Here is a 55,798-nt window from a genome sequence, read left to right as displayed (position 1 = left end):
CGACCGACGAGGAGGAGCGCAAGGCGATCTACGACCAGGCCGCGCAGATCATCGTCGACGACGTCTCCTACCTGTACCTCTACAACCCCGACGTCGTGCAGGCCTGGGCGCCGGGGCTGACCGGCTACCAGATCCGGGCGGACAAGGCGATCAACTTCGAGAACGTGGAGCTGCCCTGACCGGGTACCTCCTCCGCCGCACCGGGCAGTCGGTGGTGGTGCTGGCGGGGGTCAGCGTCATCGTCTTCGCGCTCGTGCACCTGGTGCCGGGCGACCCGGTGCGGCTGGCGCTGGGCACCCGGTTCGACCAGGACACCTACGACGCGCTGCGCGAGCGGGCCGGGTTGGACCTGCCGCTGGTCCAGCAGTACTTCGCCTGGCTCGGCGGGGTCCTCACCGGCGACCTGGGGGTCAGCTTCCGCAGCGGGGACACCGTCGCCTCGCTGATCGGCGAGCGGCTGCCCGCCACGCTCACGCTCGCCTTCGCCTCGATCCTGGTGGCGCTGGCGATCGCCGTCCCCCTGGGCACGATCTCGGCGCTGCGGCCCCGGTCGCTCGTCGACCGGTTCGCCACCGTGGTCAGCCAGTTCGGCATCTCGGTGCCGGAGTTCTGGATGTCGATCGTGCTGATCCTGGTCTTCGCCGGGACGCTGGGCTGGCTGCCGTCGGGCGGGTACGTGCCGCTCACGGAGGACCCGGCCGGCTGGCTGCAGCGGCTGGTCCTCCCGGCGGTGGTCACCGGGCTGGTGTCCGGCTCGGTGATCACCCGCTTCGTGCGGTCCAGCGTCCTCGAGGCGCTGGGCGCCGACCACGTCCGGACGGCGCAGGCGAAGGGGCTGCCGTCCGGGCAGGTGTTCCGGTGGCACGTGCTGCGCAACGCGCTGCTGCCCCTGGTGACGGTCACCGGCGTCCAGCTCGCCTACCTGCTCTCCGGCGTCGTCGTCGTGGAGATCGTCTTCTCCTGGCCGGGGCTCGGGCAGCTGGCCCTGCAGTCGGTGCAGGCCCGCGACTACCCCGTGCTGCAGGGGGCGATCCTGCTGTTCGCCGTCGTCTTCCTCGTGGTGAACCTGCTGGTCGACCTGCTCTACACCGCCATCGACCCGAGGATCAGGCGATGACAGCTCAGCCGGGTCCTGCTGCATCGAGCGCGCCCGCGACCCTCCGCCCGGCCAGACCGCGCTGGCGGGAGACGCTCGGCCTGCTGGCGCGCAACCCCACCGCGGCGGTGTCGACGCTCCTGCTGCTGGGCCTGGTGCTCGTCGCGGTCTTCGACGAGACGCTCGCGCCGCAGGGCCCCAACGAGGTCGACGTCGAGGCGCGGCTCGAGTCACCCAGCTGGTCGCACCCGTTCGGCACCGACGACCTCGGCCGCGACATCCTCAGCCGGGTCATCCTGGGCGCCGGGGTCTCGCTGCGGGTCGGCTTCCTCGCCGTCGGCATCGCGCTGGTGATCGGCACGCTGGTCGGCCTGCTCGCCGGGTTCTACGGGCGGTGGGTCGACGACGTCCTCATGCGGGTGATGGACATGCTCTTCGCCTTCCCGGCGGTGCTGCTGGCCATCGCCGTCCTGGCGGTGCGCGGGACCGGGTGGGGCAACACGGCGCTGGCCATCGGCATCGTCTACATCCCGGTCTTCGCCCGGGTCACCCGCGCCAGCGTGCTCGGCGTCCGCGAGGAGGTCTACGTGCGGGCCTCCCGCTCGGTGGGGGCGTCGGACTTCCGCCTGCTCACGAAGCACGTGCTGCCCAACGCCGCGCCGCCGATCATCGTGCAGACCTCGATCAGCCTGGCCTTCGCCGTGCTGGCGGAGGCGGCGCTGTCCTTCCTCGGCCTGGGCACCCAGCCGCCGAACCCGTCGTGGGGGCTGATGCTCGCCGAGGGCCGCGGCTTCATCGACATCGCCTGGTGGCTGGCGTTCTTCCCCGGGATGGCGATCTTCCTGACCGTGCTCTGCTTCAACCTGCTCGGCGACGGGCTGCGCGACGTGCTCGACCCGCGGCAGCGGACGCTGATGGCCGGGGGTGGCCGGTGACGGAGCCGGTGCTGGAGGTCGAGGACCTGCGGGTGCGGTTGCGCACCCCGCGCGGGCCGGCCGACGTCGTCAACGGGCTCTCCTACCGCGTGGGCGCCGGCGAGACGGTCGCGGTCGTCGGGGAGTCCGGCAGCGGCAAGAGCGTCTCGGTGCTCGCGCTGCTGGGCCTGCTGCCCCGAGGCGTGGCGACGGTGACCGGACGGGCGCTGCTGCAGGGCGAGGACCTGCTCACCATGGAGCCCGAGCGGCTGCGCCAGGTGCGCGGGCCCGGCGCCGGCATGGTGTTCCAGGACCCGATGACCTCGCTGAACCCGGTGCTCACCATCGGCCGCCAGTTGGTCGAGGGCATCCGGGCCCACCAGGAGGTCGACAAGGCGGCGGCCCGCCGCCGCGCCGCCGAGCTGCTCGGCGAGGTCGGCCTGCCCGACCCCACCGGCGCGCTGGACCGCTACCCGCACGAGCTCTCCGGCGGCATGCGGCAGCGGGTGATCATCGCGATCGCGCTGTCGAACTCCCCGGCCCTGCTCATCGCCGACGAGGCGACGACGGCGCTCGACGTGACCGTGCAGGCGCAGATCATCGACCTGGTCGAGAAGCTGCAGGCCGAGCGGGGGACGGGGGTCGTCTGGATCACCCACGACCTGGGCGTGGTCGCGGGCATCGCCGACCGCGTGCTGGTCATGTACGGCGGGCGGTGCGTGGAGGACGGCACGGTCGACGACGTCCTGGAGAACCCGGTGCACCCCTACACCCGCGGGCTGCTCGGGGCGCTGCCCGACCTGGCCCAGCCGGCCGTCGACGGCGTCGTCCCGGACCTGGCGACGGTGCCCGGCGTGCCCCCGGCGCCGACCGACCTGCCGGCGGGCTGCGTGTTCTGGCCGCGCTGCCCGGTGCGCGGGGACGCGCGCTGCGAGACCGAGCAGCCGCCGCTGGCGGTCATCGGCCGGGCCGACGTCGTGCTGCCGCACCGCGCCGCGACCTGGTGCGGGGAAGGAGCGGCCCGGTGAGCGGCGACGTGCTGGTCTCGGCCCGTGGGCTGGAGGTGCACTTCCCGATCGGTGGCGGCGGGTTCCGGCGCAGGCCGGCCGGCGTGCTGCGCGCCGTGGACGGCGTGGACCTGGACATCCTGCGCGGCGAGACGCTGGGCCTGGTGGGGGAATCCGGCTGCGGAAAGTCGACGTTGGGCAACGCGCTGCTGCGGCTGGTGCCCTCGACGGGCGGGTCGGTCACCTTCGACGGCACCGACATCACCGGTCTGGACGGGCGCCGGCTCAAGGAGCTGCGCCGCCGGGCCGGCATGGTCTTCCAGGACCCGTTCGCCTCCCTGGACCCCCGGCGCACGGTCGCCCAGACGGTCAGCGAGCCGCTGGAGGTGCACGGGCTGCGCAACGGCCGGGACAAGGCCGCGCGCGTCGCCGAGCTGCTCGAGCTGGTCGGGCTCGACCCGGGCGTCGCCGGCCGGTACCCGCACGAGTTCTCCGGCGGCCAGCGGCAGCGCGTCGGCATCGCCCGCGCGCTGGCCGGCGAGCCGGACTTCCTGGTCTGCGACGAGGCGATCGCCTCGCTGGACGTGAGCGTGCAGGCGCAGGTGCTCAACCTGCTGCGCAGGCTGCAGCGCCAGCTCGGGCTGACGCTGCTGTTCATCTCGCACGACCTCTCCGCGGTGCGGCACATCTCCGACCGGATCGCGGTCATGTACCTCGGCCGCGTCGTGGAGATCGGGCCGGCGTCCGCGGTGGGCACCGACCCGCAGATGCCCTACACGCAGGCGCTGCTGTCGGCGGTCCCGCTGCCGCACCCGGCACTCGAGCGGGAACGCCGGCGGATCGTGCTCACCGGCGACGTCCCCTCGCCGGCCGCCGTCCCCAGCGGCTGCCGGTTCCGCACCCGCTGCCCGGCGGTGTTCGAGCCGTGCGACGACGTCAACCCCGCGCTGCAGCCGGTCGGCGCGCCCGGTCAGCAGGCGGCCTGCCACCTGCACGGCGTCGTCGGCACCCCCGCGACCGCGCCCGAGGGCGTCACGACCACCCCCTGACCCTGCTTCTCCGCGGAGAAGCAGCCAGCCTTTCCGCGAAAGTGCAGGGTCAGGCGGCGGGGGAGAGCAGGCGGGGGCGGGCCGCGGCGAGGCCGACGACCAGCTGCAGGACGACGGCGGTGAGCATGAGCGCGAGGCCGGGCTCCCAGGTGCCGGTGGCGTCGTGCAGCAGCCCCACGCCGAGCGGGCCGGTCGCGGCGAGCAGGTAGCCGACGCTCTGCGCGGTGGCCGAGAGCCGGCCGGTCTGGGCGACGTCGCGGCTGCGGGCGACGATCAGCATCATCGACAGCGGGAAGGCGATGCCGCTGCCGACGCCGTAGAGCGTCGCCCACAGCAGGGGGGCCGACCCGGGCGCCACCATCAACCCGATGATCGCCGCGACCGCCGGCAGCGCCCCGAGCAGCACCCACCCCTGCTGGCCGGGCCGCCGGCCGGCCAGCCCGGGGACGACCAGCGCCAGGGGCACCGCCAGCCCGGTGGCGACGGCGAGCAGCCCACCGGCGGCGACCGGGGAGACGCCGGACTCGGCCTCCAGGACGTCGGCGAGCCAGGTGAGCATCGCGTAGAAGGACAGCGACTGGAACCCGAAGTAGAGGGTGACCGCGAGGGCGACGCGGTCGCGCAGGATCGCGGTGCGGGCCCCGGCGGGAGCCGCGGCGGGCCGGGGCACCCCGCGGCGGGCCCGGGCGAGCGCGGCCATCGCCAGCAGCGCCAGCAGGACCGGCGCGCTCCACAGCAGCAGGCCGCCCTCCGCGCTGCTGGCAGCCTCCGCCATCGGCCGGGCCAGGCCCGCGCCGATGGCGGCCGACCCGGACATGGACGCGGTGATGAGCCCCAGAGCGACGGCCGCCCGCGCGCCGTAGTCGGCGCGGGCGGCCGCGGGCAGCAGCACGTTGCCGACGGCGATCCCCCCGCTGAGCAGCACGGTGCCGGCGAACAGCCCCGGCGCCCCGGCCACGCGCAGCAGCACGCCGACCGCGATGAGCACCACCCCGACCAGGACGGCGCCGTGCACGCCGAAGCGGGCGGCCAGCGCGGGCGCGAACGGCGAGACCAGCCCGAAGCAGACCAGCGGCAGCGCGGTGACGACGGCCAGCGACCCGGTGCTCAGCCCCAGCTCGTCGCCCAGCTGGCCGAGCAGCGGCCCGACCGCGGCGAACGGCGCCCGCAGGCACAGCGCCACCAGCACCAGGGCGACGGCCGGCGCGGCGACCCACCACCAGCGCGTCGCCGTCCCCACCGAGCCGGCGTCCGCCGGGGCCTGCTGCGCCACGAGTCCTCCGTCCCGCCGCGCGGCGCGCGGCGGCAGCCATTGTCGGCGCCCCCCGAAACGTCGCGTGCCGCCGCCCTCCCCCGGGAGGGGGAGCCGGGCGCTCAAGGAGCGGCGGGCGCGCGCCGACGGAGGGTCCATGCGGAGAAAGGGCGCTCCCCGGGCAGGCGCGCGGCGTGGCACGCCGCTGTGGCTGTACCTGACGGCCCTCGTGCTCGTGCCGCTGCTCGGCGTCGCGGCGCTCACCGGCTCGATCGTCCGCATCGCGGTGCGCGAGGCCGAGAGCGCGGCGCGCTCGGAGGCGGCGGTTGGCGCTCTGGCGTCGTTGCACGCCGCGCGCAGCGCCGTGGTCCGCGAGATCGTGCCCACCCTGACCCTGGTGATCCTCGACAGCCCGGTCGGCGCCGCCATCGACGGCGCCACGCCGGAGGTCGTGGCCGACCTGCGGGAGCCGACGCTGCAGCTCCAGCGGACGACCCGGGCCGCGACCGACGAGGCGTTCGACGCGATCGGGCCGGGGTCCATCGCCGCGGCCGGGGCGGGGGCCGCGCTGCGGCGCCTCGCGTGGATCCGCGCCGCCGCCGACGCCGGCGGTGGTGACCCCGCCGTGCTCTACGGCGACTTCCTCGGCCTGGCCGAGGACCTGGCCACCGCGCAGGCGCAGGCCGCACGGGCGGCCGCCGCGGAGCAGGCGCCCGTGGCCACGACGGCGGCGACCCAGGACGTGCAGCGGGTGGCGGACGTCGCCACCGTGGCCAGCCGGCTGGTGCCCGAGTTCATCGGCTCGCAGCTGGTCGGCATCGAGGAGGTGGACGGCGTCGACTGGCGGTCGAGCTGGGCGACCTACGAGCACGTCACCGAGGACATGGCGGAGCTCTCGCAGGACGCGCTGGCCGAGCAGTGGCAGGCGGTCGCCGCCGCTCCGGAGATGGCCACCGTCGACGGCCTGCTGGCGGCGCACGCCGGCGGGGTCTCGACGCCCCTCTCCGTGCCGGAGCTGGTCTCGCTGGTCCAGGCCGCGGGCGCCCGCGACGCACTGCTCACCGAGCTGCTGAGCAGCGCCGCGCAGGACGCCCAGCAGCTCTCCACCGGGGACCGCCAGGCGGCCACCGACCGGCGCAACCTCCTGCTCGCGATCGCCGTCGCGCTCGTGCTCGCCTCCGTCGGCGGCGCGGTGCTGGTCGGGCGCAGCGTCTCGCGGGCGCTCGGGCGGCTCGCCCACCAGGCCGAGCGGATCAGCCACGGCCAGCTGGTCGAGATCACGCGCACCGGCCCGCGCGAGGCGCGCACCGTCTCCGCGGCCCTGGCGACGACGGTGGCCGGACTGCGCCGCATCCAGGACCAGGCCGGCGCCGTGACCCGCGGCGACCTCTCCGCCCCCGTGCTCGCCGAGCCGCTGCCCGGTCCGCTGGGCGCGCTGCTGCACGCCTCGGTGGAGCAGCTGGTCGCCTCGGTCCGCGAGCGCGAGCAGCTGCAGTCGGCGCTGGCCCACCAGGCGGCGCACGACTCCCTCACCGACCTGCCCAACCGCACGCAGGCCCGGGAGCTCACCGTCGCGGCCCTGCACCGCGGCCGCCGGTCGGGCGCCACGACGGGGCTGCTCTTCGTCGACCTCGACGGCTTCAAGGCGATCAACGACCGGCACGGGCACGCGACGGGCGACACCGTCCTGCGCGCCGTCGCCGTCCGGCTGCGCGCCGCCGTGCGCACCGGGGACGTCGTCTGCCGGCTGGGCGGCGACGAGTTCGTCGTCCTCGTCGAGCAGGTCGCCGACGAGCGCGAGCTGGTCGACCTGGCCGACCGCCTGATCGAAGGGGTCAGCGCGCCGCTGCCCGTCGACGGCCAGGAGCTGCGGGTGGGCGCGAGCGTGGGCATCGCGGTCGCCCAGGACGCCGGCGTCGACGCCGACGCCCTCTTCGCCGAGGCCGACGCCGCGGCCTACCGCGCCAAGGCGACCGGGCGCGGGCGCGCCGAGCTGTTCGACGATGCGCTGCGCGCCCAGCTCGCCGCCCACACCGAGCTGGAGACGGCGCTGACCGCCGCGCTGGCCGCGGACGAGCTGCAGGTGCACTACCAGCCGGTCGTCGGTCTGGCCTCGGGCCGGCTCGAGGGCTACGAGGCCCTGGTCCGCTGGGACCGCCCCGGCGTGGGCATGGTGCCGCCCAACGAGTTCGTCCCGGTCGCCGAGAGCAGCAAGCTGGTCTGCGACCTCGACCGCTGGGTGCTGCACGAGGCCACCCGCCAGCTCGCGGAGTGGCGCGCGCAGGACCCGGCGGCCGGTGAGCTGACCGTCGCGGTCAACGTCTCCGGCCGCCACCTCGCCGATCCGCGCGTCGTCCAGGACGTCGCCGACGCGCTGTCGGCCTCCGGCCTGCCGGCGGACCTGCTCGTCGTCGAGGTCACCGAGACGGTGCTGGTCAGCGAGCCGGCGGCCTTCGCGCACCTGGTCTCGCTGCGGGAACTGGGCGTCGCCGTGGCGATCGACGACTTCGGCACCGGCTACACCTCGATCGGCCAGCTCTCCGGGATGCCGGTGGACACGCTCAAGATCGACCGCAGCTTCGTCGCAGCCGCAGACTCCGGGCACGCCGAGCTGGTCGCGCTGATGATCCGCGCCGCGCACACCTTCGGGCTGACCGTGATCGCGGAGGGCGTCGAGGACGAGGCGCAGCTGCAGTGGCTGCTCGACCAGCAGTGCGACTTCGCGCAGGGCTACCTGCTGTCCCGCCCGCTGCCGCCCGAGGCCGCGGCGGCCGCGTGGCGCGCGGCGCTCGCCCCGGTCTCCTGAGGCGTCCCCGGCGGCCTCGCTACAGTGCGCCGGGTGCGAGCACTGGTCTGCCACGCCGTCACCGGGACGCTGGACGTGCAGGTCGAGGACGTCGCCGACCCGGTCGCGGGCCCGGGCCAGGTCGTCGTCCGGGTCGCGGCGGCCTCGGTCGACTTCGTGGACACCCTGATAGCGACCGGGAGGTACCAGGTCCCGGTGCCCGTGCCGTTCACGCCGGGGAACAGCGTCGCGGGCGAGGTCGTCGAGGTCGGCCCCGGCGCCGTGCGGTTCGCGGTCGGCGACCGGGTGCACGGGATGGGCGGTCGTGGTGTCACGAGCGGCGGCGGCGGTAGGCGCGTTGCCGGCGGTGCCGGAGGACGTCGAGGGTGCCGGCGACGAGGCGCGGCCCAGGGGTGACGAGGTGGCCTGACGGGCGACGAGGCGAAGCCGCGGCCGGGGAGCACCGACCCCGTTCCCTGACCGGAGCAGCCGAACCAGCTCAGGCAGCCAGCGATCGCACCAGGCGGCGCAGCACGCGGCCCACGTCCGCACGGGCCTCGGTGGGGTCGTCGGCGCGGGCCACGAACATCGCTGCCTCGTCCAGGGCGCCCACGAGGACGTGGGCCAGGGGAGGCACGGGCTGCGGGGTGATGGCGCCCGCGGCCATGGCCTGCTCGAGGGCGGCGACGGTGAGGCCGAGACCGTGGTGGCGGCCGATCGCCCGCCACCGCTCCCAGCCGAGCACCGCCGGTCCGTCCACCAGGACGATGCGCTGGACGTCCGGGGCGGCGCAGGCGTCGAGCCAGGCCTCCGCGCCCGCGACGAGAGAGTGGAGCGGGTCGGCCTCGGTGAGGTGCTCGAGCACCTGGCCGACGTGTGCGGTGATCTCCTCCTCGGTCCGCTCCAGGACGGCGACGAACAGCGCCGTCTTGTCCGCGAACTGGTGGTACAGCGCGCCGCGGGTGAGACCCGCCGCCGCGACGATCTCGCCGGTGCCCACCGCCCCATAGCCCCGGGCGCCGAAGAGCCTCCGGCCGGCGACGACGAGGGCCTCCCGGCTGGCTCGCGAGCGCTCCACCTGGGTCCGTCTCTTGTGTTCCATGCAGCCTGTCCGTAAGTTACGTGCTCCTTGTACGCAAGTGATCAGCTTAGGAGTCGCGATGTCCCGCACCGGCCCTTTCCTCGTGCCGGAGCGCGTGTCCGCCGCATTGCTGGCAGCGGTCGGGGCGCTGAACCTGGCTCCCGCCGTCCTGGCCGTCCAGCCGGGGCGGATCCCCCAGGCCTACGGGGTCACCCCGGACTCCGCGGCTGCGGAGCTGCTGCTGCGGCACCGCGCCGTCCTGCTCGGGCTCGTCGGCGGGTGGCTCACCGCCGCCGCCCGGTTCCCCGCGTTGCGCACGCCGGCGATCGCGGCCGCGGCCGTCAGCAAGGTGTCCTTCCTCGCCCTCGCCGCGACGGGCGAGCCGACCGCCGAGCTGCGACGGGTCGCCCGGGCCGACGCGGTCGCGGTGGCACCCCTGCTCCTGGTCCTGCTCGGCGAGCGGGGAAGAAAGCCCTCCCGCCGTGTCGACGAGGGGCGGTCCCGGTCGACGTCCTGATCAAGGGCGGCCGACGGGGCCGCCGCCGGCCTGGAGTGGCTGGGCGGACGCGCCATCGCGGCCGCCGAGCAGCAATGCTCGGATTCGGCGCCCGGCACGCGTCGACGACCACGGTCTGCTCGGGGCGGATGTGACCCAGACGGATCGAGCGGTCGAGGCGCCGGCCGCGCAAGCCGCCGGCGTCGAGGCCCGGGGTCGGCAGCAGGGGCACGGTGAGCAGGGCGCTACCGCCTGCAGGTGCTCCACCTGGGGTTCAGCACGTCGCGCCGGACCAGCCACGACCACTGGCTGCGGTCGCGGATCTCGGCGTCCGTGGCGCGAGCCGGGCGTCTGGGCGCCGCGGTTGGTCGTCACGGCGGGGGACCGTCGGGAGTGAGGCGCGTTGCGCAGTCGCCCGTGGGGAGCGGTGGAGAACCCGCGCCGAACAGTGGGGACCGATGGGGGGTCTTCGTCGCCCCGTGGCTGTGGCGTGGCTGGCGTTGCTACCGTCGGCACTGCCGATCTCCTGTCCGCGTGCACAGTCGCAGCCAGGAGCTCGGAGGAGGGCTCGCCTAGTGGCCGATGGCGGCGGTCTTGAAAACCGCTAAGAGGTAATCCCTCTTCGTGGGTTCGAATCCCACGCCCTCCGCGCGCGCCGACGGGCAGTGCGGGAGGGACGTGGTGGAGACCGTCGAATTCGATGCGCCCCTCGAAGTGCTGCCGTGGGGACGCAGCACCTACACCGTGCTCTACCTGGACGACAGCCTCGAGGACGCGATCAGCAGGGCCGCCACGCGCCGCGTCGAGGGCACCCTCGACGGCGTGGAGGTCAACCTGGGGGTCAACCGCGCCGACGTCGCGCTGCGCCCGTTCTGCTACGTCGGAGCCGCGCTCCAACGGCGCCTGGACGCCCGGGCCGGCGACGTCGTCACCTGCCGCTTGAAGCCGGCCGACCCGGACCACGTCCCCCTGCCCGACGACGTGCGCAGCGCGCTCGAGGAGGCCGGCGTCCTCGGTGCGTTCCTGCGCCGCCGACCGGCGGAACGACGCAGAGCTCTGCAGCCGGTCGAGGACGCCGCCCGCGTGAGCACGCGAAGGGCCCGCATCGAGGCGCTCGTGCGGTCGCTGCCGCCGGGATGACCCCGGGTCCCGGCCCGGCCCTCATCGGGGACGCACCGTCACCGTGACCAGCCGGTGGTCGCCGAGCGCCAGCCGGCGCACCTCGGGCCGCTGCGGGTCCAGGCCGGCGGGGCCGAGCACGTGGTCGAACTGCAGGCGCGGCGCGGCAGCCGGGTAGGTGGGTCCGCTCACCAGCCGCGTGGCGCCGAAGACCCGCGCCGGCACCGGCCCGGCCAGGTTGAGGTCACCGGCCAGCACGACGGGTCCCGGCAACCGGGCGCACCAGCGGCGCAGCCGGACGAGCTGGCGCAGCGCAGTGTGCGGGGCGAAGGAGAGGTGGGTGCAGACCACGGTGCAGTGCTCGAGCTCGGCCACGATCGCCAGCCGGGGCTCGTCGGGGAACCACCACCAGCGGTTCTGCCCGGTCCGCGGGTCGGGTGCCTGCAGCGGCAGCTTCGACCGCCCGGCACCCAGCGAGAGCACGGACCAGCGTCGCACCGGCGCTCTGCTGACGAGCGCGATCCCGTAGCGGGGCCGGGCCGGTGGCTCGCCCGGCCCGCGCAGCACCGGCGGGTCGACCGGGGCCCAGCTGCGGAAGGGGTCGGGCGTGCCGGCCACGGCGGCTGCGAACCGCCAGTCGCTGGCGCCGAGCGCGGTGGCCACCTCGGCCGCCTGGTCGACGAGGTGCGAGCGGGGCTGGCAGGCGTCGACCTCCTGCAGGGCGAGGACGTCGGCGTCCACCTCGGCGGCAGCGAGCCGCAGCGCCGCGGCGTCGACCGAGCGGCCGCCGCCGTCCCGGCCGGAGGCCAGGTTCAGGGTCCCGATCCGCAGCCTCTCCACCGGCATGACGGTAGGGCGGCGGTGCAACCGGCACCCCGCCGCACCCGACGGCGTGCGAGCTGCGACACGCCCTGCGCGGGACCCCCCCGGACGTCACCGACCCCCTCCACCAGGCTTTTCACGCTGGTCAGGCGCCGGTTTGTCGACAAGACGCCGGGCCGGGGGAGGGGTCACCGACCCGCCCGCGGGGCCTCCGCAACGATCCGGTGACGGGCCGGTCACACGGGTGTCCGCGACCGCCGGTGCGGAGGTCGCAGAGCCCTAGCGTCTGCCCTGTCCGCGGTACTTCCCCGCCGCGGCGTAGCCGCTGAGGAGTACCCGCGTGACCATGGGCGCGACGCTGGTGTGGCCGGCAGTTGTGGTGCTGGGCTTCCTGGTGTTCATCGGGGTGGTGGTGGTCCTCGGGGCCAGCTCCACGGCTCGCTACGAGTTCGAGCGCAACGGCGCCCGGCAGCCGCAGAAGGCCGCCACGCCGCGCTCGGCCAACCACCCGGCCGGACGCCGCGCGCCCGGCCGCGCGGCCGAGGCGCCGGCCGCCGTCGCGCCCGCGGGGTCGCAGGGCAGCGTCGCCGTCCGCCCGGCACCGGCCGCGGTGGCCGAGGGCGGGCCCTCCTGGTGGCTGGTGGGCGAGTCCGCGCAGGTGCTGGCCGGGCCGTTCGGCGACCGGCTCGACGCGGACTGGGCCGCCTTCGCCGACGAGCTCTCCGCCGTCTCGGTCTTCGGCACGCGCCGCACCGACGGCACCGTCAAGCCCAAGCCCTCGCCCGAGGAGCGCGCCTGGCTGGGGGAGCTGGGCCGGCACCTCGACCGGCTGCCCGCCGAGTGGGACGACCTGCTCACCGACACCGACCCGCTGACCACCCTCGTCGTCGAGGTGGCCGCCGCGCTGGTCGAGGCGGGGCTGCCGCTGCACGACGGCGGTGCCGGGCAGACCGGCGGCGGGGTGACCCTCGTCCCCGACCAGGAGGCCGGCGGGCTGCTGGTCAGCTGGCGCCCGCACGACCGGATGAGCCTGCAGCACTCGCGCGGCGCCACCGCCGACGAGGCCGTGCAGCGGCTGATGAACGCCACCATCCTCGACGTCCTGGAGCAGCTCGGGTTCGTCGTCGAGCCGGCCGGTGCCACCCGGTGCGCCCTGGTGACGGCGCTGCGGTGAGGGGGCGCTAGGCGGTGTCGTCGAGCCGGCCGAGGTCCTGCAGCACGAGCTCCCCGCCGGCCTCGGCGAACTCGGCCCGCAGCCGGTGCAGCACGGCGAGCCCGCCGACGTCGGCGCCCTGCACGCCCGCCAGGTCGACGACGACGCAGCGGTGCCCGCTCCCGCGCAGCGAGTCGGCGGTGCCGCGCAGCAGGTCCGCGCCCTGGACGGTGAGGTGCCCGCTGGCCCGGATGACCCCGATGCGGAGGTCGACGGTCTCGGACAGCATCACGCGGCGCTCCGGCCGCTCGGAGCCTCCAGGCTGAGGACCCGCCACAGCCCGGTGCGGCGGAGCAGGTCGAGGGTGCGCCGGTTGGCGCCGCGCAGGACGACGGTGCCGCCGCGGGCCCGGCAGATGCGGTGCGCCCACAGGAAGCTGGCCACCGCGGTGCTCGACAGCGACTGCACCCGGGTCAGGTCCACGACCAGGAGGCGGGCGCCGGCGAGCAGCGCGTCGTGCAGCAGCCAGCGGACGTCGGCCAGCCCGTCGGCGAACAGCGAGTCGTCCAACTGGATGGTGACCTCCTCCCCGGTCGCGTCGACCCGGCTCGCGGCGGCGGCGCGGACGGCGGCGGTGCTGGTCATGCGGCGGCTCCTGGGTCGGCTCGGGTGATGGCCCCAGCCTGGGCCGGTGAGGTTGCGATCTCCCGGGGCGCTCCTTTGCGATCACGTGACGGAACCGCCGGTGCGGGCGGGTGCCCGCGCCGCGGTGGCAGCATGGCGGGCGTGCCGCTGCGTCTCCTGGTCGTCGAGGACGACGACTCGATCCGCACGGCGCTCCGGTGGGCGCTCGAGGACGAGGGCTACGACGTCGCCGAGGCGGCGTCCGGGGAGGACGCGGTCCGCGCGGTCGCCGTCTCGCCGCCGGACCTGATGGTCGTGGACCTCATGCTGGGGTCGATGGACGGCTACGCGGTGATCCGCGAGGTCCGGCGCGACCACGACCTGCCGATCATCGTGGTGAGCGCCCGCGCTGACACCCACGACATCGTTGCGGCCCTGGAGGCCGGCGCCGACGACTACGTGACGAAACCGTTCGAGGTCAAGGAGATCACCGCGCGGCTGCGGGCCCTGCGCCGGCGGGCCGGCGGCGCGGGCGCCGCCGAGCGGCCGCCGGACGCGGTCGTGCTCGACGCCGACCCCGAGGCGCCGCTGGTGCTCAACGAGGCCCGCGGCACCGTGCACCGCGGTGAGGAGCAGCTGCCGCTGACGCTGACGGAGTTCCGGCTGCTGTGCGAGCTGGCCGGGTCGCCGGGCCGGGTCTTCAGCCGGCAGGCCCTGCTCGAGCGGGTGTGGGAGCACGGCTTCTTCGGCGACGAGCGGATCGTCGACGTCCACGTCCGCCGGCTGCGGACCAAGGTGGAGACCGACCCGAGCGCGCCGCGGCTGGTGGTGACGGTGCGGGGGCTGGGCTACCGGCTGGACCCCCGGTGAACGTGGCGCTCGGGCCGCGCGGGCTCCGGGCGCGCATCGTCCTCGGGTTCGCGGCGGTCACCCTGCTGGTGTCGGTCGTCCTGGTCAGCGCCACCTTCCTGCTGTCCCGCAGCTATCTGCTCGACCAGCGGGAGGCCTCGCTCACCCGGCAGGCCTTCGCCGACGCCAACGTCTTCAACAGCCGGCTGGCCACCGCCGGCTCCGACGTCGGCGACCTGCTCACCGAGCTGGTGCCCTCCGGCGGCGCCGACGTCGTCATCCGCAGCGGTGGGTCCTGGTACTCCTCGAGCCTGGACGTCGGGGCGCGGGACGTCCCCGCGGCGCTGCAGGAGATCGTCACCGGCGGAGCGGCGGGCACCGCGCGGATCGACACCGCCGACGGCCCGGCGCTGATGGTCGGGGTCCCGCTGCGCTCGTCGGGCGTCGACTACTTCGAGGTCGCGCCGCTGACCGAGCTGCGGCAGGTGCTCACCACGCTGTCGGTGGTGCTCGCGGCGGCCGCGGTGGGGGCGACCGCGGTGGGTGCGGCCTTCGGCGTGTGGGCCGGGCGGCGCGCCGTGCAGCCGCTGGAGCAGGTGGCGGGGGCGGCCACCCGCATCGCCGGCGGCGAGCTGACCACCCGGCTGGCGCCGACCGACGACCCCGACCTGGTGGCCATCGTCGCGGGCTTCAACAGCATGGTCGACGCGCTGGCCGCGCGCATCGAGCGCGATGCCCGGTTCGTGGGCGACGTCAGCCACGAGCTGCGCAGCCCGCTGACCAGCCTGGTGACCAGCGTCGAGGTGCTCGGCGCGCGCCGCGAGGAGCTCTCGCCCCGGGCCGGGCAGGCGCTGGCCCTGGTCGAGGGCGAGCTGGGCCGGTTCCGCCGGATGCTCGACGACCTGCTGCAGCTGGCCCGCCTGGACGGCGACGCGGACGGCGACGCCCGGCAGCCGGTGTCGATGACCGCGCTGGCCCGGGAGGTGCTCGCCGTGACCGGCCGGCCGGCCGAGCTGCTCGCCGCCGATGCCGACGAGGAGACCACCGTGCTCGGCACCAAGACCAGCCTGGAGCGCGCCGTGCGCAACCTGATCGACAACGCCGACCGGCACGCGGGCGGTGCCCGGCGGGTCACCGTCCAGCGGCGTGGCGACACCGTCGTCCTCGCCGTCGAGGACGCCGGGCCCGGCGTGCCGGTGGAGGACCGCGAACGGGTCTTCGAGCGCTTCGCCCGCGGCGCGGGAGCGGCCCGCCGGTCGCTGCCCGGAGCCGGGCTGGGCCTGGCGATCGTCGCCGAGACCGCGGCGCGGCACGGCGGAGCGGCCTGGGTGGCCGACGCACCGGGCGGCGGCGCGCGATTCAGCCTGTCGCTGCCGAGGGCCGCGTCGTGAGCGGGCGTGCGGGCTGGGCCGCGGTCGCCCTGGCGGTCGTCCTGGCCGGCTGCGGGGTGCCGACGGGTGGGGATCCCTCCACCATCGCCCCGTCCGACGTCCCCTACGGGCTGGCCGAGCCGAGCCCGACGACGGCCCCCTCCGCCGCCCCCGACACGGTGGCCGACACCTCGCGGGTGCACTGGATCTCGGCCGAGGACACGCTGGTGCCGCGCACCCGCGAGGTCAGCGGGTCCACCCGCCGGGAGCGCCTGGCCTCGCTGCTCGGGCAGCTGGCGGCGGGACCGCGCACCGAGGAGCGGGACGAGCAGCTGGACTCCGCGCTGCCGCCCGAGGTGCGGCTCCGGGTGACCGCGCTGGAGGACGGCACCGCCACCATCGACGTCGACGCGCTGGGCCAGGTGCCCGCCGTGAGCGCCACCCGCCGGGCCGTCGCGCAGGTCGTGCTCACCGCGACCAGCGTCCCGGGCGTGCGGGCGGTGCTGCTGGAGCTCGCCGGCGAGCCGATCGAGGCGCCGCTGCCCTCGGGCGAGCTCACCGCGCGCCCGCTGACCGCGCAGGACTACGCGACCTTCGCGACGCCCACGCCCGAGTCGGTGCCCGCCACCCCCTCGCCCGAGGTCGTCCCGGCACCGCCGTCCTGAGCCCGGTCAGGCGCCGAGCAGCCGGGCCTTCTGGGCGCTGAACTCCTCGTCGGTGAGGATGCCCTCGTCGCGCAGGGTGGCCAGCTTGCGCAGCTGGTCGGCCAGGTCGGGCGCGGGCTCGGCGGCCGGCGTCGCGGGGGGCGCCTGCGGGGCGCCGAAGGCGGCCATGCCGGGGTTCACGTGCAGGTACTGCGACTGCCGCTCGACGGTCTTCTTCGCCCGCGCCTCGCTGATCAGCGGGGCGAGCAGGTCGAGGACGGCGTAGGGCCCCTCGACGTTGTCCAGCACGACCTGCCCCGTCGTCGTCCCCTCGACGTTGCCGCCGAGGTTCAGCATGTCGGAGCTCGTGCCGTAGGTGGGGTCCTCCAGGGCGAGGACGACGTCGCCGACGTCGCTGCCGCGCTGCCACACGGCCTGGCGCACGTCCATGTCCTTGACCGCCCACAGCGGCACGCTCTCGGTGCGGGTGCCGAGCAGCCCGCTCTCGATCCAGACCCGGTCCTTGGTGATCCGGTACCGGGCCTTGGCGACGCCGGTGGCGCTGGTCGCGGCGTTCTTGCTCTCGCCCCACCAGAGGGTGCTCGGGTCGTTGGCCCACTGCTCGGCCCGCTTGGCGTTCTGCTCGGCGAGCTTCTGCTTGCCCTGGTCGGCCAGCGCCTTCCCCTGGTCGGCGACCTGCTTGAGACGGTCCTTCCAGCCCAGCTTGCCCGCGGGCGCCGCGGAGGCGCCGGGCCCGGGCGGCGGCAGCGGAGGAGCATCGGCGGGCGGCGGGAGCGGCGCGGGCAGCGGGTCCTGACCCGTCGTCCCCGAGTCGGAGACGTGCTCGGTCCACTGCGCGCCGTCCCAGTAGCGCAGCTCGTGGACACCGGCGGGGTCGGGCAGCCAGGCGGCCTCGGCCATGGGTGGTTCTCCTGTCGTCGCTCCTCGGGGCGGCGTCAGGATGCCAGCGCGGTGCCCTCCGCGGGCCCCCTCCGTCCGCGAGATCTGCACACTCGGGGCCTTCAGCGCCCTGAACACCCCGAGTGTGCAGATCTCGCGGAACGGACGGGGTCAGCGCAGGTGGCGGACGGCGGCGGCGAGTGTGGGCAGCGTCAGCGTCCCGTCGGCCAGCCCGAGGTCGACGACGTCGTCGAACACGCGCTGCTCGGCGGCGGCGGCGCGGAAGGCGGCGTCCATGATCCGCGGCCACCGGCTGAGCAGGGAGGCGGCCGACGAGTGCCGCAGGTGCCGGCCCAGCCGCCGGTGCAGGGCCCGCCGGTGGGCCCGGCCCGCGTCGTCGCCGGCCACCGCTGCCGCACCCGCCAGCGCCCCGGAGAGCACCGCGTAGAAGATGCCCTCGCCGGTGAGGGGGTTGATCAGCGAGGCGGCGTCCCCGGCCAGCAGCACCCGGCCGTCGGGCTGGCGCGGCCGCTGGGTGGACAGCGGCAGCCGGTGCGCGCGCAGCCCGTCCGGCGCGACGCCGGGAAGCAGCCGGTGCAGCCCCTCGACCAGCGCCGCCCGGCTTGCGCCGCCGGACACCAGCTCCCCGTAGCCCACGTTGGCCCGGCCGTCGCCGAGCGGGAACGACCACGCGTAGGCCGGCCAGCGCTGCTCGGTCGTCGCGATGACCTGGACGCCGCGCTGCCCGGGGAGCTCCGGTGCGTAGCCGCGCAGGGCGACCGCCATCCGGTCGGGCCGGTTGGGCGCCAGGCCCAGGGCGCGGCGGACGACGGACTCCGCGCCGTCGGCCCCGACGACGACGTCGGCGGTGAGCGCGCCGTCGATCTCGACGCGGTCGGGGTGGACGGTCAGCCGGCGCACCTGGTGCCGCCGCAGCTCGGCCCCACCGGCCAGGGCTGCGCCGAGGATGCGGGCGTCGAGCACCTGCCGGGGCACCGTGTGCGCAGGGCGGTGCAGCGCCCGCTCTACGGCCGCACCGCCGGGGGACCGCATGCGCAGCCGCGGGACGGGCGGGTAGCCGTCGGTCAGCGCCGCCGGGTCCACGCCGAGCCGCTCCAGCACGTCGAGCGCCTCGGCGGCGACGCCGTCGCCGCACACCTTGTCCCGCGGGAAGTCCGCGCGGTCGAGCAGCAGCACGCGGGCCGAGGGCCAGGCGCGGCGGGCGGCGAGCGCGGCGGCGGACCCGGCCGGCCCGGCCCCGACGACGACGACGTCCCAGTGCTCCACGGCCCCGACGCTAGGCAGTCGGGGCGGTCAGCGCCCGGCCAGGGCCCGCTGCTCGGCCAGCAGGGCGCGCCAGCCGTCGCGGTCGTGCTCGACCGGCCGGGTCTCGGCGATGAACTCCAGCAGCACCTGCGCGAAGCGGTCCGGGTCGGCCAGGTGCGGCCAGTGCCCGGCGTCGGGGAACACCTCGACCCGCGCCGACGGCACCAGCCGGCGCACCGCCTCCGCGTGCGCGACCGGCACGATCGGGTCGCGGTCGCCCCAGATGACGAGCATCGGGACGGCCTCGGCGAGGTACAGCCGGTCGACGGCCGTGACGCTCTGGCCGCGGACGTCGACGACGCTGCGCAGCGTGCGCAGGAACGCCCGCCGGGCCTCGACGTCGGAGAGCGCGAGCATCGCCTCGCCCGCCTCGGCGAGGTCCTGCGCGCGGTTCCAGCCGATCGCGCGGCCCACCGCGTCCAGCGCGCGGAGCCCGCTGCGCACCGGTAGCGGCAGGTGGGTGAGCGCGGTGAGCACCACCTCGCTGCCGGGCACGGTCGCAGCCCGCAGGCCGAGCGAGAGCTCCGGTCCCAGGCCACCGCTGCCGACGAGCACGAGCCGCTCGCAGCGCTCCGGGAACTGGTAGGCGAACTGCAGCGCGATCCCGCCGCCGAGCGAGTGCCCGACGACGGTGGCCTGCTCGACGTCGAGCACCGAGAGCAGGTCGCGCATCCCGTTGGCGTAGCCCGCGACCGAGTAGTCGCCGCGGGGCTTGTCCGAGGAGCCGTGGCCGAGCAGGTCCGGCGCGATCACCGTGTGCGAGCCCGCCAGCCGGTCGACGACGCCGGCCCACGTCTGCGCGGTGTTGCCGATGCCGTGCAGGAGCAGCAGCGGCGGACCCTCCCCGGCGCGGACGAACGCCCGCCGGTGCCCGTGCACCACGCGGGTCTCGCGCGGCAGCGGCGTCGTGGGCACCGGTCCAGTGCAGCACCCCCGTGTTGCCGCGTGGTTACCGCCGGCCGGCCGCGGTTCCGACGCCGTTCACCGGGCCCCGGGCGGCGGTGCGCCCGCCCCCCACTTCCGGGCCGGGTGCCGGTAGCCCTCGACGAACGCGAGCAGCCCGGCGGCGTCCTGGACCACCCCGAGCGCGTCGAGCCGGGCGGCGTCGAGGTAGCCGTCGTCGACCATGCGGCGGAGCTGGCCGACCAGCGGCTGCCAGAAACCGTCGACGTCCACCAGCGCGGTCGGCTTCTCGTGCAGCCCGAGCATGCCCCAGGTCCAGGCCTCGAACAGCTCCTCGAGCGTGCCCGCCGCCCCGGGCAGCGCGACGAAGGCGTCGGAGAGCTCGGCCATCACGGCCTTGCGCTCGTGCATGGTCTGCACGACCTCGAGCCGGGGCAGGCCCGTGTGCGCGACCTCGTCGTCCACCAGGTGCTGCGGCATCACGCCGATGACCTCGCCGCCGGCGGCCAGCGCCGCGTCGGCGACCACGCCCATCAGCCCGACGTGCCCACCGCCGTAGACGATGCCGACGCCGGCCCGCGCGAGGTCGGCGGCGAACCGCGCCGCCGCGTCCGCGTGCGAGGCCGGGCCGGCGTGCGACCCGGTGAAGACCGCGACGCGCATCAGCCGCCGTAGTAGCGGTAGACCGGCTCCGCGATGCAGACCGGCTTGTCCCCGCCCTCGCGCTCGATGACGCAGGAGAAGGTGAGCTGCTTGCCGCCCGCGATGTCCTCGATGCCCGTCAGCGTCGCGGTCAGCCGGACCTTCGAGCCGACCGGCACGGGGGAGGGGAAGCGCACCTTGTTGAGGCCGTAGTTCACGCCCATGACCGTGTCGGTGACGCGCAGGACGCCGCCGAACAGCGGGACCAGCAGCGACAGCGTCAGGTAGCCGTGGGCGATCGGGCCGCCGAACGGGCTCTCCTTGGTGGCGCGCTCGGGGTCGACGTGGATCCACTGGTGGTCGCCGGTCGCGTCGGCGAAGAGGTTCACGTGCTCCTGCGTGACCTCGTACCACTCGCTGGTGCCCAGCTCCTTGCCGACGAGCCCGGGCAGCTCGGACATGGTCGTGGTGGTGCTCATGGGAGGTCCTCCGTCGGGGCGCGCTGACGTTGTCCCCTGGAACCTACGTGCTCGCCGGGCAGGTTCCCGACAGCGCCCGGCAGTGGCAGCCTGCACGGCATGACCGCCGACGCACCGCTGGAGACCGTCGCCGCCTACGGGGCGGCGTGGGTCGAGCCCGATCCGGGCGCGCGCCTGGCCCTGGTGGAGCGGGCATGGGCGCCCGGCGCCGTGTACTGCGACCCGCTGGCCGTCGTCACGGGGCGCGAGGCGCTCTCCGACCACATCGGGCAGTTCCAGGCGAGCATGCCGGGAGGGCGGATCGAGGTGACCAGCGAGCCCGTGCGGCACCACGACAGCGCCTTCTTCCGGTGGTCGCTGACCGACGCCTCCGGTGCCACCGTCATGACCGGCTTCGACGTCGTGCAGTTCGACGCCGACGGCCGCATCGGTCGGCTCACCGGCTTCTTCGACAGCGACACCGGAACCGCGCCGGTCTCGTGACGCCCGGGCCCGGCCGGTGAGGTTCACTGGGCGGGTGCTCGCCTCCACCGACGGCTGGACCTCGTGCGCCCTGGGGCACCAGCACTGGGGCCGGGCGGGCGCGGCCGGGCTGTTCCTGCACCGCGACGGCGCCACCGGCACCGAGGTCCTGCTGCAGCACCGCGCCCTGTGGTCGCACCACGGCGGCACCTGGGGGACCCCCGGCGGTGCGCTGCACGCCGGGGAGCCGCCGCACGTCGGGGCGCTGCGCGAGTGCCGGGAGGAGCTGGGGCTGACCGCCGACGACGTCGTCCTGGGCGCGCGGTCGGTCGACGACCACGGAGGCTGGGCCTACACGACGGTGCTCGCGCGACCGGCCCGGCCGATCGACGCGCGCGAGCTGCGCCTGGACGGCGAGAGCGACGGCGTGGGCTGGTGGCCGCTTGCCGAGCTGACCGCGCTGCCGCTGCACCCGGGGCTGGCCGCGTCGCTGGACCGGCTGCGCCCGCTGATCGACGACACGCTGGGCATTCCGGTACAGGAGTAAGACGGAACGGGGCTGGGCAGGAGGGCTCGCAGGTGTCTCCCCCCACGTCCCGAGGAGCCGTGCTTGTCCCGCCACGCCGCACCCGAACCGGCAGTCGCCAGCCCGGGTGCCGTCGCGGAGCAGCCGCGCGAGGACCGCGGCCGCGCGCGGGCGCTGCTGCTGCTCTCCCTGGCCTGCGCCGCGCTGCTGGTCGCCGCGCCGCTGGCGATCGCCCTGACCCCGCCCTCCTCCGAGGGGGCCGGCCTCGAGGCCGACGTCTTCACCGGCAGCGGGCCCGGGTACCGCGACGCGGACGACGGGAGCGGTCCGGGCCGCGACGACGGGACGACCGGTGGTGCCGGCGAGGAGACCCCCGTGCCGGACGAACCGGTCCTCCCCGGCCCGGCCGCGACGCCGACGGACACGGCCGGCTCCGGCGTGCCCGCGACCGACGTCTCACCCGGCGCGGCAGCGGACCCCGGCGCCGCCGGGTGGAGCGGGGGGACCGGGTGGACCGGCGGCTCGTCCGGCGCGGCGCAGGGCGGGAACCCGGCGCCGGGCCTCCCCCGCCAGCCGGGCACCTCTCCGATCCAGGTGCTGCCCTCGAAGCCGGCGCCGGCGCCCGCCCCGGCGCCGGCCGGTCAGCAGCCGCCCGCCGCGCAGCAGCCGGTGCAGCAGCAGCCCGTGCAGCAGCAGCCGCCGACGCAGCAGCAGCCGGCTCCGCAGCCGCAGCCGGCGCCGCAGCCGCAGCCCGCGCCCCAGCCCGCGCCCCAGCCGCAGCCGGCGCCCAGCCCGCCGGCGACCGACGCCGAGGGCGTCCCCTGCCCCTGCAGGCTCGTCGGCGGCGTGCTGGTCAGCCTGTCGCGGATCGTCGGTGGCGTGGTGCAGCCGGCCGGCGGGCTGCTGGGGCTGTGATCCGCCCGGTCGCGCCGCGCGGGCGCCGGGCTAGGTTCGCTGCATGAGCGCCCGCGACGACGTCTCCGAGATCTTCGACAGCGCCGCCTGGCGGCCGGTGGAGGGCTTCGACTTCCAGGACATCACTTACCACCGGGCCGTCGACGCCGGCGTCGTGCGCATCGCGTTCGACCGGCCGGAGGTGCGCAACGCGTTCCGCCCGCAGTCGGTGGACGAGCTGATCGCCGCCCTCGAGCACGCCCGGCTGTCCACCGACGTCGGCTGCGTGATCCTCACCGGCAACGGCCCCAGCCGGAAGGACGGCGGCTGGGCCTTCTGCTCCGGCGGCGACCAGCGGGTGCGCGGGAAGTACGGCTACGAGCACGCGCAGGGATCCAGCGGCCGGCTGCACGTCCTGGAGGCGCAGCGGCTGATCCGCTTCATGCCCAAGGTCGTCATCTGCGTCGTCCCCGGGTGGGCGGCCGGGGGCGGGCACAGCCTGCACGTCGTCTCCGACCTGACCCTGGCCAGCGCCGAGCACGCGCGGTTCAAGCAGACCGACGCCGACGTGGGCAGCTTCGACGGCGGGTTCGGCTCGGCGTACCTGGCGCGGCAGGTCGGGCAGAAGTTCGCCCGCGAGATCTTCTTCCTCGGCGAGGAGTACACCGCCGCGGACGCGCACGCGATGGGCATGGTCAACCGCGTCGTCCCCCACGCCGAGCTGGAGGCGACGGCGCTGGAGTGGGGGAAGAAGATCGTGGCGAAGAGCCCGACCGCCCAGCGGATGCTCAAGTACTCGTTCAACCTGATCGACGACGGCCTGGTCGGGCAGCAGCTGTTCGCCGGGGAGACGACCCGGCTGGCGTACATGGCCGAGGAGGCCGTCGAGGGCCGGGACGCCTTCCTGGAGAAGCGCGACCCGGACTTCACGCAGTTCCCCTGGCACGTCTGACCCGAGGAGAGATAGTGATCGTCGAGCTGGTGACGGGTGCGGACGAGCGGCCCGAGGCGCGGGTGGTCGACATCGACGACCTGAGCCGGGTGGTCCTGGCCTTCGGGCAGGTCACCGACGAGGAGGCCGCCGAGGTGCTGGAGCGCTCCGGGCTGGGTCGCCTGCACGACGACGGCGCCGCGCAGCTGGACGCCGCCGCGCTCCGGGCGGCCGCCGAGCCGCGGGCCACCGCTCCCGACTGGAGCGACCGGTGGGACGCGATGGTGGAGCAGGCGCGCAGCGAGGGCCGGCTCTCCGGCGACGGCGCGGGCATCCGCGTGGAGGTGCAGCCCGCCGCCGGGGCCTGACACCCCGGACCCCGCCTCCCACCTGCGCGGACGTTTTCGGACCCGGCAGGAGGAATCCGGCGCCGGGTCATTGTGGTGACTCCACCGTCACGCCAAGATGTCGCGGTGCAGATCACCCGCAGGCCCGGGGCCTCCTCGTGAGCGGTACTCCCGGCAGACCGCTCAGCGCCGAGCTCTCCGAGCAGCTCCTGGCCGTGGCGGTCGACATCCTGGCCGACGAGGGCTGGGGGCGGCTCAACAGCGACCGCGTCGCGGCCCGCGCCCGTGCCGGCAAGGCGGGGATCTACCGGCGCTGGCCGACCATGGCCGCCCTGGCGCACGCCGCGGTGGGCCGCTTCCGGCTGGTGCCCACGCCCGAGGACACCGGCTCGCTGCGCGGCGACCTGCGCTCGCTGGCCGACCGCTGGACCGTCCCGCTCGACCGCGAGGAGCGCGCCGCGGCCAGCCTGGTCGGCGCCGCCCGCTACGACGAGCAGCTGCGGGCGGGGCTGGACGAGGCGCTGGTCGGGCCGCTGCACGAGGCGGTCGGCCTCATCGCCGCGCGGGCGGAGGCGCGGGGCGAGCCGATCGAGGACGACCGCCTGGCGCTGCTCCACTCGGTGCTCGAGGCGTTCTGGTGGCAGCGCTTCACCGCGGCCGGTGACGGCGCGGTGCTGGCCGACCAGGTCGACCGCGTGGTCGACGAGGTGCTCTGCCCGCTGGTGGAGCCGGAGGACCTGCGGCTCGTCGGCTGAGGGCGGCGGATCAGCCGGCCCGGCGGTCCTCGGCGAGGTCCTTCGACGACGCCGTCGCGGAGAGCAGCCCGTCGAAGATCTGGGCGCCGGCCTGCAGGTGGCTCAGCAGCCGGTCGCCGAGCTGCTCCACCGTCGCGGCCACCTCGCCGGCGTCGACGCCCTCCTTCACGCGCAGGCGGTTCTCGACGATGAGGACCCGCACGGCGCCCAGCCAGATGGCGGCGGTGAGCGGGGCGGAGACCTCGGGGTTCGGGGGTGCGGCGTCGCTGTTCCGCCACGCGGTCAGCAGCGCGACGGCGAGCCGGCGCTCGGCGGTGAAGACCAGCGTGCGCTCGTAGGCGCGCAACGTCTCCGAGGCGTCCACGGTGTCCCGGAAGCAGCGCTCCTCCGGGGTGGCGAGCGCGCCGATCTGGGTCGTGGTCAGCTCGAGCAGCTGGGCGCGCAGCGCCGTCAGCGGGGAGACGCCGTCCGGGCGCTCGAGCACCGCGGCCGCGAGGCCCTCGACCCACGGCGCGCGGCCGTCGAAGAAGAGGTCCTCCTTCGTGGCGAAGTGGTTGAAGACCGTCTGCACCGCCACCTCGGCCTCGCGCGCGACGTCGGCGATGGTGACCTGGTCGAAGCCGCGGGCGGCGAACAGGCGGTGCGCGGTCGCCCGGACCAACTCCCGCGTCTGTGCCTTCTTTTGCGCGCGCCGGTCCCCAAGATCACTCACCGTATGAGTGTAGGCACAGAACGTGGCGATCGCAGCCCGGGTCGGACGGTTCCGTCCGGTGCGCGACGTCACCGGCTCGTGCTGTCGTCCAGCACCGCGCGGGCCCAGCTCCCGACCAGCACGTCGAGGTCGATCACGTCGAGGTCGGCGGCGACGTCGGCGATCGTCGTCGTCCACCCGCGCGCGGGCCGCGCGCGGCGAACGGGTGCGGGCGCGCCGAGCTCTGCGGCGAGCCGGTCGAGCGCGCCGGGCTGCGGCTCGTCGGCGCCGGCGTGCTGCACGTCGTAGGCGGCCTCGGCCAGGCGCATGGTGGCCGCGGCGCCGGCCTCGGTGGCCGCCTCCTCGCGCAGGCCGCGCAGCGTCACCTCGAACAGCCGGGCGCACGAGGGCGAGGCGCCGGGGTGCGTCGCCGCGTCGTCGGGCCCCGGCGCCAGGACCGCTCCGCAGCCCGGGCACGCCTCGGTGGCGCTGCTGGCGGGCTCGTCGGACGGCGGGGGGAGGGGCACGGCGCGATCGTGCCGCACTCCGCGACCAGCCGCGGCCCGAGCCCTGCCGTCGCCCCGGACCGCGTCGGGCACGATGGCGCGACGGTGTGAGGACGAGCACGGAGGAGACGCGGGTGCGGACCAGGGCAGCTGTGATGCGCGAGGCCGGAGCCGACTGGGAGATCGTCGAGCTCGACCTGATCGACCCCGGGCCCGGTGAGGTGCTGGTCGAGATGGCCTACGCGGGCATGTGCCACTCCGACGAGCACCTGCGCCACGGCCCCGGGGTGCGGCCGATCGTGGGCGGGCACGAGGGGTCCGGCGTGGTCCAGGCGGTGGGCGCGGGGGTCACCACGGTGGCGCCGGGCGACCACGTCATCACCAGCTTCCTGCCCGCCTGCGGGCTGTGCCGGTACTGCGCCCGTGGCAAGTCCAACCTCTGCGACAAGGGCGCCACCATCGGCACCGGCCAGCTGCCCTCGGGGAGCTTCCCCTTCCGGCTCGACGGGCAGCCGCTGGGCGGGTTCTGCATGGTCGGGGCGTTCGCCCGGCACTCGGTGCTCAGCGAGTTCTCGTGCGTGCGGATCGACCCGTCGGTGGCCCTGGACACCGCGGCGCTGCTCGCCTGCAGCGTGCCCACCGGCTGGGGCTCGGCGGTGTACTCGGGCGGCGTGATGCCCGGCGACACCGTCGTCGTGGTCGGCCTGGGCGGCGTGGGAGCGAACGCGGTGCAGGGCGCCGTGCACGCCGGGGCGCTGCACGTCATCGGCGTCGACCCGGTCGCGATGAAGCGGGAGTTCGCCGAGTCGCTCGGCGCGACGCGCACGGTGGCCGGCGCCGAGGAGGCGGCCGGTCTGGCCCGCGAGCTGTCGCGGGGCACGGGTGCCGACGTCGTCGTCCTCACCGTCGGCAAGCTGACCGCCGAGAACTACGCCGGGGCCCTCTCGTGCCTGGGCAAGGCCGGGACGATGGTGCTCACCGCCCTCCCCGACGAGCCGCAGGACGGCCGGCTCTCACTCAACGGGCCGATGGCCACCGTCTACGAGCAGCGCATTCAGGGCTCGCTGTACGGCTCGTGCAACGCGCGCACCGACATCCCCCGGCTGCTGCAGATGCACGAGGAGGGCCGCCTCGAGCTCGACCGGCTCATCACCCGCCGGTACTCCCTCGACGAGCTGAACCAGGGCTACCGCGACCAGGCGGCCGGCGAGATCGTCCGCGGCCTGCTCGTGCACGCCGGCTGATCCCCTGCTTTTCCGCGGTATCGCGGCGCGCTTCTCCGCGGAAAGGCAGGGAGTCGGTTGAGGACGGATGGGCCTGGGCAGCTCCGGGGCCATGAGCTCCCCCCGCATCGCCGTCCTCGACGTCGACGGCACCCTCGTCGACACCAACTACCAGCACGCGCTCGCCTGGTACCGGGCGTTCCGCGCGCTGGGGGAGACCTACCCGGTGTGGCGCATCCACCGGCTCATCGGCATGGGCGGCGACCAGCTCGTCGCCGCCCTGGGCGGGGACGAGGTCGAGCGGCGGATCGGCGACGCCGCCCGCGAGCGGTGGGTCGAGGAGGTCGACCCGATGATGGGCGAGACCGCGCTGCTGCCCGGCGCGCGCGAGCTCGTCGTGGCGCTCAAGGAGCGCGGGCACCGGGTGGTGCTGGCCAGCTCGGGGAAGCCGCACCACGTCGACCGCGCGCTGGACCTGCTCGACGCCCGCGAGCTCGCCGACGCCTGGACCACCAGCGACGACGTCGAGAACACCAAGCCCGCGCCGGACCTGCTGCAGGTGGCGCTGGAGAAGGTGGGCGAGCCGGTGGACGCCCCGAGCGTCGTCATCGGCGACTCGGTCTACGACGTCGAGGCGGCGAAGAACGCGGGGATGCCGGCGATCGTGGTCCGCTCCGGTGGGTTCGGCGACGACGAGCTGCGCGACGCGGGAGCCCTGGGCGTCTACGACACCCCGGCCGACCTCACCGCCGCCCTGGACGACCTCGACCTGCTCTGATCTGCTTCTTCGCGAAAAAGCTGGCCGCGTTTACGCGGAAAGGCAGGGTCAGGACGCGGCGGATGTCCCGCGGCCCAGGCGGCGCAGCATCTCGTCGGGGTGGTCGGTGATGACCGCGTCGACGCCGAGCCGGTTGGCCAGGTCCATGTCCGCCGGCCGGTTGACCGTCCACACGTGCACCTGCTTGCCGGCGGCGTGGGCGTCGGCGACGAAGCCCGGGTCGGCGCGGAGCAGGGCGATGCCGGGGCCCATCGCGGTCGCGCCGCCCAGCAGCAGCTCGCGGCGGACCGGGCGCAGCCGCTTGCCGATCAGCTGGACGGTCGGGATCCCCGGTGCCAGCTCGGCCATCCGGCGGACGGCGAGCTGGGAGAAGCTCATCATCCGGACGGCGGGCTGGCCGGCCCACTGCACCGGGCCGTCGTCGCCGAGCAGCCCGTAGCGGCGCAGGCAGGTGACCAGCGCCTCCTCGACCTTGCGGGTGTGGCGGGTCGGGTGCTTGGTCTCGATCGCCAGGCGGAGGCTGCCGGGCGTCGCGGTGATGTACTCCAGCAGCCGGTCGAGGGTGAGGACCAGCCCGTTCTCGACGTCCGGCTCGTCGGTCACCGACAGGATCTCGTCGTCGGCCCAGCGGCTGCGCCCCCTGGCCCGCGGCTTGCGCGCGCCGAACTGGAACTGCTCGAGCTCGGCCAGGTGCAGCGCGGAGACGACGCCGCGGCCGTTGGAGGTGCGCCGGATCTGCCGGTCGTGCACGCACACGAGGACGCCGTCCCGGGTCAGCCGCACGTCGCACTCGACGGCGTCGGCACCGACGGCCGCAGCCTGGCGGTAGGCCGCCATGGTGTGCTCGGGCGCCTCGGCGGTGGCACCGCGGTGCGCGACGACCTCCACGGCGGTCAACGGGGTGGGACGGGAGGAGCGACCGGCACGGTGCGATCCTCCCCCGCACCGCGGCTGCACCGCGACAGGGAGCGCTGGACCCGCCGAGAGGTCAGCCCGCGAGGCCGGCGGCGCGGGCGCGGTACTCGGGCACGGTGCCCATCGGCGGGCGCTCGTCGAGGGCGACGGCGGTGCTGCGCGGCACGAAGCCCTCGCCGTCGTGCCGGAACTGGGTGAGCAGCCCGCTGGCGGCCGGCGCCCCGGTGCGGGAGGCGCGGGCGAGCACGGTCGAGACGACCTGCCCGGCCATCGCGCCCAGCGCCTCCTGGCTCTGCGAGGTGTGCCGGCGGACGCCGAGGTCGACCTGGGCCAGCCCGCCCAGCCCGACCAGCTCCAGCAGGTCGATCAGCAGGCCGATCTCCACGCCGTACGCGCCGGCGAAGGGCACCTGCTCGAGCGCCGCCCGCCGCCCGGCGTACTCCCCGCCCAGTGGCTGCACGAACCCGGCGAGCTCCGGCCACAGCGCGTTGAGCAGCGGCCGCGCGGTCAGCTCGGTCACCCGCCCGCCGCCGGAGGGCACGCTCACGCCGTCGATCTCCAGCGGCCGGGTGTAGCAGCCCTTCACGAACTGCACCTGCGGCTCGGTCAGCAGCGGCCCGAGCAGCCCGGGCACGTAGTGGCTGACGTCGCCCTTGAGGTCCGAGTCGAGGAAGACGACGACGTCGCCGGTCGTGGCGGCCAGCGACTTCCACAGCGCCTCGCCCTTGCCGGGCCGGGTGCCGTGCGCGGGCAGCACCTCGGTCGTGGCGACGACGTCGGCGCCGGCGGCCCGGGCGACGTCGGCGGTGGCGTCGGTCGAGTCGGAGTCCACGACGAGCAGCTCGTCGACCAGGCGGGTGCGGTGCATCCAGCGCTCGACGACGTCGCCCACGAGCAGCCCGACCGTCGCCTCCTCGTTGCGGGCCGGCAGGACGACGCTGACCCGGGTGCCGGTGCGCCGCTTGGCCGCGACCAGGGCGTCGGCGTCGACGGCGTCGAGTGAGGGAGCGGAGGTGGTGCGGCCGGAGAACCAGGCGCGGGCGTCGGGTCGCATCGCCTCACTGTCGACCACGATCCGGCTTCGCACCACTGCCCTGTGAGGGTGTTCACCCGCCCGTTCCGCACTCCTCGCCGGGCGTCCACTCGCGTCAACGGGGCGCGCTGACCGGCACCTCGTCGGCGAGCGCGGTCGGGCTCTGCTCGCCGAAGGCCGCGCCCTCGCCGGTCGGCTCGGGGTGGCCCAGGTCGGTGAGCCAGCCGCGCAGCACCCGGTGCAGGTGCTCGGCGCCGACGATCTCCCCGGGGGCGGCCCAGGACGCGGGGTAGGCGAGGAAGCCGCGCTGCTGCGGCCCGCCGAGCCCGCCGTGCGACCCGACGTGCGGCTCGAACGCCGAGGCCTCGTCGGTGTCCGGGTCGTACCGGCTGTTGATGACCAGGTCGGGGCAGTGCGGGAAGGTCGACGCGCGGGCGACCAGCGCTGCGGCATGCGGGCCGTACGGAAGCAGCGGATCGGTGCCGATCACCTCCTCCGAGCGCAGCCGGTGCAGCCCTTCCCGCCCGAGGACGACGGGGCCGAACTCCGCGGAGTGCACCAGCACGAAGCCGACGCCGTCGTGGTCCACCAGCCCCGGGAGCAGGTGCGGCCAGCGCTGCTCGATCTCCTCCAGCGTGGCCCTGCCGGGGATCCCCGAGAACGAGACCGACGCCGTGTGCCCGGAGACCGCGCACACCACCCCCGGCGCCACCTGCGGCACCTCGGCGTCGCCGACCGCCGGCGGCAGCTCGCCGCGCGACGCGGCCGCCTCGGCCCGCTGCCGCAGCCGCCGCGCGATCGGCCCGCCGCCCTCGGCCAGCGCGGCGCCGATCTGCCAGCCCTCCGCCGTCCGCCGGCTGTCCCTCGGTCCGGAGAGGTGCCGGCGCCGTGCCTCGACGGGGGCGCCGCACAGCGAGCCGACCAGCTCCTCGATGGAGTAGCCGAACCGGTCGGCGAACGCCCAGCCCTGCGTCTGCCCGTGGTCGGAGAGGCAGACCAGGTGGTATTGCCGGGGGCCCAGCGAGCCGGCGCGGTGCAGCCGGCCGATCTGCTGGTCGATGCTGCGCAGCACGCCGAGGGTGTCGAACCGCTCGACGCCGGAGTGGTGGGCGACCTCGTCGTAGCCCAGGAAGTCGGCGTAGATCACCGGCCGCCCGGCGAGCAGGTCCTCCAGCAGCGCCGAGACGACGACGTCGCGCGCGAGCACCGTCGTCCCGGCGCGGGCCAGGGGGTAGAGCCCGCCGCGAGGCACCCGCGGCCGGACGTCGGCGCGGCGCTGCTCGGCGGCGGCACGCAGCTCGCGGACGACGTCGACCAGGGCGACGCCCAGCGTGCGCACCGCGTTGGCCGGGTTCGCGAAGTAGGCGTAGTAGCCGGCGCCGACGCGGCCCCGCCTGCGCCGCCGGGCCTCGGCCGGGACGACGTAGGGCAGCGAGCTCATGGTGAAGCTGACGTGGCGGGCGTCGCCGGTGAACAGGTTGCCCCGCCCGGCGCCACCGCCGGCGAGCAGCCCGCGGCCGTCGGAGTGCCGGCGCTCGATCTCGGCGGCGTCCCGGGGGCTGGAGACCTGGACCAGCCGGTCGCGCTCCTTCTCGTACCAGCGGAAGGCCGGGACGTCGTGGTTGGAGCCGTGCAGGATGCCGCAGACGCTGGCGCCGGTCTGCGAGCTCCAGTCGGTGTGCCACGAGGTGAGCACGTGGCTGCCCGAGCGCAGCCAGGCGGCCAGCGTCGGCATCGAGCCGTCCCGGACGGCGCGGCGGGCGATGTCGTAGCCCAGGCCGTCGATCTGCAGGAAGAGCACGCCCGGGGGCAGCGGTCCGTCCGCGGGCTGGGCGGGCGCGCGGCGGCGGGCGCGCCGGAAGAACATCTCGTCCTCGTCGACGGCGAGCAGGCTGTTGATCAGCCCGGAGACGCCGGCCATGGCGACGGCGACCACCACGGAGGTCGTGAAGCTGCGCACCTCGACGCCGGGGATGGCGGCGAAGATGCCCAGCACGCCGGCGCCGAGCAGCAGGAAGCCGCCCACCCCGAGGGTGAGGAAGGCGAACGGCAGCGCCACCCGCAGCACGAGCGGCCAGACGGCCGCGGTCAGCAGGCCGAGCAGGAGCGCGGCGACCGGCGGCTGCCACCACTCGCGCATGGCGAAGCCGGTGAGCCAGGTGTCCAGCGTGATCAGCGCGCCGGTGGCCAGCGCCCAGGTGAGCAGGACGCGGGCCAGGGTCCGGCCGGCCCGCAGGACCCGGCCGCCGGCGGGCGCGCTCACCGGGCGTCGCTCGGAGCGGGCTCGGGCTCCGGGACCGGCGGGCCGGGCACCGGCCGGCGGCGGCGCCGGCGCGCGGCGACGAGGTTGAGCAGCCCGCCGACCAGCAGCACGAGCAGCGTCGCGATGAGGACGGCGACCAGCGGGGAGTCGAAGACGCCGCCGCTGGCCACGCCGAGCAGCGCGTAGGCCACCGCCCACAGCAGGCAGGCGACGAGCTGCGCCGGCACCAGCCGCCGCCACGGGTAGCTGAGCGCGCCGGCCGCCAGCAGCACCGGGATGCGGCCCGCGGGCAGCAGCCGGCCGACGACGAGGATCTGCCAGCCGTGCCGGCGGAACTGGTCGCGTACCTCCTCGAGCCGCTCGGCGTGCTGCCCGCGCGCCACCCAGCGCACCGCGGCCGGCCCGCCGAACCGGCACACCGCGAAGGTGGTCAGGTCACCGAGCAGCGCGGCGAGGGTGGCCAGCGCGAGCACGGTCGGCAGGCCGAGGTCGTTGCTGGTCATCGCGAAGGCCGCCGCCGAGCCGACGACCGCGCCGGTGGGCACGACCGGCACCACCGAGCCCAGCAGCACGCCGCCGAACAGCAGCGGGTAGCCGACCGACGTCCCCTCGGCGGCCGCGGCGACCGCGCTCACGACGGCACCCCCGGCAGCAGCGGCACCGGCGAGCCGGGCCGGGCCACCGCCACGTCGGTGGCCAGTCCGCGGCGGGCGACCTCGCGGGCGAAGGCGAGCGGCGGCTCCACCAGCAGCCGGCGCATCCGGGCGCGCAGCGGCGTCGGCAGCGTGGTGCTGCCGGCCGGCGCCAGCGTGCCCCAGTGCACCGGGACGGCGGTCCGCGGCCGGAGCCGGGCCACGGCCTCGGCCGCCTCCAGCGGGTCGAGGTGGCCGGGACCCAGGTCGGCACCCCAGCCCCAGACCGGGAGCACGGCGACGTCGACGCCCCGCACGCCGAGCAGGTGCATGCCGTCGTGCAGGGCGGTGTCGCCGCTGACGTAGACCGTGCTGCCCGCGCCCTCCAGCAGGTGCCCGACGGCGCAGGCGTCGGGGCCGGCCGTGAGCCGCGGGCCCCAGCGGTGCCCGCTGTGCGCGGCGTGCACGGCGGTGATCCGCAGCGCGCCGTCGGTCAGCGTCTCGCCGACGGAGATCTCGTCGACCCGTGCGAACCCCTGCCGCCGGAACCACGCACCGGCGCCGCGGGGGACGACGAAGCGGGTGCCGGCGTCCAGCAGGCGCAGCGAGCGCAGGTGCAGGTGGTCGGCGTGCAGGTGGCTGAGCAGGACGACGTCCACCCCCGCCCAGGAGGCGGCGCCGGGCACCGGCACCACCCGGCGCAGCGGGCCGACCGAGGCGGTGAGCAGGGGATCGGTGAGCACCGTGCGCCCGGCCAGCTCGACGCGCACCGTCGAGTGGCCGAGGAAGTGCAGCCGGGGCGATCCCACGGCGCCAGTATTCGCTGGTGGGGTGACGGAACCCAGCGACGCGGCCCCGAACGGGGGAGATCCCTGACGCAGGACCCGGGTGCTCCCGGAGGAGCGGTCGGTCAGGCCGGGAGGGTGGCGGCGCGCAGCGCGTCGGCGGCCCTCGGCGCGCCGTCGGCCAGGTGCTCGGCCTCCAGCGGCCGGGAGAGCAGGAAGCCCTGCAGGTAGCGGTGCCCCATGTCGCGGAGGATCGCCAGCGTCACCGGCGTGGTGACGCCCTCGACGATCACCGGCAGGTCCAGGCTCGCGCCCAGCTGCAGCACCGCCCGGCACATCGCGCGGCGGGCCGGGTCGTGCTCGACGTCGGCCAGGAAGAACTGGTCCATCTTCAGGACGTCGACGGGCATGCCGACCAGGTAGGCCAGCGAGGACCAGCCGGTGCCGAAGTCGTCGACGGCGATGCGGACGCCGATCCGGCGCAGCACGCCGAGGTCCTCGACCACGTGCGCGTCGTCCAGCAGCACCGACTCGGTGAGCTCGACGATCAGCCGCGAGGGCTGCAGGCCGCTGTCCTCCAGGGCGGCGAGGACGTCGGGCACCAGGTCGCCGCTGCGCACCTGGCGGGCCGAGACGTTGACGGCGACGGACAGGTCGCCGTCGTCGAGGGCGGCCACGGTGCGGCAGGCCTCGAGCAGCACCCAGCGGCCGATGCCGGTGATGAGCGGGGACTCCTCGGCCAGCGGCACGAACTCCACGGGGGAGACGTCGCCGAGGACGGGGTGCCGCCAGCGCAGCAGCGCCTCGACGGTGACGGTGCGCTGCAGGACGGCGTCCACCACGGGCTGGAAGACCAGCCGCAGCTCGCCGCGCTCGAGGGCGCCGTCGAGGTCGGTGCGCAGCACGCTGCGCCGGTCCTGCTCGGCGCGCAGGGCGTCGTCGTAGCGGTGCACGCAGCCGTCGCCGGCGCGGCGGGCGCTGCGCAGGGCGAGGTCGGCGTGCCGCAGGGTTTCGCCGGGGTCGATGTCGGGGGTCAGCGAGCTGACGCCGGCCGCGGCGGTGAGCGGCACGGTGCCGGTCGGGGTGGCCAGCCGGCCGACGGTGCCGATGAGCCTCGCTGCGACCACCTCGGCGTCGGCCACGGTGCCCTGCACGAGGACGACGAAGTCGCCGTCGGTGCCGCGGGCCAGCCAGTCCTCGGTCCGCAGCCCGCGGCTGAGGCGCGAGGTGAGCGCGCGCAGCACCGTCGCCTCCTCGCTGGGGGAGAGGACGTCGGGGCCCCAGCCGCTGATGCCGATCTGGGCCATGGCGAAGCTGCGGTTGCGCGGTCCGCGCTGCAGCTCGCCCAGGCGCCGGATCAGCGCGGTGCGGTTGGGCAGGCCGGTGACCGGGTCGGTGAGCGCGAGCTCGAGGAGCTCGGAGTCGGCGCCGGGGGCAGGGGCGCTCGGGCTCACGTCTCGGCAGTGCAGCACCAGCGCACCGACGTCGGGGTCGCCGCGCAGGTCGCGGACGGTGATCTGGACCAGCCGCCAGCCGCCGTCGTCCCGCCGGATGCGGGCGGTGCGGACGGCGGGCTCGGTGCTGCCGCCGAGCAGGGCGCCGAGCAGGGCGGCGCGGTCGTCGCGGTGGACGGTGTCGGTGACCAGCACGCCCGCGGGGGCGGCGGCGTCGAGGCCGAGCAGGTCGCCGGCGGCCTCGGAGGCGAAGGTGACGCGCAGGTGGTCGTCGAGGATGACGACCGGGTCGACGCTGCTGCGCACCAGCGTGCGCAGCGAGTTCTGGCTGCGCTGCAGGGCGGCGGCGAGCCGGTGCTGGCGGTGCCACAGCCGCAGCTGGACGGCGAGCACGACCAGGGAGCCGGCGGTGGCGACCAGCACGCCGGGCGAGGCCTGCAGGAACAGCAGGACGCCGACGGCGAGCACGAGCCCGACCACGACGACCGCGGCGCGCCCACCGGGCGGCGCGACCGGGGAGGCGGCCGGGGACGGCCCCGGGCCGGTCGTGGTGGTCACACGCTGGTTGTCGGCCCGTGCAGCGCAGCCCCGTAGCGCCGCCGACCGGTCCTCACCCCTTCGGGGGGAGCGGCCGGCGGGCCCGCGGTGAGCGGCGTCACCGGCCTAGGGTCGACCGCCGTGGACGCGACGGTGGCACCCCGGATCCGCCCGGCGACGGCGGAGGACGCCGCGGCGCTGGCCCGCATCTACGCGCACTACGTGGAGCACAGCGTGGCGACCTTCGACCTCGAGGCGCCCGACGCTGCGTGGTGGACGGCGAAGCTCGCCGACCTCGCCGCCGCCGGCTGGCCGTTCCTGGTCGCCGAGGACGACGAGGGTGTCGCCGGGTACGCGTACGTGGCGCCCTGGCGGATCAAGCCGGCCTACCGGCAGACCGTCGAGGACACCATCTACCTCGCGCCCGGGCGCACCGGCCGCGGCACGGGGCGGGCGCTGCTCGGCGCGCTGCTGGAGGCGGCGCGGGCGGCGGGGGTGCGCCAGGTGGTCGCGGTGGTCACCGACAGCGGCGACCCGTCGTCCCTGCGGCTGCACGAGGCGCTCGGTTTCGCGGAGGCCGGCCGGCTGCGCGCGGTGGGGATGAAGCACGGGCGGTGGCTGGACACCCTGCTCCTCCAGGCCGACCTCACCTGACCCCTGTCCCGCTCTTCCGCGGAGAAGCAGCCCGCTCTTCCGCGGAAAAGCGGGGGGGCCGCATCTTGCGGATCCCTTGCGGAACCGTCGAGCCGGCCGTGCGGGAGGCCGGTCAGGGTCGGAGGCGAGCACGGAGCGGACCAGCCGCTCCCGCAGCCTGGAGGACCCGAGCATGAGCACGAAGACCCGCATCGCCGGCGCCGTGAGGATCGCCGGCTCCGTCGCCGTCGTCGGCGCGGCCGCAGCCGTCGCCGGGCTGGGCACCTTCGGTGGCTTCACCGGCAGCACCGAGGCGGTGGACGCCGGCGCGGACACCGGCGTCCTCTCCGTCGACGTCTCCTTCACCGACGGCTCGGCGCCGCCGCCGTTCGCCGTCCCGCTGCCGAACATGCTGCCCGGCGACGCCATCGCGGTGCCGCTGGACCTGCGCAACAGCGGCGACGTCGACCTGGGCTCGCTGGTGCTCAAGTCCTACGCGACCGCGTCCAGCAAGCTCGACACCGAGCCGGTCCACGGCCTGCAGCTGGAGCTCGACTCGTGCGCCACGCCCTGGACGGGGTCGTGGGGCAGCTACTCCTGCGCCGGCGGGTCGGTGCCGCTGTACGAGGGGCCGATCGTGAACGAGACGGCGCTGACCGGGGCCCGCAGCCTCGCGGCCGGCACCACCGACCACCTGCTGGTCACCGTTGCCTTCCCGACCACCGGCGGCGACGCGATGCAGGACCAGCGCAGCACCTTCGCGTTCGTCTTCGACGCCGTGCAGCGGGACGGCGCCGCGCGCTGACGCACCCGGGGGGCGACCCCCGTCCGACCTGCAGTTCCCACCGGGGTGACCACGGGGTGCCCCGGTGGGAACTGTGCTCTGTGACGGCTCGGGTGCGGTGCGCCCCGTCCGTCACACCCGTCCCAGTCGTCGGGCGTCCACCTGCCGGGAGCCGTAGCTTCGGCCTCTGCGACGAAGGGGGACGCCATGCAGCACGTGCACCAGCCGGCCGAGGGCGTGCGGCGCTACCTGAGCATCGGCTTCTGGCTCGTCGCCGCCGGCGCCGCCGCGGCTCTCGGGCTGGACCTCGAGGGCGACGTCCTCGTCTGACCTCGTCCTCCCCACGCGCCCCAGCAGCGGTGCGGCTCGCCCGGCGACGGCGGAGGCGCCGCTACGGTCCCCGTGATCTGCGCCGGCGACGGGGTCCGTGCGCGACGACGGAGGGATGGCACGTGAAGCGACGTATCGGCATCGTGAGCGGGGTCGCGCTCGGCATGGGACTCCTGGTGGGAGGGCCCGCGCAGGCCGCCTCCACGGAGACGATCTTCGTGCCCGACGACTTCGTCCCGGCGCTGTCCGACACCCGTGCGACGGGGCACTACGAGCTCCAGGGCACCGGCCTGCGCCTCTGGACCGAGGGCAGCACGAGCTCCGACAAGGTTGCCGAGTACGTCGCCACGGACACGCCGCTGGCCGAGGCCGGCGAGCCGGCTCTCGACTACACGAGCACGGCCGGTGGTGTGCCGGGCTTCCAGCTGGTCGTCGACTTCGACGGCGACGGCGACGCGGACGGCATCCTCATCGGCGAGCCCGGCGTGTACGGCAAGGACTGGTGGCTCAACAACGCCGCGCAGCCGTTCGTCAAGGCGAGCGCCCCCGTCGACGGCGGTGGCTCGGGCAGCCAGTGGCACGGCACGCTCGACCAGTGGCGGGCTGCCTTCCCGGCCGCGGACGTCACCGCCTTCGGCTTCTCCCTGGGCTCCGGGGTCAAGGGCGACGGCGTGCTGAACGCCATCACGTTCGCCGGTGACACCTACGTCTTCGGTGAGCACGTCGTCCTCGCGGGCAAGGACGAGTGCAAGCGCGGCGGGTGGGCGACCAGCACCAAGCCCGAGTTCCGCAACCAGGGCGAGTGCGTGAGCCACTTCGCCTCTGCCAAGGGTTCCGGCAAGAAGTAGCGCTGACAGCAGGGGCCCGTGGTCGCCCACGGGCCCCTGCCGCCACAGCCGGCAGCGAGTCCTTCTACGGCCGCCGGTGCGGGAGCCCGGGCTTGTGACGGCGGGGCAGCACGGCGTGCAGCAGCACGCCGAGCGCGGCCCCGGTCGTGTTGGTGACGACGTCGACGGGCGTGGCGTCGCGCCCGGGCAGGATCAGCTGGACCGCCTCGACCCCGACCGACACGGCGACGCAGAGCAGCCACACCAGCCAGCGGCTGGTCCGCGGCAGCAGACAGCACAGCAGCAGGCCGGCGGGCACGAAGAGCAGGACGTTGGCGCTGCGCTCGACGTCGGTGCGGGTGAGCTCCTGCAGGCCGAGGTCGTGGTTCAGGGCGTCGGTCACCCAGCTCAGCGCCGGCTGGGGCGACGCCCCGAGCGTGAGCGCGGCGAGCGCGAGGACGTAGCAGCCCAGCGTGATGCCCGCGGCCGCCCGGCTCATGGGCGTCAACGTACGGGCCGTCGCCGCGCACCACGGGGACGACCGCCCGATCGGGTGGCCGCTCGCTCCGCAGCACCGCGACGCCGGCCCGTCACCCCGCGAGCAGCTGCCGGAGGGCCGGTTCGATCCGGTCGGCGAGCTGGAGGTGCCCCTGGTCGGTCGGGCTGATCCCGTCGCCGGCGATCAGGCCCGCCCCGCCGGCGAACCAGCGCTCCTCCAGCGGGTCCACGAAGGTCACGCCCGCCTCGGTGGTCGCCCGGCGCAGGGCGTCGCGCACGACCAGCAGCTCCTGCGGCACGGTGGCGCCGTCCCAGACGGGGCCGACGACCAGCAGCTCGGTCTGCGGAGCGGCGACGCGGATGGCGTCGTACGCCCGGAGCGCGGCGGCGGTGATCTCCGACGACGTCGCCCGGTAGTCGTTGCGCCCACCCAGGACCACCGTCACGTCCGCGTCCGGTTCGGGCAGCTCCTCGGCGAGGGAGACGAAGGTGTCGCCCGAGACGGCGGACGCCGTGACGTAGCCGGCGTCCGGAACGGCGTGCGGCTCGGTGCCGACGGCGCCGGTCCGCGCGCTGAGGATCGCGGGCCAGCCCGCCGGCCCGCGCCCGCCCTCGTCGGTGCCCGAGACGTACCAGTCGCCGTAGAACGCCAGGACGGGCTGCGCGGCCGGGACCGGTGCCGGCGGCGGGGTGCTCGGCGCCGCCGGTGCCGGCACCTGCGTCGACCCGGGCGCGAAGGCGGGGACGTACTCGTACGGACCGGAGGGCCCCGGTGTGCGGCTCGCGGCCTGCCACGCGGCGAAGCCGACGACGGCGGCCGTCACCAGCAGCAGGACCGCCAGGATCAGGCCCTCGGTCCGGCTGGGGACGGGCAGGCCGCGGCCGGGCCCCCGCGGATCGGGCTCCCTCGCCATGCCGCGGGACCGTACCGCCGGGTCCGCCCCGAGCGGGGCCCCGAGCGCGCGCCTCGTGCGGCAGGGTGGCGGCGTGCTCCGCCGGCTCGTCGGCGACGTCTCATCGCGGCGGCTGGCTGACCGGCCTGGTCGCCGTCCTCGCTTCGAGGGTCCCGGTGACCGAGCGGCCGTCGTCGTGCCGGATCCCGGCGGCGGTGGCAGCATGACCGGGGTGAAGACGTGGCTCGACAGCTGGCCGGTGTACCGGCAGCTCACCGGCGCGGACCCGTTCGGCCGCGGCGCCGCGGCCCGCAGCAAGGCGACCGAGGCGACGGTGTCGCGCACGGCCACCGCCGACAAGGTCGTGAAGAGCGTCTGCCCGTTCTGCGCGGTCGGCTGTGGTCAGAACGTGTACGTGAAGGACGAGAAGATCGTCCAGATCGAGGGCGACCCCGACTCGCCGATCAGCCGGGGCCGGCTGTGCCCCAAGGGCAGCGCGAGCAAGCAGCTGGTCACCAGCCCGACCCGCGTCACCACGGTCCGGTACCGCCGTCCCTACGGGACGGAGTGGGAGGACCTCGACCTCGACACGGCGATGGAGATGATCGCCGACCGCGTCCTGGAGGCCCGGCGGAAGGGCTGGCAGGACGAGCACGAGGGCAAGCGCGTCAACCGCACCATGGGAGTAGCGAGCCTCGGAGGGGCGACCCTCGACAACGAGGAGAACTACCTCATGAAGAAGCTGTACAGCGCCATGGGTGCCATCCAGATCGAGAACCAGGCCCGGATATAGCACTCCGCGACGGTGCCCGGTCTGGGTGCCTCGTTCGGTCGTGGCGGTGCCACGAACTTCCTGGAAGACCTCGCGAACTCCGACTGCATCGTCATCGAGGGTTCGAACATGGCCGAGTGCCACCCGGTCGGCTTCCAGTGGGTGGGTGAGGCGAAGGCGCGCGGCGCCAAGATCATCCACATCGACCCGCGGTTCACCCGGACCAGCGCCATCGCGGACCTGCACGTGCCGCTGCGCATCGGCACCGACATCGCGTTCCTCGGCGGCCTGATCAACTACGTGCTCAGCAACGAGCTGTACTTCCGGGAGTACGTGGCCGCGTACACCAACGCCGCGGCGATCGTGGGCGACGACTTCGTCGACGCCGAGGACGCCGACGGGCTGTTCTCCGGCTTCGACCCCGAGACGCGCACCTACGACGAGGCCAGCTGGCAGTACGAGCCGCGCGAGCAGGACTCCGCGACCGACAACCCGGCCGAGGCCGCGCAGCAGGACCGCCAGGAGCAGGACCCGGACGTCAAGAAGTCCGACCGCGCCCAGGCGGCCGGCAGCGGCGGGCCGCCGATCCCGAGCAAGCCGCACCGCGACGAGACCCTGCAGCACCCGCGCTCGGTGTTCCAGATCCTCAAGCGGCACTACGCCCGCTACACCCCGGAGATGGTGGCCGAGGTCTGCGGCATCGAGCCCGCGGTGTTCGAGCAGGTCGCGAAGTGGGTCACCGACAACAGCAACCGCGACCGGACGACGGCATGGGTGTACTCGGTGGGCTGGACGCAGCACAGCGTGGGCGCGCAGTACATCCGCACCTGCTCGATCCTGCAGACGCTGCTGGGCAACATCGGCCGCCCCGGCGGCGGGATCCTCGCGCTGCGCGGGCACGCCAGCATCCAGGGCTCCACCGACATCCCCACGCTGTTCAACCTGCTGCCGGGCTACCTGCCGCACCCGCACGCCGCGCAGCACGGCTCGCTCGAGGAGTACGTCTCCGACGCCGCCGGCAAGGCCGGGTTCTGGGGCAACAAGCGGGCCTACATGGTCAGCCTGCTCAAGGCCTGGTGGGGTGACGCGGCGACGCCGGAGAACGACTTCGCCTTCGACTACCTGCCGAGGATCAGCGGCGACCACAGCTCCTACCGGACGATCGCCGACATGATCGAGGGGAAGGTCTCGGGCTACTTCCTCGTCGGCGAGAACCCCAGCGTCGGCCACCCGAACGGCCGGATGAACCGGTTCGGCCTGGCCAACCTGGACTGGCTCGTCGTCCGCGACCTGCAGATGATCGAGTCGGCGACCTTCTGGCAGGAGGGCCCGGAGCACGAGACCGGGGAGCTGGCGCCGGAGACGATCGGCACGGAGGTCTTCTTCATGCCGGCGGCGACGCACGTGGAGAAGGAAGGCACCTTCACCCAGACCCAGCGGGTGCTGCAGTGGCGGCACAAGGCGGTCGAGCCGCCGAACGACGCCCGCAGCGACCTGTGGTTCTACTTCCACCTCGGCCGGATCCTGCGCGAGCGGCTGAAGGACTCCACCGACCCGCGGGACCGCCCGCTGCTGGACCTGACCTGGGACTACCCGGTCGAGGGCGAGACCCAGGACCCCAGCGCCGACGCCGTCCTGCGCGAGATCAACGGCGTGGGCCCCGACGGCCGGGCGCTGTCGTCCTACATGCAGATGAAGGACGACGGCTCGACGTCCGGCGGCTGCTGGATCTACACCGGCGTCTACGCCGACGAGGTCAACCAGGCCGCCCGGCGCAAGCCGGGCAAGGAGCAGGGGCCGGTCGCCTCCGAGTGGGGCTGGGCGTGGCCGCTCAACCGCCGGATGCTCTACAACCGCGCCTCGGCCGACCCCGACGGCAAGCCGTGGAGCGAGCGGAAGAAGTACGTCTACTGGGACGAGGACGCCGGCGAGTGGACCGGCCTCGACGTCCCCGACTTCGAGAAGACCAAGCGGCCGGACTACGTGCCGCCGGAGGGCGCCAAGGCGCAGGACGCGCTGGCCGGCACCGACCCGTTCGTCATGCAGGGCGACGGCAAGGCCTGGCTGTACGCGCCGTCCGGCGTGGTCGACGGCCCGCTGCCGACGCACTACGAACCGGTCGAGTCGGTGGTCGAGAACGCGCTGTACAAGACGCAGGCGAACCCGACCGTCGAGCGGATCCCGGGGCCGTGGAACCGGGAGAACCCCTCGCGCAGCGCCGTCTTCCCGTTCCAGGTGACCACCTACCGGCTCACCGAGCACCACACGGCCGGCGGGATGAGCCGCACGCTGCCCTACCTGTCGGAGCTGCAGCCGGAGTTCTTCGTCGAGGTCAGCCCGGAGCTCGCCGAGCTGCGGGGGCTGCGCAACGGCGAGTACGCCACGCTGGTCAGCGCCCGGACGGCGATCGAGGCCAAGGTGCTGGTGACCGAGCGGGTGCGCCCGATCCGGCTGCGCGGCGGCCAGGTCGTGCACCAGATCGGCATGCCGTACCACTGGTCCTACAGCGGCCTGTCGACCGGCGACTCCGCCAACGACCTGCTGGGCATCGCGCTGGACCCCAACACGCACATCCAGGAGGACAAGGTCAGCACCGCGGACATCGTCCCCGGGCGCCGCCCGCGCGGACCGGAGCTGCTGGAGTTCGTCGAGGGCTACCGCCGCCGGGCCGGGGTGGAGTCAGGCCGGGTGGGCGTCAACGGGCGCGCTCCGGTCGACGCCGAGGCGGGGGAGGGCTCGACGCTGTGACCATCAGCTCCGCGAGCGCGGCGTTCACCGGGCGCGACCCAGGCAACCGGCTCTACGGCCCGGTGCCCGACGTGACCGAGCAGGCCGGGTACGAGCCCGAGCACCCGAAGCGCGTCGGGTTCTTCACCGACACCTCGGTGTGCATCGGGTGCAAGGCGTGCGAGGTCGCCTGCAAGGAGTGGAACACCCTCCCGATGGACGACTCGCACGGCGTGCGGGACGCGATGGGCCTGTCCGGGATGTCCTACGACAACACCGGTCAGCTGGGCGCCAACTCCTGGCGGCACGTGGCGTTCATCGAGCAGAGCCGCGCGGTCGACCTGCCGATGCCGACGTTCGGCCGGCCGGGCGACGACCGGCACGACCACGGCCCGTCGGTCGCCGCCTCGGGCGACTCCGACAGCCTCGCGAACGCCCAGCAGAGCAGCGTGCTCAACGCCGAGGCGCTCAGCGAGTTCGACCCGCAGACCGGTCAGAGCGGTGCGGACAAGCAGGTGCGGTGGCTGATGAGCTCCGACGTCTGCAAGCACTGCACGCACGCCGGGTGCCTGGACGTCTGCCCGACCGGCGCGCTGTTCCGCACCGAGTTCGGCACCGTCGTCGTGCAGGGCGACATCTGCAACGGCTGCGGGTACTGCGTCGCCGCCTGCCCCTACGGCGTCATCGACCAGCGCAAGGACGACGGCCGGGTCTTCAAGTGCACGATGTGCTACGACCGGCTGACCGACGGGCTGATGCCGGCGTGCGCGACCGCCTGCCCCACCCAGTCGATCCAGTTCGGCGACCTCGACGAGCTGCAGGAGCGCGCCGACGCGCGGCTCGCGACGCTGCAGGCGCAGGGCGTGGAGACGGCGCGGCTGTACGGCCGGGACGAGAACGACGGCGTCGGCGGTGACGGCGCGTTCTTCCTGCTGCTCGACGAGCCCGAGGTCTACGGCCTACCGCCGGACCCGATCGTCACGACCCGCGACCTGCCCGCCATGTGGAAGGCGGCCGGCAAGGCGGCGCTGATGATGGTCGGGGTGGCCGTCACGGCGGTTGTCGGTTCCCGGCGGCCCCGGTGACCGGCGGGATCACCAGCCCGGGCGCCGGCTGGCGCCAGGCCGACTCCGGCCCGGCGACGCAGCGGACGGGCAAGAGGCGCCGGAAGGGCGGCGGGGGCCGGGGGCGCGGCGAGGTCGCGATGGTCGACGACGTCGAGTTCACCTCGTACTACGGCCGGCAGATCGTCAAGACGCCGGTGTGGAAGTCGCCCGACGTCCCGCTCTACCTGTTCCTCGGCGGCGCGGCCGGGTCCTCGGCGATCCTGGGTGCGTTGGCCGACGTCACCGACCGGCCGGCGCTGACCCGCACCGCGCGGCTGACCGCGGGTGGCGGCTCGATCCTCTCGGTGGTCTTCCTCATCCACGACCTCGGCCGGCCCGAGCGCTTCCTGCACATGCTGCGGGTGCTCAAGGTGACCTCGCCGCTGTCAGTGGGCACCTACGTCCTGGCGCCGTTCAGCGCGGCGGCCGGGGCGACGGCGGCGGTCGAGCTGCTGGGCTGGTTCCCGCGGCTCAAGCGCTTCGGCGGCGCGGTGTCGGCCGTCTTCGGCGGGCCGCTGGCCACCTACACCGGCGTGCTGCTGGCCAACACGGCCGTGCCGTCGTGGCACGAGTTCCACACCCGGCTCCCGTTCGTGTTCGGCGGCTCGGCGATGGCCGCCGGCGGGGGCATCTGCATGGCGTTCACGCCGACGGCGGAGTCCGAGCCGGCGCGCAAGATGGCGATCCTCGGCGCGGGCATCGAGCTGGCCGCGATCCACGGCATCGAGGGCAGCGAGAGCATCGTCGCCGAGCCGTTCCACGAGGGCCGGCCGGGCGCGTTCATGCGCGCGGCCAAGGCGTGCACCACCGCCGGGCTGGGCCTGGCCGTCGTCGGCGGACGGCGCCGCTGGGGCGCGGTCGCATCCGGCGCGCTGCTCGCGGCCGGGTCGCTGCTCACCCGGTTCGGCGTCTTCGAGGCCGGCATCGCCAGCACCAAGGACCCGAAGTACGTCGTCGTCCCGCAGCGGGAGCGCCTGGCCGCGCGTGCCGCGGGCGAGCCCGGCGACGCGACCGAGGGGCGATCGGTCAGCCGCTGAGGTCGGCAGCGGTCATCGCAGCCGCCCGGGCGAGGCGTCAGACAGCCTGGACCACGTTGTCGCGCACCACGAACGAGCGCGCGCCACACGTGCCGCACGCTTCGGTGACGCGCACGTGGGGGTCCCACGACGGGTTCAACCGGTCACGCAGGTGGCGAACCTTGCGGGACTCGATGACCACGACGTCGGTCTTCCCGCACAGCACGCACGGGTGGTCGGCCGGGCCCAGGACACGGCGCTCGCGGGTCTTCACGACATCGATGCTCACCCTGCGTATGAGCAGGTGCAACCCAGCTGATGAAGAGGTCCCTCAGCCGAGCGATCACAGCTGCTGAGGAAGGCCGTGCCGCTACGCTGAGTGTTCGGGCGAGCACGCTGACAACTCTGTTTGGCAGCCCCATCCCGGTCACGGAACCGACTCGTTCCCTGAGCGAGCCTGCACCCCGGCTCGGCCTCGCAACTACCCTCGTCGGCATGCGCGGATGGGAACTCGACCGGCCGCCGCGCTGGGGTGTCGTGGCGCTCTTCGTCCTCGTCCTCGTGAACGCCGCCGTCATCGCGGGTCTGACGCTCAGCCCGGATCCGGCGGACCCGTACGGCGAGTCCCGGATATCGGACGCCTCCGGTGCGGCGAGCACACGTGAGGCGCCCAGCACTCCGCCCGACGCGCCGGTGGAAGCCCCGGGTCCTGCGGCGGAGCGGTCAGGCGTCCCGGTCCTCGCCGTCTACGGCGACGGGTACGCCGCCGGCAACGACTCCGGCGGCCTCGGAGTGGCCGGATGGCCTGCTCTGGTCGCGGAACGGGCGGAGGTGCAGCTGCAACTGCATGCCGTCTCGCAGGCCGGCTACGCCTCGGTGGGATCCTCCGGTCAGGACTTCCGGGGGCTCGTGGAGGCAGGCCCCGTGCCGGAGGCAGCCGTCACGGTGATCTTCGGCAGCCGGAACGACGTCGACGAGGACGTGGCCTCGGTAGCGGCCAACGCCGCGGACGTCATCTCCATCATCGAAGCCGGCTCGCCGCAGACCGAGCTCGTCGTCATCGGGCCGGCGTGGGACGACGCCGAGGTGCCCGCGGCGCTCCTCGCTGTGCGCGATGCCGTCCGAGCGGCCGCACAGGCAGCAGACGTCGCGTTTATCGACCCGCTGGCCGACGGGTGGTTCGCCGACGGAGCGGGCCTGATCGCCGCCGACGGCATCTCCCCGAACGACCGTGGCCATGCATACCTGGCGGACCGGATCGCGCCGGCCGTTCGGGCAGCGCTCACTCGCGCTGCCGACCCCGCGGCCTGAGCGGCAGGAGACGCGGTCGCCGGTGGGGAGGCCGGTCGATCAACGGGTCGCTCGGCTCCGGCGGTACGTCGCAGCCGTCGCGGGCGGGACCGGCGGGAGCGGACGCCGGGGTGTCGCCACCCGGGCAGCGGGCGCCATCGCGGGAGCGGAGGCGACCGGAGAGGGTGCCGATACGCCGTCGCGGGTGTCGCAGAGGGCCTGCAGCAGCGGGATCAGTGAATCGAAGATCTGCTCCCCCACTTCCTGGTGCACGTCGACGCGCCGACCGATCGGGTCGCGGACGTCGTCGGCGTCCCGCTCCTTGCGACGGCGGGTGGCCCGCAGCTCGCCGAGCGCGGCGACGAGGGCACCCGCGCGCTGGTCGAGGGAGGAGACGGGCGGCAGGGTGCGCAGATCGACGCGCGCGAGCAGGTCGCCGGCCTCGCGCAGGGTGTACGTGCGGAACATCGCGCGTGGCGCCAGCTTCAGGACGTCGCGCCGGTGCCGGCGGGTCATCGCAAGGGTGAGGTCAGCCTCTTCGATCATCGCGGCAGTCAGCTGCCGGGCGACGAAGCCTTCCGGCTCGCCGCCGAGTCCACCGAGCACCAGCGCCGAGTTCCGGTCCATGCCTCTTCCCACGACCGCGTTGGTCCCCGCGCTGCCGGTTCCCACGGCCGCGGCCGACGCGCCCAGGGCGTCGTCCAGGAACGCACGGGTGAGCCGCTCGCCCATCGGGGAGCGGCAGATGTTCCCGGTACACACGAAGAGGATCCGCACAGCGGCAGTCAACACGAGACGGACCGATCTCAGCGGCAGGCTGCCCGATCAAAGGACGTTCCCGTTCCGGAGCCATCTGGCGTCACATCGGTCACACCTGGTTACTCCTTGCTGCACCCGGGTTACACGTATGGGTTACGAACCTGTACGGTCCAGTCACGCTTCCCGGTCGACCATCGGGGCGGACGAAAGGGCTCCGCGGCGGAGCGCGTGTGGCGGGCGGGGGATGCGTGGAGCTGAAGGACGTGCTGCAAGCGGTACGGGCCGGCTGGTGGGTCCTGGCGTGCACCGTGCTGCTGGCCGTCGCCGCCGCCGGAGTACTGACTTGGCGCGCGACGCCGCTGTACTCGTCCTCCACCCAGCTCTTCGTGTCGACGTCGACGACGACCGACAGCTCTACCGCCTACCAGGGCAACCTGTTCTCCCAGCAGCGAGTGACGTCGTACGCGCAGTTGCTCACCGGTGAGCAGCTTGCGGCCCGGGTGGTCGATGAGCTGGCGCTGGACCTGACTCCGGCCGAGGTTGCTGGGAAGGTGACCGCCACGGCCCTGCCGGAGACGGTCATCCTCCGGGTCACGGTCACCGACCCCTCGGCCCAGCGGGCTCAGGACATCGCGACCTCCCTCGGCCGGCAGTTCACCGAGCAGGTGACCGACCTGGAGACGCCGGACGGTGCCGACGCCTCCACCGTGAAGGTCACCATCGTGGAGCCGGCTGACCTGAACGAGACAGCAGTCAGCCCCAACCCCACGCGGAACATCGCGCTGGGCGCGGTGCTGGGGCTCCTGCTGGGGCTCGGGCTCGCGCTGCTGCGCAGCCGGCTGGACAACACGGTCAAGACGAACGAGGACGTCACCCGGCTCACCGGTGCCGGTGTCATCGGCACCGTGCTGGAGGACCCGCTGCTGGCGAAGGAGCACCTCGTCACCGACCTCGACGAGCACTCGGTCAGCGCAGAGGCCTACCGCGCGATCCGGACGAACCTGCAGTTCCTCAACGTCGACAACCCGCCGAGGGTCATCGTCGTCTCCAGTTCGGTGCCGGGTGAGGGCAAGTCGACCCTCGCCGTGAACCTCGGCGTGGCGCTCGCACAGTCGGGTAGCCGGGTCATGCTGATCGAGGCCGATCTCCGCCGCCCCCGCGTCACCCGGTACATGGGGCTGATCAGCGGAGCGGGCCTGACTAACGTCTTGGCCGCCACCGCGTCGCTGCACGAGGTCGCGCAGCCGTGGGGCGACGGGAAGCTGACCGTGCTGGGTGCGGGGCCGATGCCGCCCAACCCGAGCGAGATGTTGGGGTCGGCTCAGATGCGTGGGTTGCTGGACGACCTCCGCCAGACGCACGACTTCGTCGTCATCGACGCGCCGCCGCTGCTGCCCGTGACCGATGCCGCCGTGCTCACGGTGCTGTCCGACGGCTGCGTGGTCTCCACCCGGTACGGGAGCACCCGCCGTGAGGAGCTGGCGGAGACCGCTGCCGTGCTGCAGCGCATCGACGGCAAGCTGCTCGGGATCGTGCTGAACCGGGTGCCGCAGGCCGCTGGTGCTGCCCGCGGCTATGGCTACGGCTACAGCTACGAAGCAGACGCCGGCCGAGAGACCACCGCCGACACCGGCCAGATGGCCATGCCCAGCAACATCCGAGGCCGCACCCGGTCGAGCTTCGACTTGACCGGACCGTTGCCGCCGGTGCCCCAGGGGCGGAGCGCGCGCCGGCCATAGCCCGCCGGTCGAGCGAGAGCGGGACCTTGCTCGGTGGTTATACGAGACTTGCTAGTTCCATAAGTTCCGATGCGCGCCTCAGGTGTGCGGGTGCTGGACGGGGATGACCTTGACCGAGCGGCAACAGGCGGTGCGCTGGTGGATGCGTCGTTGGGGCCTGATGGCAGCTGACGTGGCGTTCCTGTCGGCCGGCCTGTGGCTGGCCAGTGCGGCGCGCTACGAGGGCGCGCTGGAGCGCATCGACGGCGGCGGGCTGCTGATGGTCGCGGGCGTGGGTGCGGTGACCTATGCACTGCTCTCGCCCCTGCTGCGGCTCCACCATGGGCGGTACGCCGTCGGCAGCGCCGACGAGATGCTCGCCATCGCGCTGGCTGTCGGGTCCGTGACTGCCGTGGAACTGCTCGTCGACGCCGCCGCCGGTACCCCTCGGCTGGTGCCCTTGACGATCCCGGCCGTGGGGTCCGCCATCGCGCTCGGGCTCATGGCGGCGGCGCGGATGGCGATCCGGCGGCAGAGGGAGGATGCCTCGCGCCCGCACCAGGCGGAGCCCACGCTCGTCTTCGGCGCCGGCGCCGCGGGACACCAGCTGGTGAGTTCCATGCTCACCAATCCGGCGAGCCCCTACCTGCCCGTCGGGCTGCTGGACGACGATCCGCGGTGGCGGCACGCCCGCATCCGTGGAGTGCGCATGCTCGGCGGTCGGAGCGACATCGCGACTGCTGCAGCGGCCGCCTCTGCGTCTTCCCTGGTCATCGCTTTGCCATCGGCGGACTCCGCATTGATTCGGGACATCTCCGGGAGGGCTTCGGCCGCCGGCCTCGCGGTCAAGGTGCTACCTCCACTCCGCGGCATCCTTGACGGCCGGGTGGGAATCCGTGACGTCCGCGACATCGACATCGCCGATCTGCTGGGTCGCCACCAGATCGCCACGAACGTCGACGAGATCGCGGGATACCTCAAGGGCAAGCGAGTGCTGGTCACGGGTGCCGGTGGCTCGATCGGCGCGGAGCTGTGCCGGCAGATCCACCGGTTCGGCCCGGACGAGCTGATGATGCTTGACCGCGACGAGTCGGCCCTGCACGCGGTGAGCCTCAGCATTCATGGCGAGGCGCAGTTGCACCTGCCCGAGGTGATCCTGGCCGACATCCGCGACGGCGACGCCCTCAGGGAACTCTTCCTGCGCCGGTTGCCGGATGTCGTCTTCCACGCCGCTGCCCTCAAGCACGTCAACATGCTGGAGCAGTACGCGAGCGAGGGGTGGAAGACCAACGTCCTCGGCACCCGCAACGTGCTCGAGGCTGCCACTTCCGTGGGGGTCAGCCACTTCATCAACGTGTCGACGGACAAGGCGGCGGACCCGGTGAACGTGCTGGGCCGCACCAAGCGGATGGCCGAGCGGCTCACCGCCACCTACGCGCGGAGAGGCGAGGGTCGGTTCCTCTCCGTGAGATTCGGCAACGTGCTCGGGAGCCGCGGTTCAGTGCTGGAGACCTTCGCCGCGCAGATCGCCCGTGGTGGCCCGGTCACCGTCACCGACCCGGACGTCACCCGGTTCTTCATGACCATCCCTGAAGCGGTCGAATTGGTCATCCAGGCCGGCGCCATCGGCACGGGTGGTGAGGCGCTCGTGCTCGACATGGGCGAGCCGGTTCGCATCGCGGACGTCGCTGCACAACTCATCGCCATGGAGGGTCGACCTATCCAGATCCGCTACACCGGGCTCCGGCCTGGCGAGAAACTGCACGAGGAGTTGTTCGGCCGGGAGGAAACGGACAGCCGCCCGGTGCACCCGCTGATCAGCCATGTGCCCGTGCCACCGGTCGAAGGAAACCTGGAGGCTTGGTTGCAGTGTCCGTTCCCGCCTCTGGAAGACGTGCTCCAGGTGGATGCCATCGAGACGCGCCTCGTCCAGGCGGCTGGTCAGCAATGAGCGCCGCGCCGAGCACGGTCCAGCGAATACTGCTGTCCTCCCCTGACGTCGGGACGCGGGAGGAGGAGATGGTTGTCGAAGCGGTCCGCTCGGGATGGATCGCACCGCTGGGCCCCATGGTCGATGCTTTCGAGGCGGCGATAGCCGAGCGATGCGGCCGAGAGCACGCGGTTGCTCTTTCATCGGGAACTGCAGCGCTGCACCTCGCGCTGCTCGAGGTCGGGGCCGGGCCCGGGACCGTGGTGATCGTGCCGACGCTGACTTTCGCGGCGACCGCGAATTCGGTGATCTACACGGGGGCAGAGCCGATCTTCGTCGATTGCGACGAAGAAACCGGGAATCTGGACCCCGAGCTGCTCGAGCGCGCGCTCGTGCATCTTCAGGGCGAGGGCGCCAGCGTCTCCGCGGTCGTCCCCGTCGATCTTCTCGGCCGCTGCGCCAACTACGGGCGGCTGCTACCGATCTGTGAGCGGTTCGGCGTGCCAGTCGTGGCCGATGCGGCGGAGTCGCTAGGGGCGAGCCATGCGGGCCGGCCGAGCGGGTCCTTCGGTGTGTTTGCCGCCCTCTCCTTCAACGGCAACAAGATCATGACAACGAGCGGTGGCGGCATGCTGTTGACCGACGACGCGGCGACCGCCGACCGGGTCCGCTACCTGAGCACCCAGGCCCGCCAGCCAGCTGTGCATTACGAGCACACGGAGATCGGTTACAACTATCGGCTGAGCAACGTGCTGGCCGCCCTAGGGCTCGCGCAGCTCGAGCGCCTGGACGGGATGATCGCCCGGCGTCGGCGGCTGCGCGAGGTGTACGCGACTGCGGTCGCCGATCATGCCGGTGTCCGCGTTTTCCAGCGTGATGGTGACGGTGCTGACAACTGTTGGCTGACCGCTCTGGTCGTGGATCCGGCGGAAGCGGGTTGGACCGCGAGCGACCTGGCAAGCGCGTTGAATACCGCGGACATCGAGTCAAGGCCGCTGTGGAAGCCGATGCATCGTCAACCGGTGTTCGCCGGCTCGCGTTCGTTTCTCAGCGGGAGTGCCGATCGACTGTTCGCCACTGGGATTACCCTGCCCAGTGGTTCCAGCCTGACCGACGAGGACGTCGCCCGACTTGAGGCTGCCGTAGCCGCTTTCCTGGAGTGCACGTGAGCCAGTCCCGCCGGTCCGCCTACCCGCAGATCAAGCGGAAGGTCGACGTGGTCGTATCCGCGGCCGGCCTGATGGTGACGGGGCCGATCATCGGGCTGGTGGCATTGGCCGTACGTCGTGACCTGGGCACGCCTGTGCTTTTTCGCCAGTTGCGCCCGGGTCTGCGGGGCGAGCCCTTCGAGCTCGTGAAGTTCCGGACGATGCGGGCTCCGGGGGACACGCCAGGCGTTTCCGACGACGCAGCACGCCTTACAGCTCTCGGTCGATTCCTCCGAAGCACGAGCCTGGACGAGTTACCCACGCTGTGGAACGTTCTGCGTGGTGACATGAGCCTCGTCGGGCCACGCCCCCTCCTCGTCCAGTATCTGGACCGCTACACCGTCGAACAACGGCGTCGCCATGAGGTGCGCCCCGGGATCACCGGCCTAGCGCAGGTTCGCGGGCGCAACCGTCTCACGTGGGAAGAGAAGCTCGCCCTGGACGTTGCCTACGTCGATCGGCTGGGTCCGTGGCTGGATGCACGGATCACTCTCCGGACCGTTGCCTCTGTGCTCGCCCGGCAAGGAATCACGGCCCCCGGGTCTGCCACGATGCCGGAGTTCCTGGGGAGCGGGAGGTCCCAGGATGGCCACTGATCACAAGTCGACGCAGGGATCGGACGCAATCTCCGGCCCCCTGTCGGTCGCCATTGTGCTGAAGACGGCCGAGGGTGGCACCTGGATCCTGCCCCACATCGACGAGTTGCTTCGCCGCGGGCATCAGGTACACGTAGTTCTCCCTGGAGTGGACGGCCGGCTGCGCAGGGCCTTGAAGAGCCGGTTCGTCCAGGTTCACGATTCGCCCTTCGACTTCACGTTCGGCCCGCGGGTGGACGTAGCCCGGGGGTTGTTCGGCTTGCGTCGGTTGCTCAAGGCGATCGACGCCGACGTCGTCATGTACCACTTGTATGCCTCGGCGTTGGCGGTGCGACTCGCGAGCCCGGGACTCCGGTGGGCCAAGGTCCACATGGTCGCCGGGCCCCTCTACCTGGACTCGCGTGTGATCGGCCTGGTTGAGCGTGCGCTGGCCAGGATCGATACCAGGATCATCGCGGGAAGCGACTACACAGCTAAGCGGTATGGCCAGATCGGCATCCGGTCGCGCGTCCATGCCATCCCCTACGGGGTGGACACCGAAATGTTCACCCCCGCAGGTGCTGACGAGCGTCGGTCAGCGCGGGAAGCGCTCGGGCTGCCGGATGACGCGTTCGTCGCCGTCATGGTGGCCTACTTCTACGCCCCCAAGACCATGGTGCACACCGGCATGGGCGTGAAGGGGCACGATCTCTTGCTGGCCGCCTGGGAACGCACGCTGGCTCAGGACCCGGACGCCCGCCTTGTGCTCGCCGGCGGCGGCTTCGACGGTCCCGGTGCTGAGCATCGGCAAGAACTCGCCGAGCAATTCGGGCACGTGCGGAACGTGTTGTGGCTCGACACCACTGTCGACGTCCGTCCCGTGTATGCCGCCGCTGACGTGAGCGTCAGCCCGTCACGGTCCGAGAACCATGGCGCCGCGCTCGAGGCCGGCGCCCGTGGCATCCCCAGCATCGTGAGCGACGCGGGTGGGTTGCCGGAGACGGTGCGAGAGGGGGCCAGCGGATGGGTCGTCCCGTCCGACGACGTTTCGGCGCTCGCTGATGCGCTGCTGGATGCACGCGCGTGCGAGCGGGCAGGCAGGCTGGCCGTCATGGGCCGGGAGGCGCGCGCCCTCGTGGCCGATCGTTTCGATTCGGCCAAGAAGGCAATCGAGGTCGTGGACCAGCTCGAGGTCGCAAGCCGGTGCCGGCGTCGTTCTCGGCGCGCCGGTGAGGCGACAACTCGGTGACCGGCGCAGCGAAGCACCGCACCGGGCCCGGTCTCCTCCTCACGACGGAGCAGCGCGTATGGCTCGACGATCGGGGTCGGCCGCTCGGGGCAGTGCCCCTGACCGCCGTCGCTGGTGTGGAGCACAGCACTGATGTCATCCTGCTCGCCCGGACCGCTGACGGGCAGCCGCCAGTCACCGCCGTGCCGCTCCTGACTGGACCCGTGCGCGTGCACTCCGTACCAGCCGGAGGCAGGTCGGGGCTGAGCGCCGTGCGCGCGATCGCCGAGATGGGTCGCGCCTACACCGCCCACCGGCGGCACGCGACCCTCGTGGCCTACCTCCCTGGGCTCGTCGCTGTGGTTCCGGTTCTCATCGCCGTCCTGCTCCGACGGCCGTTCGCTGTGGTCGTGGTGGGCGACCCCGCGGAGGCTTTGCGCCCGGACGTGGTGCCAGGAATCGGCGGCGCTGTCGGCAGACGCGTGCTGCCGGCGGTCCAACGCTGGGCTTGCCGTCGGGCCGACGTCATCCGCTACGTAACGAAGGAAGCGCTTCAAGCGTCCTATCCTCCGGGACCGCACGCCCGGGTCACGGCCCTCACCGACGCCGTGGTCGATGAGCCGGATGCCCCCCGCACCCACCCCGCCGAACGCCGGCCGCTGCGCCTGGTCACGGTCGCTAGCCTCGACCGGCCCTACAAGGGCATAGGCGATCTTCTGACCGCCTTGGGCGCCTGCGAGCCTGGCCGCTTCGTCCTGCGCATCGTCGGGGAAGGCGCGTTGCGGGAGCAGTACGAGTCGCAGGCCCGCGGGCTGGCCAACGTGCCGGTGACCTTCACCGGGCACCTGACGCGGCACGAGGTCCTGGATGAGCTCCGCAGTGCCGACGCCTTCGTGCTCTCTTCGTGGACGGAGGGGCAACCGCGCGCTCTCTACGAGGCCATGGCGGCCGGGCTTCCGGTCATCGCAACCGCCGTCGGTGGCATCGTCGACGCGATCGACCGGGACGCCCTCATCCCGCCCCGCCGGCCCGAGGCGCTCACAGCTGCGCTGACGCGGCTGCACGATGACCGTCAATGGTTCGACCAGCTCGCTGCGTCGTCGGTGGAACGGGCTGCCGCCGTTCACGCGGAGACCTCGGGGCCCAGGCACCAGTGCTTCGTACGAGAGCTCACCGACCTGGCCCGAAAGCCGGGGGACGGGCCGACGGCCGTCGTACACGTCTTCGGCGCGATGGACGTCGGGGGTGCAGAGCGACGCACGGTCGAGATCATGCAATCCCTGGCGGGTGAGTACTGCTTCCACTTTGTCACACTCTCGGGACGCCGCGGTTCGCTGGCCGATGACATCGAGGCCATGGGCGGAGTCGTTCACCCGATGCGCCTCTCCCCGTCGTTCCCGCTCCAGTACGTGCGACTGTTGCGGGCACTCCGACCCGTCGCGGTCGACTCCCACGTCGCGACGTTCTCCGGGGCGCTGACGTTACTGGCGCGTGTCGCAGGGGTGCCGACACGAATTGCGCGTTTCCATAGCACCGGTGACGACCACGGGGACTCCACGCGACGGCGGGCGCAGCGGTGGCTCATGCGCCAATTGATCGCGTGGAGTGCCACAGATGTGCCGGGTGTGTCCCCGGCGGCGCTAGCGGACGGATATCGGCGCGACTGGGAGCTGGACCCGAGGTGCGCCCTTGCGCCCAATGGTATCGACGACGATGCCTTGTGGGCACAGCCGCTCGTCGATCTTCGGGCAGAGCTCGGCCTGCCTAGCTCGGCCATTTTGTGCCTGCACGTCGGTCGAGCCTCGCCGGAGAAGAACCGGCAGCGAGTGCCGGGCATCGTCCATGCGCTTCGCGAGCGCGGTTACGACGCCTGGGGCGTGCTTGTCGGCCCATCAGACCCCGCCGACGCCGAGCAGGTCATGGCAGCGGCGGAAGGCCATGGCATCTCGGATCGGATCGTCATCCTGGACACTCGCTCGGACGTCGGAGCCGTCATGCGCTCGGCCGACCTCTTGGTGCTGACTTCGCTACGGGAGGGCCTGCCCGGTGTGGTCCTCGAGTCACTGGCGGTCGGTACGCCGGTCCTCTCATCGGAAGTACCCGGAGCGGTCTGGTTGGGAGAGACGTTTCAGCATATCCGCTGCCTTCCTCTGTCCGAGTCCGACGACGCTTGGGCTCAGGCTGCCGTGCAGCTCCTCGATGCCCCGCATCAGCATCGCAATCCTGCCGACGTGCGGGCAGATTTCGCCGCGAGCCCGTTC

At 74.1% G+C, this 55,798-nt stretch carries 56 protein-coding genes, 1 tRNA gene and 1 pseudogene (2 of these 58 only partly in view); 36 read left to right on the top strand and 22 right to left on the bottom strand.

The features are described 5' to 3' along the window. The 5 genes in view from ACI79H_RS03685 to ACI79H_RS03665 are tightly spaced (each overlapping or abutting the next) and all read left to right on the top strand, a layout consistent with a single transcriptional unit that may run on beyond the window. Positions 1–179, top strand: the end of a protein-coding gene (locus tag ACI79H_RS03685; RefSeq protein WP_456553008.1) for an ABC transporter substrate-binding protein. 1,351 nt of this gene lie to the left of the window's left edge; the window shows 179 of its 1,530 coding nt (coding positions 1,352–1,530); its start codon lies off the left edge, out of view; the stop codon is at positions 177–179. Beyond that, the gene (locus ACI79H_RS03680; protein WP_456553111.1) at positions 176–1,117 is read left to right on the top strand and encodes an ABC transporter permease; all 942 of its coding nucleotides are present in this window, start codon (positions 176–178) and stop codon (positions 1,115–1,117) included. The genes ACI79H_RS03685 and ACI79H_RS03680 overlap by 4 nt, the downstream gene beginning before the upstream one ends. Then, positions 1,114–2,031 carry an ABC transporter permease gene (locus tag ACI79H_RS03675; protein WP_456553007.1) on the top strand — a complete coding sequence of 306 codons (918 nt, stop codon included), beginning with the start codon at positions 1,114–1,116 and terminating at the stop codon, positions 2,029–2,031. The genes ACI79H_RS03680 and ACI79H_RS03675 overlap by 4 nt, the downstream gene beginning before the upstream one ends. Then, entirely contained in the window at positions 2,028–3,038 is a 1,011-nt protein-coding gene (locus tag ACI79H_RS03670; protein WP_456553006.1) for an ABC transporter ATP-binding protein, read from the top strand. The genes ACI79H_RS03675 and ACI79H_RS03670 overlap by 4 nt, the downstream gene beginning before the upstream one ends. Beyond that, on the top strand, positions 3,035–4,066 hold the full coding sequence (locus ACI79H_RS03665) for an ABC transporter ATP-binding protein (RefSeq protein WP_456553005.1): 1,032 nt from the start codon (positions 3,035–3,037) through the stop codon (positions 4,064–4,066). Before ACI79H_RS03670 ends, ACI79H_RS03665 begins: the two co-directional genes overlap by 4 nt. Positions 4,067–4,115: 49 nt before the next feature. Here ACI79H_RS03665 and ACI79H_RS03660 read toward each other — a convergent pair whose 3' ends face one another. After that, positions 4,116–5,339 carry an MFS transporter gene (locus ACI79H_RS03660; protein ID WP_456553004.1) on the bottom strand — a complete coding sequence of 408 codons (1,224 nt, stop codon included), beginning with the start codon at positions 5,337–5,339 and terminating at the stop codon, positions 4,116–4,118. Between the two features lie 136 nt (positions 5,340–5,475). On the opposite strand from ACI79H_RS03660, the gene ACI79H_RS03655 reads away from it, so the two are divergent. Together ACI79H_RS03655 and ACI79H_RS03650 are read left to right on the top strand one after the other, a co-directional pair. Then, on the top strand, positions 5,476–8,124 hold the full coding sequence (locus tag ACI79H_RS03655) for a putative bifunctional diguanylate cyclase/phosphodiesterase (RefSeq protein ID WP_456553003.1): 2,649 nt from the start codon (positions 5,476–5,478) through the stop codon (positions 8,122–8,124). A 33-nt stretch (positions 8,125–8,157) separates the two neighbouring features. Further along, positions 8,158–8,520: an alcohol dehydrogenase catalytic domain-containing protein gene (locus ACI79H_RS03650; RefSeq protein ID WP_456553002.1), complete on the top strand. Its 363-nt coding sequence runs from the start codon at positions 8,158–8,160 to the stop codon at positions 8,518–8,520. A gap of 82 nt (positions 8,521–8,602) precedes the next feature. Here the strand turns inward: ACI79H_RS03650 and ACI79H_RS03645 are convergent, their stop codons facing one another. Further along, positions 8,603–9,205: a TetR/AcrR family transcriptional regulator gene (locus ACI79H_RS03645; RefSeq protein WP_456553001.1), complete on the bottom strand. Its 603-nt coding sequence runs from the start codon at positions 9,203–9,205 to the stop codon at positions 8,603–8,605. Between the two features lie 58 nt (positions 9,206–9,263). Between ACI79H_RS03645 and ACI79H_RS03640 the strand changes: the two genes are divergently transcribed. From ACI79H_RS03640 to ACI79H_RS03630, 3 genes are all read left to right on the top strand, one after another. After that, positions 9,264–9,701: a hypothetical protein gene (locus ACI79H_RS03640; RefSeq protein WP_456553000.1), complete on the top strand. Its 438-nt coding sequence runs from the start codon at positions 9,264–9,266 to the stop codon at positions 9,699–9,701. A 540-nt stretch (positions 9,702–10,241) separates the two neighbouring features. After that, positions 10,242–10,329 (top strand) — tRNA-Ser (locus ACI79H_RS03635). 32 nt (positions 10,330–10,361) lie between these two features. Continuing rightward, complete coding sequence (locus ACI79H_RS03630) at positions 10,362–10,820, top strand: YdeI/OmpD-associated family protein (protein ID WP_456552999.1); 459 nt, start codon at positions 10,362–10,364, stop codon at positions 10,818–10,820. A gap of 21 nt (positions 10,821–10,841) precedes the next feature. On the opposite strand, the gene ACI79H_RS03625 is transcribed toward ACI79H_RS03630, so the two are convergent. After that, positions 10,842–11,639, bottom strand: a complete 798-nt coding sequence (locus ACI79H_RS03625; RefSeq protein WP_456552998.1) for an endonuclease/exonuclease/phosphatase family protein — start codon at positions 11,637–11,639, stop codon at positions 10,842–10,844. A 328-nt stretch (positions 11,640–11,967) separates the two neighbouring features. On the opposite strand from ACI79H_RS03625, the gene ACI79H_RS03620 reads away from it, so the two are divergent. Further along, entirely contained in the window at positions 11,968–12,795 is an 828-nt protein-coding gene (locus ACI79H_RS03620) for a hypothetical protein (RefSeq protein ID WP_456553110.1), read from the top strand. Positions 12,796–12,802: 7 nt separating this feature from the next. On the opposite strand, the gene ACI79H_RS03615 is transcribed toward ACI79H_RS03620, so the two are convergent. Both ACI79H_RS03615 and ACI79H_RS03610 read right to left on the bottom strand, forming a co-directional pair. Then, positions 12,803–13,063, bottom strand: coding sequence for an STAS domain-containing protein (locus ACI79H_RS03615; RefSeq protein ID WP_456553109.1), 261 nt, complete (start codon positions 13,061–13,063; stop codon positions 12,803–12,805). Next, positions 13,063–13,419, bottom strand: coding sequence for an STAS domain-containing protein (locus ACI79H_RS03610; protein ID WP_456552997.1), 357 nt, complete (start codon positions 13,417–13,419; stop codon positions 13,063–13,065). The genes ACI79H_RS03615 and ACI79H_RS03610 overlap by 1 nt, the downstream gene beginning before the upstream one ends. Positions 13,420–13,551: 132 nt before the next feature. Between ACI79H_RS03610 and ACI79H_RS03605 the strand changes: the two genes are divergently transcribed. From ACI79H_RS03605 to ACI79H_RS03595, 3 genes are read left to right on the top strand one after another with little or no spacing between them, the layout of a single operon-like run. Next, positions 13,552–14,268, top strand: coding sequence for a response regulator (locus ACI79H_RS03605; RefSeq protein ID WP_456552996.1), 717 nt, complete (start codon positions 13,552–13,554; stop codon positions 14,266–14,268). Continuing rightward, complete coding sequence (locus tag ACI79H_RS03600; protein WP_456552995.1) at positions 14,265–15,638, top strand: sensor histidine kinase; 1,374 nt, start codon at positions 14,265–14,267, stop codon at positions 15,636–15,638. Before ACI79H_RS03605 ends, ACI79H_RS03600 begins: the two co-directional genes overlap by 4 nt. Continuing rightward, on the top strand, positions 15,635–16,282 hold the full coding sequence (locus ACI79H_RS03595; protein WP_456552994.1) for a GerMN domain-containing protein: 648 nt from the start codon (positions 15,635–15,637) through the stop codon (positions 16,280–16,282). The genes ACI79H_RS03600 and ACI79H_RS03595 overlap by 4 nt, the downstream gene beginning before the upstream one ends. 6 nt (positions 16,283–16,288) lie before the next feature. Here the strand turns inward: ACI79H_RS03595 and ACI79H_RS03590 are convergent, their stop codons facing one another. From ACI79H_RS03590 to ACI79H_RS03570, 5 genes are all read right to left on the bottom strand, one after another. Further along, complete coding sequence (locus tag ACI79H_RS03590; protein WP_456552993.1) at positions 16,289–17,182, bottom strand: PH domain-containing protein; 894 nt, start codon at positions 17,180–17,182, stop codon at positions 16,289–16,291. Positions 17,183–17,332: 150 nt separating this feature from the next. Then, entirely contained in the window at positions 17,333–18,448 is a 1,116-nt protein-coding gene (locus ACI79H_RS03585) for an NAD(P)/FAD-dependent oxidoreductase (protein WP_456552992.1), read from the bottom strand. A 27-nt stretch (positions 18,449–18,475) separates the two neighbouring features. Further along, positions 18,476–19,402, bottom strand: coding sequence for an alpha/beta fold hydrolase (locus tag ACI79H_RS03580; protein ID WP_456552991.1), 927 nt, complete (start codon positions 19,400–19,402; stop codon positions 18,476–18,478). A gap of 66 nt (positions 19,403–19,468) precedes the next feature. After that, positions 19,469–20,053 (bottom strand): LOG family protein, encoded by a 585-nt coding sequence (locus ACI79H_RS03575; RefSeq protein WP_456552990.1) that lies wholly within the window; start codon positions 20,051–20,053, stop codon positions 19,469–19,471. Further along, entirely contained in the window at positions 20,053–20,511 is a 459-nt protein-coding gene (locus ACI79H_RS03570) for a MaoC family dehydratase (RefSeq protein WP_456552989.1), read from the bottom strand. The genes ACI79H_RS03575 and ACI79H_RS03570 overlap by 1 nt, the downstream gene beginning before the upstream one ends. A gap of 99 nt (positions 20,512–20,610) precedes the next feature. On the opposite strand from ACI79H_RS03570, the gene ACI79H_RS03565 reads away from it, so the two are divergent. The 6 genes from ACI79H_RS03565 to ACI79H_RS03540 all read left to right on the top strand — a co-directional run bounded on the left by ACI79H_RS03565 (position 20,611) and on the right by ACI79H_RS03540 (position 24,426). Further along, positions 20,611–20,994: a nuclear transport factor 2 family protein gene (locus tag ACI79H_RS03565; RefSeq protein WP_456552988.1), complete on the top strand. Its 384-nt coding sequence runs from the start codon at positions 20,611–20,613 to the stop codon at positions 20,992–20,994. Positions 20,995–21,028: 34 nt separating this feature from the next. Further along, positions 21,029–21,520, top strand: a complete 492-nt coding sequence (locus ACI79H_RS03560) for an NUDIX domain-containing protein (RefSeq protein ID WP_456552987.1) — start codon at positions 21,029–21,031, stop codon at positions 21,518–21,520. 63 nt (positions 21,521–21,583) lie between these two features. Beyond that, positions 21,584–22,414 carry a hypothetical protein gene (locus ACI79H_RS03555; protein ID WP_456552986.1) on the top strand — a complete coding sequence of 277 codons (831 nt, stop codon included), beginning with the start codon at positions 21,584–21,586 and terminating at the stop codon, positions 22,412–22,414. Between the two features lie 43 nt (positions 22,415–22,457). Beyond that, positions 22,458–23,345, top strand: coding sequence for a 1,4-dihydroxy-2-naphthoyl-CoA synthase (locus ACI79H_RS03550; protein WP_456552985.1), 888 nt, complete (start codon positions 22,458–22,460; stop codon positions 23,343–23,345). Between the two features lie 14 nt (positions 23,346–23,359). Next, positions 23,360–23,692, top strand: coding sequence for a hypothetical protein (locus ACI79H_RS03545; RefSeq protein ID WP_456552984.1), 333 nt, complete (start codon positions 23,360–23,362; stop codon positions 23,690–23,692). Positions 23,693–23,829: 137 nt separating this feature from the next. Beyond that, entirely contained in the window at positions 23,830–24,426 is a 597-nt protein-coding gene (locus ACI79H_RS03540; RefSeq protein WP_456552983.1) for a TetR-like C-terminal domain-containing protein, read from the top strand. A 10-nt stretch (positions 24,427–24,436) separates the two neighbouring features. On the opposite strand, the gene ACI79H_RS03535 is transcribed toward ACI79H_RS03540, so the two are convergent. After that, complete coding sequence (locus tag ACI79H_RS03535) at positions 24,437–25,138, bottom strand: TetR/AcrR family transcriptional regulator (protein ID WP_456552982.1); 702 nt, start codon at positions 25,136–25,138, stop codon at positions 24,437–24,439. A gap of 68 nt (positions 25,139–25,206) precedes the next feature. After that, positions 25,207–25,644, bottom strand: a complete 438-nt coding sequence (locus tag ACI79H_RS03530; RefSeq protein ID WP_456552981.1) for a DUF5946 family protein — start codon at positions 25,642–25,644, stop codon at positions 25,207–25,209. Between the two features lie 86 nt (positions 25,645–25,730). Here ACI79H_RS03530 and ACI79H_RS03525 point away from each other — a divergent pair, with 86 nt between their 5' ends. Then, entirely contained in the window at positions 25,731–26,867 is a 1,137-nt protein-coding gene (locus tag ACI79H_RS03525) for an NDMA-dependent alcohol dehydrogenase (RefSeq protein ID WP_456552980.1), read from the top strand. Positions 26,868–26,958: 91 nt separating this feature from the next. Then, positions 26,959–27,624: an HAD family hydrolase gene (locus tag ACI79H_RS03520; RefSeq protein ID WP_456552979.1), complete on the top strand. Its 666-nt coding sequence runs from the start codon at positions 26,959–26,961 to the stop codon at positions 27,622–27,624. 48 nt (positions 27,625–27,672) lie between these two features. Here ACI79H_RS03520 and ACI79H_RS03515 read toward each other — a convergent pair whose 3' ends face one another. From ACI79H_RS03515 to ACI79H_RS03490, 6 genes are all read right to left on the bottom strand, one after another. Beyond that, positions 27,673–28,512 carry a glycerophosphodiester phosphodiesterase gene (locus ACI79H_RS03515; protein WP_456553108.1) on the bottom strand — a complete coding sequence of 280 codons (840 nt, stop codon included), beginning with the start codon at positions 28,510–28,512 and terminating at the stop codon, positions 27,673–27,675. Between the two features lie 100 nt (positions 28,513–28,612). Continuing rightward, positions 28,613–29,593 (bottom strand): glucosyl-3-phosphoglycerate synthase, encoded by a 981-nt coding sequence (locus tag ACI79H_RS03510; protein WP_456552978.1) that lies wholly within the window; start codon positions 29,591–29,593, stop codon positions 28,613–28,615. A gap of 94 nt (positions 29,594–29,687) precedes the next feature. Continuing rightward, on the bottom strand, positions 29,688–31,835 hold the full coding sequence (locus tag ACI79H_RS03505) for a phage holin family protein (RefSeq protein WP_456552977.1): 2,148 nt from the start codon (positions 31,833–31,835) through the stop codon (positions 29,688–29,690). Next, positions 31,832–32,470 (bottom strand): DedA family protein, encoded by a 639-nt coding sequence (locus tag ACI79H_RS03500; protein WP_456552976.1) that lies wholly within the window; start codon positions 32,468–32,470, stop codon positions 31,832–31,834. The genes ACI79H_RS03505 and ACI79H_RS03500 overlap by 4 nt, the downstream gene beginning before the upstream one ends. After that, positions 32,467–33,276: an MBL fold metallo-hydrolase gene (locus tag ACI79H_RS03495; RefSeq protein WP_456552975.1), complete on the bottom strand. Its 810-nt coding sequence runs from the start codon at positions 33,274–33,276 to the stop codon at positions 32,467–32,469. The genes ACI79H_RS03500 and ACI79H_RS03495 overlap by 4 nt, the downstream gene beginning before the upstream one ends. A gap of 101 nt (positions 33,277–33,377) precedes the next feature. Continuing rightward, positions 33,378–35,264 carry a putative bifunctional diguanylate cyclase/phosphodiesterase gene (locus ACI79H_RS03490; protein ID WP_456552974.1) on the bottom strand — a complete coding sequence of 629 codons (1,887 nt, stop codon included), beginning with the start codon at positions 35,262–35,264 and terminating at the stop codon, positions 33,378–33,380. 120 nt (positions 35,265–35,384) lie between these two features. Here ACI79H_RS03490 and ACI79H_RS03485 point away from each other — a divergent pair, with 120 nt between their 5' ends. The 4 genes from ACI79H_RS03485 to ACI79H_RS03470 all read left to right on the top strand — a co-directional run bounded on the left by ACI79H_RS03485 (position 35,385) and on the right by ACI79H_RS03470 (position 37,838). Beyond that, positions 35,385–35,897, top strand: coding sequence for an N-acetyltransferase family protein (locus ACI79H_RS03485; protein WP_456552973.1), 513 nt, complete (start codon positions 35,385–35,387; stop codon positions 35,895–35,897). A gap of 172 nt (positions 35,898–36,069) precedes the next feature. Then, positions 36,070–36,681, top strand: a complete 612-nt coding sequence (locus ACI79H_RS03480) for a hypothetical protein (RefSeq protein WP_456552972.1) — start codon at positions 36,070–36,072, stop codon at positions 36,679–36,681. Between the two features lie 186 nt (positions 36,682–36,867). Then, on the top strand, positions 36,868–36,990 hold the full coding sequence (locus tag ACI79H_RS03475) for a hypothetical protein (RefSeq protein WP_456552971.1): 123 nt from the start codon (positions 36,868–36,870) through the stop codon (positions 36,988–36,990). 122 nt (positions 36,991–37,112) lie between these two features. Continuing rightward, positions 37,113–37,838, top strand: coding sequence for a hypothetical protein (locus ACI79H_RS03470; protein ID WP_456552970.1), 726 nt, complete (start codon positions 37,113–37,115; stop codon positions 37,836–37,838). A gap of 64 nt (positions 37,839–37,902) precedes the next feature. On the opposite strand, the gene ACI79H_RS03465 is transcribed toward ACI79H_RS03470, so the two are convergent. Both ACI79H_RS03465 and ACI79H_RS03460 read right to left on the bottom strand, forming a co-directional pair. Then, positions 37,903–38,316 (bottom strand): VanZ family protein, encoded by a 414-nt coding sequence (locus ACI79H_RS03465; RefSeq protein ID WP_456552969.1) that lies wholly within the window; start codon positions 38,314–38,316, stop codon positions 37,903–37,905. Positions 38,317–38,407: 91 nt separating this feature from the next. Then, the gene (locus ACI79H_RS03460; RefSeq protein ID WP_456552968.1) at positions 38,408–39,229 is read right to left on the bottom strand and encodes an SGNH/GDSL hydrolase family protein; all 822 of its coding nucleotides are present in this window, start codon (positions 39,227–39,229) and stop codon (positions 38,408–38,410) included. Positions 39,230–39,431: 202 nt separating this feature from the next. On the opposite strand from ACI79H_RS03460, the pseudogene fdh reads away from it, so the two are divergent. The 3 genes and pseudogenes from fdh to nrfD all read left to right on the top strand — a co-directional run bounded on the left by fdh (position 39,432) and on the right by nrfD (position 44,850). Next, a pseudogene (gene fdh / locus ACI79H_RS03455) lies at positions 39,432–42,728 on the top strand (formate dehydrogenase). After that, positions 42,725–43,792, top strand: coding sequence for a 4Fe-4S dicluster domain-containing protein (locus tag ACI79H_RS03450; protein WP_456552967.1), 1,068 nt, complete (start codon positions 42,725–42,727; stop codon positions 43,790–43,792). The pseudogene fdh and the gene ACI79H_RS03450 overlap by 4 nt, the downstream one beginning before the upstream one ends. Beyond that, on the top strand, positions 43,789–44,850 hold the full coding sequence (gene nrfD, locus ACI79H_RS03445; protein ID WP_456552966.1) for an NrfD/PsrC family molybdoenzyme membrane anchor subunit: 1,062 nt from the start codon (positions 43,789–43,791) through the stop codon (positions 44,848–44,850). The genes ACI79H_RS03450 and nrfD overlap by 4 nt, the downstream gene beginning before the upstream one ends. Before the next feature lie 37 nt (positions 44,851–44,887). Here nrfD and ACI79H_RS03440 read toward each other — a convergent pair whose 3' ends face one another. After that, entirely contained in the window at positions 44,888–45,103 is a 216-nt protein-coding gene (locus ACI79H_RS03440) for a hypothetical protein (RefSeq protein ID WP_456552965.1), read from the bottom strand. A 44-nt stretch (positions 45,104–45,147) separates the two neighbouring features. Between ACI79H_RS03440 and ACI79H_RS03435 the strand changes: the two genes are divergently transcribed. Further along, on the top strand, positions 45,148–46,140 hold the full coding sequence (locus ACI79H_RS03435; protein ID WP_456552964.1) for an SGNH/GDSL hydrolase family protein: 993 nt from the start codon (positions 45,148–45,150) through the stop codon (positions 46,138–46,140). A 39-nt stretch (positions 46,141–46,179) separates the two neighbouring features. Here ACI79H_RS03435 and ACI79H_RS03430 read toward each other — a convergent pair whose 3' ends face one another. After that, the gene (locus ACI79H_RS03430) at positions 46,180–46,896 is read right to left on the bottom strand and encodes an arsenate reductase/protein-tyrosine-phosphatase family protein (RefSeq protein ID WP_456552963.1); all 717 of its coding nucleotides are present in this window, start codon (positions 46,894–46,896) and stop codon (positions 46,180–46,182) included. Between the two features lie 245 nt (positions 46,897–47,141). Between ACI79H_RS03430 and ACI79H_RS03425 the strand changes: the two genes are divergently transcribed. The 6 genes from ACI79H_RS03425 to ACI79H_RS03400 all read left to right on the top strand — a co-directional run. Beyond that, positions 47,142–48,617 (top strand): polysaccharide biosynthesis tyrosine autokinase, encoded by a 1,476-nt coding sequence (locus tag ACI79H_RS03425; RefSeq protein ID WP_456552962.1) that lies wholly within the window; start codon positions 47,142–47,144, stop codon positions 48,615–48,617. Positions 48,618–48,720: 103 nt separating this feature from the next. Further along, entirely contained in the window at positions 48,721–50,547 is a 1,827-nt protein-coding gene (locus ACI79H_RS03420; RefSeq protein ID WP_456552961.1) for a polysaccharide biosynthesis protein, read from the top strand. Beyond that, entirely contained in the window at positions 50,544–51,695 is a 1,152-nt protein-coding gene (locus tag ACI79H_RS03415; protein WP_456552960.1) for a DegT/DnrJ/EryC1/StrS family aminotransferase, read from the top strand. The genes ACI79H_RS03420 and ACI79H_RS03415 overlap by 4 nt, the downstream gene beginning before the upstream one ends. Further along, entirely contained in the window at positions 51,692–52,330 is a 639-nt protein-coding gene (locus ACI79H_RS03410) for a sugar transferase (protein ID WP_456552959.1), read from the top strand. Before ACI79H_RS03415 ends, ACI79H_RS03410 begins: the two co-directional genes overlap by 4 nt. Then, the gene (locus ACI79H_RS03405) at positions 52,320–53,558 is read left to right on the top strand and encodes a glycosyltransferase (RefSeq protein ID WP_456552958.1); all 1,239 of its coding nucleotides are present in this window, start codon (positions 52,320–52,322) and stop codon (positions 53,556–53,558) included. The genes ACI79H_RS03410 and ACI79H_RS03405 overlap by 11 nt, the downstream gene beginning before the upstream one ends. A gap of 251 nt (positions 53,559–53,809) precedes the next feature. Continuing rightward, positions 53,810–55,798: the 5' portion of a glycosyltransferase gene (locus ACI79H_RS03400; protein ID WP_456552957.1), read on the top strand. Its footprint extends 63 nt past the window's final position; 1,989 of the gene's 2,052 nt are visible here — the first part of the coding sequence; its start codon is at positions 53,810–53,812; its stop codon lies off the right edge, out of view.

It is taken from the genome of Blastococcus sp. SYSU D01042 (assembly GCF_054050515.1).
This window is presented reverse-complemented; position numbering and strand designations above follow the sequence as displayed.

Coding starts and splice junctions, on each gene's coding strand:
- ACI79H_RS03605 (WP_456552996.1), top strand. CDS start 13,552: ATGGCGGGCGTGCCGCTGCGTCTCCTGGTCGTCGAGGACGACGACTCG.
- ACI79H_RS03615 (WP_456553109.1), bottom strand. CDS start 13,063: ATGCTGTCCGAGACCGTCGACCTCCGCATCGGGGTCATCCGGGCCAGC.
- ACI79H_RS03610 (WP_456552997.1), bottom strand. CDS start 13,419: ATGACCAGCACCGCCGCCGTCCGCGCCGCCGCCGCGAGCCGGGTCGAC.
- ACI79H_RS03475 (WP_456552971.1), top strand. CDS start 36,868: ATGCAGCACGTGCACCAGCCGGCCGAGGGCGTGCGGCGCTACCTGAGC.
- ACI79H_RS03435 (WP_456552964.1), top strand. CDS start 45,148: ATGAAGAGGTCCCTCAGCCGAGCGATCACAGCTGCTGAGGAAGGCCGT.
- ACI79H_RS03565 (WP_456552988.1), top strand. CDS start 20,611: ATGACCGCCGACGCACCGCTGGAGACCGTCGCCGCCTACGGGGCGGCG.
- ACI79H_RS03405 (WP_456552958.1), top strand. CDS start 52,320: ATGGCCACTGATCACAAGTCGACGCAGGGATCGGACGCAATCTCCGGC.
- ACI79H_RS03655 (WP_456553003.1), top strand. CDS start 5,476: ATGCGGAGAAAGGGCGCTCCCCGGGCAGGCGCGCGGCGTGGCACGCCG.
- ACI79H_RS03645 (WP_456553001.1), bottom strand. CDS start 9,205: ATGGAACACAAGAGACGGACCCAGGTGGAGCGCTCGCGAGCCAGCCGG.
- ACI79H_RS03640 (WP_456553000.1), top strand. CDS start 9,264: ATGTCCCGCACCGGCCCTTTCCTCGTGCCGGAGCGCGTGTCCGCCGCA.
- ACI79H_RS03510 (WP_456552978.1), bottom strand. CDS start 29,593: ATGCGACCCGACGCCCGCGCCTGGTTCTCCGGCCGCACCACCTCCGCT.
- ACI79H_RS03590 (WP_456552993.1), bottom strand. CDS start 17,182: ATGGCCGAGGCCGCCTGGCTGCCCGACCCCGCCGGTGTCCACGAGCTG.
- ACI79H_RS03675 (WP_456553007.1), top strand. CDS start 1,114: ATGACAGCTCAGCCGGGTCCTGCTGCATCGAGCGCGCCCGCGACCCTC.
- ACI79H_RS03550 (WP_456552985.1), top strand. CDS start 22,458: ATGAGCGCCCGCGACGACGTCTCCGAGATCTTCGACAGCGCCGCCTGG.
- ACI79H_RS03575 (WP_456552990.1), bottom strand. CDS start 20,053: ATGCGCGTCGCGGTCTTCACCGGGTCGCACGCCGGCCCGGCCTCGCAC.
- ACI79H_RS03465 (WP_456552969.1), bottom strand. CDS start 38,316: ATGAGCCGGGCGGCCGCGGGCATCACGCTGGGCTGCTACGTCCTCGCG.
- ACI79H_RS03570 (WP_456552989.1), bottom strand. CDS start 20,511: ATGAGCACCACCACGACCATGTCCGAGCTGCCCGGGCTCGTCGGCAAG.
- ACI79H_RS03620 (WP_456553110.1), top strand. CDS start 11,968: ATGGGCGCGACGCTGGTGTGGCCGGCAGTTGTGGTGCTGGGCTTCCTG.
- ACI79H_RS03480 (WP_456552972.1), top strand. CDS start 36,070: ATGAGCACGAAGACCCGCATCGCCGGCGCCGTGAGGATCGCCGGCTCC.
- ACI79H_RS03415 (WP_456552960.1), top strand. CDS start 50,544: ATGAGCGCCGCGCCGAGCACGGTCCAGCGAATACTGCTGTCCTCCCCT.
- ACI79H_RS03520 (WP_456552979.1), top strand. CDS start 26,959: ATGAGCTCCCCCCGCATCGCCGTCCTCGACGTCGACGGCACCCTCGTC.
- ACI79H_RS03460 (WP_456552968.1), bottom strand. CDS start 39,229: ATGGCGAGGGAGCCCGATCCGCGGGGGCCCGGCCGCGGCCTGCCCGTC.
- ACI79H_RS03420 (WP_456552961.1), top strand. CDS start 48,721: ATGACCTTGACCGAGCGGCAACAGGCGGTGCGCTGGTGGATGCGTCGT.